The sequence below is a fragment of the Streptomyces sp. NPDC107517 genome, assembly GCF_055582645.1.
This window is the reverse complement of sequence record NZ_JBVJPM010000016.1, coordinates 1-56,978: the sequence shown is the minus strand read 5'-3', so window position 1 is coordinate 56,978 and position 56,978 is coordinate 1. Positions and strand designations below refer to the sequence as shown.

Annotated in this window: 51 protein-coding genes (1 of these 51 running past the window's edge); 27 read left to right on the top strand and 24 right to left on the bottom strand. The window is 70.4% G+C overall.

The genetic code is table 11. From position 1 onward, the window contains the following. Positions 1-425 carry the beginning of a urocanate hydratase gene (gene hutU, locus ACZ67T_RS30775; RefSeq protein WP_469988257.1) on the bottom strand. 1,255 nt of this gene lie to the left of the window's left edge, so 425 of the gene's 1,680 nt are visible here — the first part of the coding sequence; its start codon is at positions 423-425; the stop codon falls past the left edge of the window. A 204-nt stretch (positions 426-629) separates the two neighbouring features. Here hutU and hutC point away from each other — a divergent pair, with 204 nt between their 5' ends. Further along, positions 630-1,409 carry a histidine utilization repressor gene (hutC, locus tag ACZ67T_RS30770; protein WP_469988256.1) on the top strand — a complete coding sequence of 260 codons (780 nt, stop codon included), beginning with the start codon at positions 630-632 and terminating at the stop codon, positions 1,407-1,409. A 12-nt stretch (positions 1,410-1,421) separates the two neighbouring features. Here hutC and ACZ67T_RS30765 read toward each other — a convergent pair whose 3' ends face one another. Beyond that, entirely contained in the window at positions 1,422-2,252 is an 831-nt protein-coding gene (locus ACZ67T_RS30765; RefSeq protein WP_469988255.1) for an IclR family transcriptional regulator, read from the bottom strand. Positions 2,253-2,395: 143 nt separating this feature from the next. On the opposite strand from ACZ67T_RS30765, the gene ACZ67T_RS30760 reads away from it, so the two are divergent. Together ACZ67T_RS30760 and hutH are read left to right on the top strand one after the other, a co-directional pair. Further along, positions 2,396-3,859 (top strand): amino acid permease, encoded by a 1,464-nt coding sequence (locus ACZ67T_RS30760; protein WP_469988254.1) that lies wholly within the window; start codon positions 2,396-2,398, stop codon positions 3,857-3,859. A 190-nt stretch (positions 3,860-4,049) separates the two neighbouring features. Further along, positions 4,050-5,588, top strand: a complete 1,539-nt coding sequence (gene hutH, locus ACZ67T_RS30755; protein WP_469988253.1) for a histidine ammonia-lyase — start codon at positions 4,050-4,052, stop codon at positions 5,586-5,588. Positions 5,589-5,680: 92 nt separating this feature from the next. On the opposite strand, the gene ACZ67T_RS30750 is transcribed toward hutH, so the two are convergent. Continuing rightward, positions 5,681-6,481: an IclR family transcriptional regulator gene (locus ACZ67T_RS30750; RefSeq protein WP_469988252.1), complete on the bottom strand. Its 801-nt coding sequence runs from the start codon at positions 6,479-6,481 to the stop codon at positions 5,681-5,683. Positions 6,482-6,729: 248 nt separating this feature from the next. Between ACZ67T_RS30750 and ACZ67T_RS30745 the strand changes: the two genes are divergently transcribed. The 3 genes from ACZ67T_RS30745 (at position 6,730) to ACZ67T_RS30735 (ending at position 11,767) form a co-directional block, all read left to right on the top strand. Then, positions 6,730-7,164 (top strand): hypothetical protein, encoded by a 435-nt coding sequence (locus ACZ67T_RS30745; RefSeq protein WP_469988251.1) that lies wholly within the window; start codon positions 6,730-6,732, stop codon positions 7,162-7,164. Positions 7,165-7,233: 69 nt separating this feature from the next. After that, a complete protein-coding gene (locus ACZ67T_RS30740) occupies positions 7,234-10,002 on the top strand; it encodes an aminotransferase class I/II-fold pyridoxal phosphate-dependent enzyme (protein ID WP_469988250.1) in 2,769 nt (922 codons plus the stop codon). 211 nt (positions 10,003-10,213) lie between these two features. Then, entirely contained in the window at positions 10,214-11,767 is a 1,554-nt protein-coding gene (locus ACZ67T_RS30735) for an acetolactate synthase large subunit (RefSeq protein WP_469988249.1), read from the top strand. Positions 11,768-11,837: 70 nt separating this feature from the next. Here ACZ67T_RS30735 and ACZ67T_RS30730 read toward each other — a convergent pair whose 3' ends face one another. Then, entirely contained in the window at positions 11,838-12,290 is a 453-nt protein-coding gene (locus ACZ67T_RS30730) for an Lrp/AsnC family transcriptional regulator (protein ID WP_382474094.1), read from the bottom strand. Positions 12,291-12,401: 111 nt separating this feature from the next. Here ACZ67T_RS30730 and ACZ67T_RS30725 point away from each other — a divergent pair, with 111 nt between their 5' ends. Continuing rightward, on the top strand, positions 12,402-13,019 hold the full coding sequence (locus tag ACZ67T_RS30725) for a LysE family translocator (protein ID WP_469988248.1): 618 nt from the start codon (positions 12,402-12,404) through the stop codon (positions 13,017-13,019). Positions 13,020-13,075: 56 nt separating this feature from the next. After that, positions 13,076-13,537 carry a PaaI family thioesterase gene (locus tag ACZ67T_RS30720; RefSeq protein ID WP_469988247.1) on the top strand — a complete coding sequence of 154 codons (462 nt, stop codon included), beginning with the start codon at positions 13,076-13,078 and terminating at the stop codon, positions 13,535-13,537. Between the two features lie 244 nt (positions 13,538-13,781). On the opposite strand, the gene ACZ67T_RS30715 is transcribed toward ACZ67T_RS30720, so the two are convergent. Then, the gene (locus tag ACZ67T_RS30715; RefSeq protein ID WP_469988246.1) at positions 13,782-14,453 is read right to left on the bottom strand and encodes a GntR family transcriptional regulator; all 672 of its coding nucleotides are present in this window, start codon (positions 14,451-14,453) and stop codon (positions 13,782-13,784) included. A 95-nt stretch (positions 14,454-14,548) separates the two neighbouring features. Between ACZ67T_RS30715 and glyA the strand changes: the two genes are divergently transcribed. The 6 genes from glyA to purU all read left to right on the top strand — a co-directional run bounded on the left by glyA (position 14,549) and on the right by purU (position 22,101). Continuing rightward, a complete protein-coding gene (gene glyA / locus ACZ67T_RS30710) occupies positions 14,549-15,886 on the top strand; it encodes a serine hydroxymethyltransferase (RefSeq protein WP_469988245.1) in 1,338 nt (445 codons plus the stop codon). After that, positions 15,883-17,112 (top strand): sarcosine oxidase subunit beta family protein, encoded by a 1,230-nt coding sequence (locus ACZ67T_RS30705; RefSeq protein WP_469988244.1) that lies wholly within the window; start codon positions 15,883-15,885, stop codon positions 17,110-17,112. Before glyA ends, ACZ67T_RS30705 begins: the two co-directional genes overlap by 4 nt. A 15-nt stretch (positions 17,113-17,127) precedes the next feature. Beyond that, complete coding sequence (locus ACZ67T_RS30700; RefSeq protein ID WP_469988243.1) at positions 17,128-17,433, top strand: sarcosine oxidase subunit delta; 306 nt, start codon at positions 17,128-17,130, stop codon at positions 17,431-17,433. Continuing rightward, positions 17,430-20,300 carry a sarcosine oxidase subunit alpha family protein gene (locus ACZ67T_RS30695; protein ID WP_469988242.1) on the top strand — a complete coding sequence of 957 codons (2,871 nt, stop codon included), beginning with the start codon at positions 17,430-17,432 and terminating at the stop codon, positions 20,298-20,300. Before ACZ67T_RS30700 ends, ACZ67T_RS30695 begins: the two co-directional genes overlap by 4 nt. After that, entirely contained in the window at positions 20,293-20,922 is a 630-nt protein-coding gene (locus ACZ67T_RS30690) for a sarcosine oxidase subunit gamma (protein WP_469988241.1), read from the top strand. Before ACZ67T_RS30695 ends, ACZ67T_RS30690 begins: the two co-directional genes overlap by 8 nt. Before the next feature lie 252 nt (positions 20,923-21,174). Then, the gene (gene purU, locus ACZ67T_RS30685) at positions 21,175-22,101 is read left to right on the top strand and encodes a formyltetrahydrofolate deformylase (RefSeq protein WP_469988240.1); all 927 of its coding nucleotides are present in this window, start codon (positions 21,175-21,177) and stop codon (positions 22,099-22,101) included. A 28-nt stretch (positions 22,102-22,129) separates the two neighbouring features. Here purU and ACZ67T_RS30680 read toward each other — a convergent pair whose 3' ends face one another. From ACZ67T_RS30680 to ACZ67T_RS30670, 3 genes are all read right to left on the bottom strand, one after another. After that, entirely contained in the window at positions 22,130-23,080 is a 951-nt protein-coding gene (locus ACZ67T_RS30680; RefSeq protein WP_469988239.1) for a LysR family transcriptional regulator, read from the bottom strand. 208 nt (positions 23,081-23,288) lie between these two features. Further along, positions 23,289-24,929 (bottom strand): acyl-CoA dehydrogenase family protein, encoded by a 1,641-nt coding sequence (locus ACZ67T_RS30675; RefSeq protein WP_469988238.1) that lies wholly within the window; start codon positions 24,927-24,929, stop codon positions 23,289-23,291. A gap of 30 nt (positions 24,930-24,959) precedes the next feature. Beyond that, positions 24,960-25,568, bottom strand: coding sequence for a TetR/AcrR family transcriptional regulator (locus tag ACZ67T_RS30670; RefSeq protein WP_469988237.1), 609 nt, complete (start codon positions 25,566-25,568; stop codon positions 24,960-24,962). Positions 25,569-25,641: 73 nt separating this feature from the next. Between ACZ67T_RS30670 and ACZ67T_RS30665 the strand changes: the two genes are divergently transcribed. The 5 genes from ACZ67T_RS30665 to ACZ67T_RS30645 all read left to right on the top strand — a co-directional run bounded on the left by ACZ67T_RS30665 (position 25,642) and on the right by ACZ67T_RS30645 (position 32,313). Next, positions 25,642-27,183 carry a class I adenylate-forming enzyme family protein gene (locus ACZ67T_RS30665; protein WP_469988236.1) on the top strand — a complete coding sequence of 514 codons (1,542 nt, stop codon included), beginning with the start codon at positions 25,642-25,644 and terminating at the stop codon, positions 27,181-27,183. A gap of 162 nt (positions 27,184-27,345) precedes the next feature. After that, a complete protein-coding gene (locus ACZ67T_RS30660) occupies positions 27,346-27,948 on the top strand; it encodes a TetR/AcrR family transcriptional regulator (RefSeq protein WP_469988235.1) in 603 nt (200 codons plus the stop codon). A gap of 209 nt (positions 27,949-28,157) precedes the next feature. Further along, on the top strand, positions 28,158-29,093 hold the full coding sequence (locus ACZ67T_RS30655; RefSeq protein WP_469988234.1) for a TauD/TfdA dioxygenase family protein: 936 nt from the start codon (positions 28,158-28,160) through the stop codon (positions 29,091-29,093). Positions 29,094-29,198: 105 nt separating this feature from the next. Then, complete coding sequence (locus tag ACZ67T_RS30650) at positions 29,199-30,497, top strand: MFS transporter (protein ID WP_469988233.1); 1,299 nt, start codon at positions 29,199-29,201, stop codon at positions 30,495-30,497. A 100-nt stretch (positions 30,498-30,597) separates the two neighbouring features. Next, positions 30,598-32,313, top strand: coding sequence for an aldehyde dehydrogenase family protein (locus tag ACZ67T_RS30645; protein WP_469988232.1), 1,716 nt, complete (start codon positions 30,598-30,600; stop codon positions 32,311-32,313). Positions 32,314-32,331: 18 nt separating this feature from the next. Here ACZ67T_RS30645 and ACZ67T_RS30640 read toward each other — a convergent pair whose 3' ends face one another. The 8 genes from ACZ67T_RS30640 to ACZ67T_RS30605 form a co-directional block, all read right to left on the bottom strand. Beyond that, on the bottom strand, positions 32,332-32,658 hold the full coding sequence (locus ACZ67T_RS30640) for an SHOCT domain-containing protein (RefSeq protein WP_469988231.1): 327 nt from the start codon (positions 32,656-32,658) through the stop codon (positions 32,332-32,334). 34 nt (positions 32,659-32,692) lie between these two features. Next, positions 32,693-33,133 carry a DUF6325 family protein gene (locus ACZ67T_RS30635; RefSeq protein WP_469988230.1) on the bottom strand — a complete coding sequence of 147 codons (441 nt, stop codon included), beginning with the start codon at positions 33,131-33,133 and terminating at the stop codon, positions 32,693-32,695. Positions 33,134-33,253: 120 nt separating this feature from the next. Then, a complete protein-coding gene (locus tag ACZ67T_RS30630; RefSeq protein WP_469988229.1) occupies positions 33,254-34,468 on the bottom strand; it encodes a cation:proton antiporter in 1,215 nt (404 codons plus the stop codon). A 229-nt stretch (positions 34,469-34,697) separates the two neighbouring features. Then, a complete protein-coding gene (locus ACZ67T_RS30625; protein WP_469988372.1) occupies positions 34,698-35,861 on the bottom strand; it encodes an RNA polymerase sigma factor in 1,164 nt (387 codons plus the stop codon). Between the two features lie 8 nt (positions 35,862-35,869). Then, positions 35,870-36,277: a YciI family protein gene (locus tag ACZ67T_RS30620; RefSeq protein WP_469988371.1), complete on the bottom strand. Its 408-nt coding sequence runs from the start codon at positions 36,275-36,277 to the stop codon at positions 35,870-35,872. A gap of 165 nt (positions 36,278-36,442) precedes the next feature. Beyond that, entirely contained in the window at positions 36,443-37,012 is a 570-nt protein-coding gene (locus tag ACZ67T_RS30615) for a rhodanese-like domain-containing protein (RefSeq protein WP_469988228.1), read from the bottom strand. A gap of 44 nt (positions 37,013-37,056) precedes the next feature. Further along, positions 37,057-37,800, bottom strand: a complete 744-nt coding sequence (locus tag ACZ67T_RS30610) for a sulfite exporter TauE/SafE family protein (RefSeq protein WP_469988370.1) — start codon at positions 37,798-37,800, stop codon at positions 37,057-37,059. A gap of 346 nt (positions 37,801-38,146) precedes the next feature. Then, positions 38,147-39,517: a rhodanese-like domain-containing protein gene (locus tag ACZ67T_RS30605; protein WP_469988227.1), complete on the bottom strand. Its 1,371-nt coding sequence runs from the start codon at positions 39,515-39,517 to the stop codon at positions 38,147-38,149. A gap of 190 nt (positions 39,518-39,707) precedes the next feature. Between ACZ67T_RS30605 and ACZ67T_RS30600 the strand changes: the two genes are divergently transcribed. The 3 genes from ACZ67T_RS30600 to ACZ67T_RS30590 all read left to right on the top strand — a co-directional run bounded on the left by ACZ67T_RS30600 (position 39,708) and on the right by ACZ67T_RS30590 (position 42,301). Next, positions 39,708-40,025 (top strand): metal-sensitive transcriptional regulator, encoded by a 318-nt coding sequence (locus ACZ67T_RS30600; protein ID WP_469988226.1) that lies wholly within the window; start codon positions 39,708-39,710, stop codon positions 40,023-40,025. A 315-nt stretch (positions 40,026-40,340) separates the two neighbouring features. After that, entirely contained in the window at positions 40,341-41,552 is a 1,212-nt protein-coding gene (locus ACZ67T_RS30595; RefSeq protein ID WP_469988225.1) for an MFS transporter, read from the top strand. 68 nt (positions 41,553-41,620) lie between these two features. Next, positions 41,621-42,301, top strand: a complete 681-nt coding sequence (locus tag ACZ67T_RS30590; protein ID WP_469988224.1) for a hypothetical protein — start codon at positions 41,621-41,623, stop codon at positions 42,299-42,301. Between the two features lie 19 nt (positions 42,302-42,320). On the opposite strand, the gene ACZ67T_RS30585 is transcribed toward ACZ67T_RS30590, so the two are convergent. The 3 genes from ACZ67T_RS30585 to ACZ67T_RS30575 form a co-directional block, all read right to left on the bottom strand. After that, on the bottom strand, positions 42,321-42,539 hold the full coding sequence (locus ACZ67T_RS30585) for a hypothetical protein (RefSeq protein ID WP_469988223.1): 219 nt from the start codon (positions 42,537-42,539) through the stop codon (positions 42,321-42,323). Between the two features lie 153 nt (positions 42,540-42,692). Then, positions 42,693-43,070, bottom strand: coding sequence for a hypothetical protein (locus tag ACZ67T_RS30580; RefSeq protein ID WP_469988222.1), 378 nt, complete (start codon positions 43,068-43,070; stop codon positions 42,693-42,695). A 290-nt stretch (positions 43,071-43,360) separates the two neighbouring features. Next, positions 43,361-43,486, bottom strand: a complete 126-nt coding sequence (locus ACZ67T_RS30575; RefSeq protein WP_469988221.1) for a hypothetical protein — start codon at positions 43,484-43,486, stop codon at positions 43,361-43,363. 218 nt (positions 43,487-43,704) lie between these two features. Here ACZ67T_RS30575 and ACZ67T_RS30570 point away from each other — a divergent pair, with 218 nt between their 5' ends. Together ACZ67T_RS30570 and ACZ67T_RS30565 are read left to right on the top strand one after the other, a co-directional pair. Further along, the gene (locus ACZ67T_RS30570; RefSeq protein ID WP_469988220.1) at positions 43,705-47,079 is read left to right on the top strand and encodes a pyruvate carboxylase; all 3,375 of its coding nucleotides are present in this window, start codon (positions 43,705-43,707) and stop codon (positions 47,077-47,079) included. Positions 47,080-47,320: 241 nt separating this feature from the next. Next, positions 47,321-47,878, top strand: a complete 558-nt coding sequence (locus tag ACZ67T_RS30565; protein WP_469988219.1) for a DinB family protein — start codon at positions 47,321-47,323, stop codon at positions 47,876-47,878. Positions 47,879-47,957: 79 nt separating this feature from the next. Here ACZ67T_RS30565 and ACZ67T_RS30560 read toward each other — a convergent pair whose 3' ends face one another. Both ACZ67T_RS30560 and ACZ67T_RS30555 read right to left on the bottom strand, forming a co-directional pair. After that, entirely contained in the window at positions 47,958-48,950 is a 993-nt protein-coding gene (locus ACZ67T_RS30560) for a phosphotriesterase family protein (RefSeq protein ID WP_469988218.1), read from the bottom strand. Between the two features lie 475 nt (positions 48,951-49,425). Continuing rightward, positions 49,426-50,667: a 4-hydroxybenzoate 3-monooxygenase gene (locus ACZ67T_RS30555; RefSeq protein WP_469988217.1), complete on the bottom strand. Its 1,242-nt coding sequence runs from the start codon at positions 50,665-50,667 to the stop codon at positions 49,426-49,428. Here ACZ67T_RS30555 and ACZ67T_RS30550 point away from each other — a divergent pair. Next, positions 50,629-51,648: an HAD-IIA family hydrolase gene (locus ACZ67T_RS30550; protein WP_469988216.1), complete on the top strand. Its 1,020-nt coding sequence runs from the start codon at positions 50,629-50,631 to the stop codon at positions 51,646-51,648. The two genes, ACZ67T_RS30555 and ACZ67T_RS30550, sit on opposite strands and share 39 nt — an antisense overlap. 13 nt (positions 51,649-51,661) lie before the next feature. On the opposite strand, the gene ACZ67T_RS30545 is transcribed toward ACZ67T_RS30550, so the two are convergent. Then, a complete protein-coding gene (locus ACZ67T_RS30545) occupies positions 51,662-51,919 on the bottom strand; it encodes a hypothetical protein (RefSeq protein ID WP_469988215.1) in 258 nt (85 codons plus the stop codon). 354 nt (positions 51,920-52,273) lie between these two features. On the opposite strand from ACZ67T_RS30545, the gene ACZ67T_RS30540 reads away from it, so the two are divergent. Further along, positions 52,274-52,654, top strand: coding sequence for a DUF6083 domain-containing protein (locus ACZ67T_RS30540; protein ID WP_469988214.1), 381 nt, complete (start codon positions 52,274-52,276; stop codon positions 52,652-52,654). 284 nt (positions 52,655-52,938) lie between these two features. Here ACZ67T_RS30540 and ACZ67T_RS30535 read toward each other — a convergent pair whose 3' ends face one another. Next, positions 52,939-54,291 carry an alpha/beta hydrolase family protein gene (locus ACZ67T_RS30535; protein WP_469988213.1) on the bottom strand — a complete coding sequence of 451 codons (1,353 nt, stop codon included), beginning with the start codon at positions 54,289-54,291 and terminating at the stop codon, positions 52,939-52,941. Between the two features lie 89 nt (positions 54,292-54,380). After that, a complete protein-coding gene (locus ACZ67T_RS30530; RefSeq protein WP_469988212.1) occupies positions 54,381-55,067 on the bottom strand; it encodes a TetR/AcrR family transcriptional regulator in 687 nt (228 codons plus the stop codon). A 121-nt stretch (positions 55,068-55,188) separates the two neighbouring features. On the opposite strand from ACZ67T_RS30530, the gene ACZ67T_RS30525 reads away from it, so the two are divergent. Beyond that, a complete protein-coding gene (locus tag ACZ67T_RS30525; RefSeq protein ID WP_469988211.1) occupies positions 55,189-56,775 on the top strand; it encodes an acyl-CoA mutase large subunit family protein in 1,587 nt (528 codons plus the stop codon). Positions 56,776-56,978: the final 203 nt, after the last annotated feature.

Sequence of the window (56,978 nt, the reverse complement as noted above, 5' to 3'; positions counted from 1 at the left end):
TGGCTGCCGATGTAGATCCACGAGCCGGCGGTCATCTGCCCGTACATGGTCAGGCCGCGGGCTTCGAGGGAGCGGAACTCCTCCCAGTTGGCCCAGTCGCCCACCAGGTTGGAGTTGGCGAGCAGGACCCGGGGCGCCCACTCGCTGGTGCGCATGACGCCGACCGGCTTGCCGGACTGCACGAGCATCGTCTCGTCGTCCTTGAGCGTCTTCAGGGTGCGCACGATCGCGTCGAAGGACGCCCGGTCGCGTGCGGCCTTGCCGGTTCCGCCGTAGACGACCAGGTCTTCGGGGTGCTCGGCGACCTCGGGGTCGAGGTTGTTCATGAGCATGCGCAGGGCGCCCTCCTGCTGCCAGCCGAGGCAGTTGAGTGCACTGCCACGGGGGGCGCGGATGTGGCGGGACTCGGGGGAAACGCCGGTCATGTTCTCTCCTGGTCGACGGCGGTGCGATTGCGTGTTCCATGACAGGTGAGGCGCCGGACGCGTTCCAGCGGCGGCCGCCGAGATTCTCGGATCCGAGAACGCGGCCGGCCGACGGTGATGTGGGACCGCTCCGGGGCGCGGGCTGCGTGCGGGCCGCCTCGCCTAGGATTGCCGTGGTGTTCGCGAATCCGGCGCGACGGATCCATGGGTACGAGGACGGTGGACGGCTTGGTCGTGGACGCTGCGGAGATCGCACGCCTCTATGCGCGGCAGCCGCCCGGTTCCGCCCCGGCCTATCAGCGGATCAAGGACCTCGTGGCCGGGGAGATCACGGGTGGCCGCTGGGGCGAGGGCGAGGCGCTCCCCTCGGAGAGCCAGTTCGTGGAGTCGCTGGGCCTGTCCCGTATGACGGTCAATCGCGCCCTGCGCGAGCTGAGCGCCGACGGACTGCTCCGGCGCGTCATGGGCGTGGGCACGTTCGTGGCGCGGCGCAAGAGCAGTTCGGCGCTGGCCGGGGTGCACAACATCGCCGATGAGGTCCGCGGCCGCGGCCATGCGTACTCGGCCAGGGTGCTGTCCCTGCGCGAGGAGCTCCCCGACCCCGAGATCGCCGCACAGCTCGGCCTCGACGGGCGGCGCAGCGCGTTCCGTTCACGGGTCGTGCACCTGGAGGACGGTGCGGCGGTCCAGCTGGAGGACCGTTACGTCCACCCGGACTTCGCCCCCGGCTATCTGGACCAGGACTTCACCGCGGGTACGCCGTTCACGTTCCTGTCCGAGGTCGCCCCGCTGGGCAAGGGCGAGCACATCGTCGAGGCGGTGCTGCCGTCCGCCGAGGAGTGCGAGATCCTCGGCATCGGGGCGTCCGAGCCGTGTCTGCTGATCCAGCGCCGTACCTGGTCCGGGGACGCTGTCGTGAGCGTCGCGCGGCTGATTCATCCCGGGTCCCGGTACCGCCTGGTGGGGACGTTCGACGCGCACTGAGTCGGCCTGCCGTCAGCGTGTCCGCGTGGGGTCGGGTTTCGCGGTCGGGCGTCGGCCGGACATCGCGGCCGTCAGCCGGGCCGCCCCCCGCTCGAGGACCTCGCGGACGTGGTCGGCTTCGTGCCGGCTGTAGTGCCGCTGCCAGGTGCTGCTGAGCGCGGCGACGGGCCGTTCGTTGTGGTCGAAGGCCGCGACACCCAGCGACCGGAAGCCCTCGGAGACCAGCTCGACCTCCTCCGACCAGCCGCGTGCGCGGTCACGGGCCAGCAGGTCGAGGAGTTCGTGCAGAGAGCGGGGGCCCTTGCCGGTACGGGTGATGAGATCCGCCTGCCGGGGGAAGAGGGCCCGGAGTTGGGCCGGTGACACGTGGGCGAGAAGGGCGCGCCCGTTGGCGGTCAGGTGGGCGGGCAGCCGGACGCCGACGTCGGTGACGAGGGATATGTCCGCGTCGCCGGACCGGGTCGAGGGTGGCCGTTCCTTGAGCAGGTAGACGGTCTCCGCGCCGTGGACGATGCCCAGGTGCACGGTCTGTCCGAGGCGGGCGGAGGTGCTGCGCAGGATGGGGCGCGCGAGGCGCTCCAGGGGTTCGAGGCGCAGATAGGCCGAGCCGATCTCGAAGGACGCGACCCCGAGACCGTACGCCTGCTCCTCGGGGAGGTAGGTGACGAAGCCACGGTCCACCAGGACCGAGAGGACGTGGTACGCGGACGATCTGGGGATGTCGAGTTCGCGGGCCAGGGCCGCGGCCTGGACGGGGCCCGAGCGTCCGGCGAGGTGCAGCAGGATGTCCAGCGCACGGCCGACGGCCGGTGAGGCACTGGACGCCGTTGTCCGTTCACCCATTGGTCCACCTCTTGACTCATCTGTATATACAGGAATATACAAGGGCCTTCGCCATGCGGGAGTGCTGACGAACGCCGTCGAGCGGCACGTGATTCAGCCCCGCCACCTCACCCGGAACTCGGCGTTCCCAAGGAGGACCTGCTTTGTCCACCGACACCACGTCCCTGCAGCGCGGGCTCAAATCCCGGCACATACGCTTCATCGCCCTGGGTTCCGCGATCGGGACCGGTCTCTTCTACGGCTCCTCGGAGTCCATCAAGGCGGCGGGACCCGCCGTCCTGCTGGCCTATCTGATCGGTGGCGCCGCGGTCTTCCTCGTTCTGCGCTCGCTGGGCGAGATGGCGGTGAGCAGCCCGTGCGCCGGATCCTTCGGCGAATACGCCACAAAGTACCTCGGGCCGCTGCCGGGATTCCTCACCGGCTGGACGTACGCCCTCGAAATGGTCTTCGTCTGTCTGGCGGACATCACGGCACTCGGCGTCTACATGAGCTTCTGGTTCCCCGACGTGCCGCGGTGGATCTGGCTCCTCGCGGCCGTCGGCATCATCGGCGCGATGAACCTGTTCAGCGTCAAGGTCTTCGGTGAGCTGGAGTTCTGGCTCTCCTTCGCCAAGGTCGTCGCCATCATCGCGATGATCCTCGCCGGCCTTGCGATCATCGTCTTCGGCTTCGGCAGCAACGGCGGCGCGGGCATCTCCAACCTGTGGAGCAACGGCGGGTTCATGCCCAACGGCATCCAGGGCCTGGTCCTGTGCTTCGCCGTGGTGATGTTCGCCTTCGGCGGCACCGAGATCATCGGTGTCACCGCCGGCGAGGCGCAGAACCCGGAGAAGACCATTCCGAGCGCCGTGAACTCGATCCCCATCCGCATCGTGCTCTTCTACGTGCTGACGCTCGCGGTGCTCATGTCGCTCAACCCGTGGCAGCACATCGGCGACAAGGGCAGCCCGTTCGTCGAGATCTTCGCCGGTCTCGGCGTCGCCTCCGCGGCCGCCGTGCTGAACGTCGTCGTCATCATCGCGGCCCTGTCCGCGATCAACAGCAACATCTTCGCCGCCGGACGCATCATGTACGGCATGGCCGAGCGCAACCAGGCTCCGTCCGTCATGCGCCGCCTGTCGCGCAACGGTGTGCCGTGGATGACCGTCGTCATCATGATCGGCGCACTCCTCTGCGGCGTGGTCCTGAACTACCTCATGCCCGAGCGGGTGTTCCTCGTCATCGCCTCGATCGCGACCTTCGCCACGGTGTGGGTCTGGCTGATGATCCTCCTGTCCCAGGTCAGCGCCCGTCGCAAGATGTCCGCGCGGGAGGTCGCCGCGCTGAAGTACCCGGCGCCGTTCTGGCCCTACGGCCAGATCATCACCATCGCGTTCATGGTCGGTGTGGTGGTGCTCCTCGCGTTCTCGGACAGCACCCGGATCGCGCTGCTGGTCGGCGGTGTGTGGCTGGCCCTGATGACGTGCGTGTACTACCTGTGGCTGCGTCCCCGTGCCCGGTGGGCGGCAGTGGCCGACACCGCCCCGCAGGTCGTGCACGGGGAGGGCCGGGAACCCTCGGACGAGAACGCTTCCAGGGCCGGTTCGGAGCCAGTGCACCAGCGATAACGGCGACAGCGAGGGCCGGCGGAACCGCGAGAGCGACGGTTCCGCCGGCCCTTTTCGCGTGGTGCCGAGACCGCCCGCACAGCTGTGATCGGCCCGAAAATCCGGTTCACGCGGCAACTGTCTGGGATCCCAGACAGTAACCCTCCGCAGCCCCTGACGAAGAGGTTCCGTTTTCGGGCTTCATGGAGTCATGAACGAAACCTTCGTAGGGGTCGGCCCCCTCTCCGTCGCCGATGTCGTGTCCGTCGCCCGGCACGGGGCCCGCGTGACCCTCACCCACGAAGCCCTGGGCGAGATAGCCCAGAGCCGCAAGGTGGTCGAGAACCTCGCCAACGACGTCGTGCCCCACTACGGCGTCTCGACCGGCTTCGGCGCCCTGGCCACCCGTCACATCCCGCTCGAACTGCGCGCCCAGCTCCAGCGCAGCCTCGTGCGCTCGCACGCCGCCGGCTCCGGCGCCGAGGTCGAGCGCGAGGTCGTCCGCGCCCTCATGCTGCTGCGCCTGTCGACGCTCGCCACCGGCCGCACCGGTGTGCGCCCCGACACCGCCCAGGCCTACGCCGACCTGCTCAACGCCGGCATCACGCCGGTCGTCCACGAGTACGGCTCGCTCGGCTGCTCCGGCGACCTCGCCCCGCTCGCCCACTGCGCCCTCGCCGTCATGGGCGAAGGCCAGGTGCGTGACGCGAAGGGCGACCTGATGTCCGCCGCGGACGCGCTCGCCGCCGCCGGTCTCTCCCCCGTCACGCTGCACGAGAAGGAGGGCCTGGCCCTCATCAACGGCACCGACGGCATGCTCGGCCAACTCGTCATGGCCGCGCACGACTTGCAGATGCTGCTGCGCACCGCCGACATCGCCGCCGCCATGAGCGTCGAGGGACAGCTCGGCACCGATGCCGTGTTCGCCGCCGACCTCCAGGCCCTGCGCCCGCACCCGGGCCAGGGTTCGAGCGCCGCCAACCTCACCGCTCTCCTCAAGGGTTCGGAGATCGTCGCGAGCCACCGCGGACCTGAGTGCACCCGGGTCCAGGACGCGTACTCGCTGCGCTGCACCCCGCAGGTCCACGGCGCCGCCCGCGACACCCTGGCGCACGCCGAGACGGTCGCCTCGCGTGAGCTGGCCAGCGCCATCGACAACCCCGTCGTCACGCCCGACGGGCGCGTCGAGTCCAACGGCAACTTCCACGGCGCGCCCGTGGCCTGCGTCCTGGACTTCCTGGCCATCTCCGTCGCCGACGTCGCCTCGGTCAGCGAACGCCGCACCGACCGCTTCCTCGACGTCGCGCGCAACCACGGCCTGAACGCCTTCCTCGCCGACGACCCGGGCGTGGACTCCGGCCACATGATCGCCCAGTACACCCAGGCGGGCATCGTCTCCGAGCTCAAGCGCCTCGCCGCGCCCGCCTCGGTCGACTCCATCCCCTCCAGCGCCATGCAGGAGGACCACGTCTCCATGGGGTGGGCCGCGGCCCGCAAGCTGCGCCGCGCCATCGACGGCCTGACCCGTGTGGTGGCGGTCGAGATCCTCACCGCGGCCCGCGCGCTCGACCTTCGTGGCCCCCTGGCCCCCGCGCCCGCCACGGCGGCCGTCCTGGCCGGACTGCGCCGCGATGTCGAGGGCCCCGGCACCGACCGCTACCTCGCTCCCGAGATAGAGGCCGCCGTCCGGTTCGTGGCGACCGGCGGTGCGCTCGCGGCCGCCGAGTCGGTGACCGGTCCGCTGGGATGAACCACCCGGACCTGGTTCCTGTGACCGCCCGGGCCTGACCCGAGCAGGCCGAACTCCCGCCGCCGGCCCGTCCGGCGGCGGGAGTTCGGCTTTTATGTGAGAGGCCCCGCCGCCTGCGTACGAGCGGTCGCGTCGGCCACCCCGCCGATGCGCCGGCTCAGTTGGTTCGCCGTACGGGTCACCTGCGCGGCGATCCGCCGCTGTTGCTCGGCGCCGACCTCGTCGCCGCGAAACGTGACCGCCACCCCGGCGACGGGGTGTGCGCCGTGGTCGAGGACTGCGGCCGCCACGGACGCGAAGCCCGGTGTCACCTCGCCGTCCTCCGTGGCGTACCCGCGTCGGCGTGCCTCCACGAGGAGTTGGCGCAGCGCGGTCAGCGAGCCGGGGCCCGACTCGTTGCGCAGGACGAAGGCCGACGCGTCGGGGAACAGCGCCCGCACCTGCGCCTGCGGCAGCCGGGCCAGGACCGCCCGGCCGCTGGCGGTGAGGTGGGCCGGCAACCGCACACCCACCTCGGTCACCAAGGGGGCACGTCCCGGCGCCCGTTCCTCGATCACGTAGATGACCTCGCGGCCGTGCAGTACGGCGAGGTGCGCGTTGTGGCCCGTGCTGTCGACGAGCTTCGCCAGCGGCACCCGCGCCAGGCGCTGGAAGGGCGCCTGCCGGCTGTAACCGGAGGCGAGTTCGAAGGCGCTGACACCCAGTCCGTAGCGTCGCTCCTCGAGCAGGTGCACGACGAAGCCCTCGCGCGCCAAGGTGTCGAGCAGGTGGTACGTCGTCGAGCGGGGAAGCCCGACGTCACGGCTGATCGCCGCGGCGGGTACGGGCCCTGCCTGGCCCGCGAGATAGCGGAGGATGGCCAGCACCTGGGCGGCTGCGGGAACGGGAGACATACCGGGAGGTTACGTCCGCGCGCCGGTGCCGCCGCGGACCACCCGTGCGAAGTCTGGGATACGAGACGCATTGCGGGCGGCGGCCCTGGCACCGCCCCCGGGGCCTGGTGCTTCATGGAAGCCCCGGTGCGGACGCGCGATGGAACGCCGTCCGCGCCGGGGCACTCACTCATCCGCTGCCCGGCCGTGTGCCCACGGATCACGCCGTGCCGCCAGGACCCGGCCGCAGCATCCACGGAGAGATTCACATGCCAGTCCCCCAGCCCCTCGCCGAAGCCGACCACGCCGGCGCGGGCCGGCCCGGCGCCGCCACGCTCATCACGAACACCGGCGCCCTGGTCATCGACGGCACCGGCGTCGCCCGGGTGGATCCCCGGACCGAGGCGCCCGCGGCCGAGCGCAGCTTCGACGCCCAGGGCCTGGCGGCCATCCCCGCATTCGTCGACTCCCCGTCCCGCCCCGTCGTCGCCGCCGACCGGACCGCGGAGTTCAGCGCGCGGATGCCGGGCCGCCCCTGCAGCGTCGGCGGCATCCGTACGACCGTCGAGGCCATCCGGACCGCACCTGACAGCGCGTTCCACGTCACCGCCCGGCGCCATGTGCCGCCCTCACACCTGCACCTCGCCCACCGCGCCGGTGTTCCCCTCGTCGGCGCCGACCAGTGCGTCGTCCCGCCCACGTGAGGGATCCCGCGCCCCCCTTTCGCTCTCCGCCGTCCCGAGACACGACGCCAGAAACAAGGAAGCCACACGATGGGTGACACACCCGCCAATCCGCCTGCCGGGGCGTCCGGTTCACCGGCCGCCGGCGTGTACAGCAGCGTCCGTCAGCTGCGTGCCGATGCCTGGAGCTCACTGACCGAACTCGCACGCCAGTGGGCGTCCGACACGTCCGACGCAGCCCACCGGCAGTCGACGCAGGAGCGCTTGGACGGACTCTTCCGGCAGTTGCTGCCGATCGAGAACTGCTGGGCCTTCCCCGGCAGGACCGCCTTCGCCGAACTGCGTCGCCTGCGCACGGCCGAGGACCGGTACGGCCTGGCCCGGCGCACGGACGAACTGCATCGCGCTCTCGGCACGGAGTCGTACCGCAGCGCGACGCCCCGCCGGGCCGAACCGGCCGCTGTGGCCGGGGAGGAGCCGCTGCCTGGCGGGACAACGCCCAAGCCGTACTTCGAGGTCCTCGTCGTCGGCGAACTGACCGCGGCGGAGGAGGAGGCGCTGCGCGTCTCGCTGCGCGGGCGGCGCCGCGCCGAGGACGAGTTCGTGTACGAGATCGTCGTCGCGCCCAGCTTCGAGGACGCGGCGATGGCCGTCCTGGTCAACCCGGGCCTGCAAGCCGTGGTCATCCACCGGAGGTTCGCCGACCGGTCCCCGTACGACCTGAGCGTCGTCGCCGGCCTCGTCGAACAGCCGCCGGTCGACCCGCACGCGCAGGACGGGCCCTATGAGCAGCGGGCTCAGGCGCTCGGCGCGCGGCTCCTCGAACTGCGGCCCGAGATGGACCTCTATCTCATGACCGACGGCTCGGTGGAACGGATCGCCGGCGTGCTGAGCAGCGGATTCGCCCGGGTCTTCCACGCGCGCGAGGGGCTGCTCGAACTCCATCTGTCGATCCTGCACGGCGTCCGCGAACGCTTCCGCGCACCGTTCTTCACCGCGCTCAGGGCACACAGCAGACGCCCGACCGGTGTCTTCCACGCCCTGCCCATCTCCCGCGGAACCTCGCTGCTGACCTCGCACTGGATCCCTGAGATGGTCGAGTTCTACGGGCTGAACATCTTCCTCGCCGAGACCTCCGCGACCTCGGGCGGCCTCGACTCCCTGCTGGAGCCGACGGGCCCGCTGCGGGAAGCCCAGGACCTCGCCGCGAAGACGTTCGGCGCGCGGCAGTCGTACTTCGTCACCAACGGCACGTCCACCGCCAACAAGGTCGTCGTACAGGCCCTGGTGCGGCCGGGCGACATCGTCCTGGTGGACCGCAACTGCCACAAGTCCCACCACTACGGACTGATGCTCGCCGGCGCCCAGGTGGTCTACCTCGACGCCTATCCCCTGGACCGCTACGGGATGTACGGCGCCGTGCCCGTGAAGGAGATCAAGCGCAAGCTGCTGGAGCTGCGGCGGGCCGGGCTCCTCGACCGCGTCAAGATGCTGATGCTGACCAACTGCACCTTCGACGGCATCGTCTACAACCCGAAGCGGGTGATGGAGGAGTGCCTGGCACTCAAGCCCGATCTGGCGTTCCTCTGGGACGAGGCATGGTTCGCCTTCGCCCGCTTCCACCCGGTCTACCGCCGGCGCACCGCCATGGCCGCCGCCCGCGCCCTCACGGAGAGTCTGCGCGGCCAGGACCTCACCGACCAGTACGCCCTGCAGCAGCAGGAGTTGGGGGACGCCCCCGACGACGAGACACTCCTCGGCCACCGGCTCGTCCCCGACCCCGCCAAGGCCCGGGTCCGGGTGTACGCCACGCAGTCGACCCACAAGACCCTCACCTCGCTGCGCCAGGGTTCCATGATTCACGTCTTCGACCAGGACTTCAGCCACCGCACGGCGGAGACGTTCCGGGAGGCGTACATGACACACACCTCCACCTCCCCCAACTACCAGATCCTCGCCTCCCTCGACCTGGGCCGAAGGCAGGCCGCGCTGGAGGGCTTCGAGCTGGTGCAGAAGCAGCTCGAACAGGCAGGAGTGCTGCGCGACGCGATCGATCAGCACCCGGTGCTCAGCCGCTACCTGCGCTTCCTGACGACACCCGACCTGATCCCGGGCGAGTTCCGGGCCTCCGGAGTGGAACAGCCGCTGCGGACCGGTCTGGCGCGGATGTCCGCGGCGTGGGAGGACGACGAGTTCGTGCTCGACCCGACCCGGGCGACCCTGCACATCGGTCTCACGGGCATCGACGGGGACACGTTCAAGCACGAGCACCTGATGGACCGCTACGGGGTGCAGGTCAACAAGAGCACCCGCAACACGCTGCTGTTCATGACGAACATCGGCACCACCCGCAGCGCCGTCGCCTACCTCATCGAGGTGCTCCTCAAGATCGTCGAGGAACTGGAGGACCGCAAGGACGAGTTGGGCCCGCCCGCCCTGCGCCGGCCGGACGCCGGTGCCGCCCGCGACACGGTCGTCGCCCTGCCCGACTTCAGCGCCTTCCATGCCGCCTTCCGGCCGGGAGGCCGTACTCCCGAAGGCGACATCCGCCGGGCCTTCTACCTGGCGTACGACGAGACACAGTGCGAGTACTTGTCGGCGGACGAGGTGCGCGAGGGCATGGCCGGCGGCCGGGACGTCGTGTCGGCCACGTTCGTGACGCCGTACCCGCCCGGATTCCCCGTGCTGGTCCCCGGGCAGGTCGTCAACGAAGCCGTACTCGACTACATGAGAGCCCTCGACACCCGGGAGATCCACGGATACCGGCCGGAGACCGGATACCGGGTGTTCACCGAGCAGGCTCTGAAGGAGCAGCAGACGCTCCTCGAGTCCGGCAACGGCCCCTGGGCGGCGTCCTGACCGGTCCGGCCCCGTGCCGGAGCGCCCTTCTCGTCCGGCTTCGACGAGACCGCCCGCGGGCACGGGACCGAGGTCATTGCCTCGACACGGCAATGACCAACCGCTTAGTATCCGCAACGCAGGTCACCCATCCCTCGCGTATCCCACAACAGACAGTCGCCGGCGTCAGCCCTGGCAGACAGCGCAGACAGCCGCGACGGAGAGGCCGCCCATGAACGGCGCGCAGTCGCTGATCCGTACTCTCGTCGGTGCCGGTGTCGAAGTGTGCTTCGCCAACCCCGGCACATCGGAGATGCACTTCGTCGCCGCGCTCGACTCCGTACCCGAAATGCGCGGCGTGCTCGGCCTGTTCGAGGGCGCTGTCACCGGCGCCGCCGACGGATACGCGCGTATCGCCGACAAGCCGGCCGCCACGCTGCTCCACCTGGGCCCCGGCCTCGGCAACGGGCTGGCCAATCTCCACAACGCGCGCCGGGCCCACACCCCCATCGTGAACGTGGTGGGCGACCACGCCACGCACCACAAGAAGTACGACGCTCCCCTGGAGTCCGACATCGACCCGGTGGCCGCTTCGGTGAGCGGCTGGGTGAGGCGCAGCGACCGGGTCGCGGAGGTCGGGGCCGACGCCGCTGCCGCGGTGGCGGCGTCGATGGAGGCGCCGGGGCAGGTCGCGACGGTGATCCTGCCCGCCGACGCGTCCTGGGACGAGGGCGGTCAGGTCGCCGAACCGCAGCCCTCGCGCACTCCTGTCGCTCCCGATCCGCAGACGGTGTCATCCATCGCCGACATCCTGCGCAGCGGCGAACCCGCCGCGCTGCTGATCGGCGGCGCGGCCTGCCGTGAGCCCGGCCTCGTCGCGACCAGCCGGATCGCGAACGCCACCGGCGCGCGTGCCCTGGCGGAAACCTTTCCCGCACGGCTGGAGCGCGGCGCCGGCCTGCCCGCCATCGAGCGCCTCCGCTACCTCGCCGAGCAGGCCGTCCGCCAACTCGACGGCGTCAAGCACCTGATCGTGGCGGGCACCCGCTCGCCGGTGTCGTTCTTCGCCTACCCCGGCAAGCCGAGCGACCTGGTTCCGGAGGGCGCCCAGGTGCACACCCTCGCCGACCCGACCCAGGACGTGGTCGCCGCTCTGGAAGCGCTGGCCGAGCAGGTGGCAGCGGGCACCCTGCCGACCCTGGCCGAACCGTCCGGCCCGACGCTGCCGAGCGGCCCCCTCACCGCGAACAACTGGGCCGAGGTCGTCGGCGCCCTGCTCCCCGCCGGCGCGATCATCTCGGACGAGGCGAACACGTCCGGCGCGGCCCTGCCCGCGGCGACGGCCGGCGCTCCGCGGCACGACGTCCTCACGCTGACCGGCGGCGCGATCGGGCAGGGCATCCCGGTCGCCACCGGGGCGGCTATCGCGGCACCGGACCGGCCGGTCATCAATCTGGAGGCCGACGGCAGTGCGATGTACACGATCTCGGCCCTGTGGACCCAGGCCCGCGAGAACCTCAACGTCACCACCGTCATCCTGAACAACAGCGCCTACGCAGTACTGCGCCTCGAAATGCTGCGGGTCGGCGCGGACCTCTCGGGCCCGGCCGCGAAGACGCTGCTCGATCTCTCCTCGCCCGACCTGAACTTCGCCAAGATCGCGGAAGGCATGGGCGTCCCGTCGTCCCGGGCGACCACCTGCGAGGAACTCACCGAGCAGCTCCGCCGCGCGTTCGCGGAACCGGGTCCTCATCTGATCGACGCCGTGGTCCCGCCTCACCTGTAGGGCGCTGCTCCGCAGGGTCCCGCGGGACCGGCCGGTCAGTGCGCGCCGGGGCACCCGCACTTCGCCACGGCTACTCGGGCAGAGGCCGGTCCTGCACCACGTTCTTCATGACGAGGGTGGAGGTCAGGCGCTGCACGCCGGGGAGTTGGGCCAATTGCCGGTCGTAGAGCTGCTGGTAGGCGGCGAGGTCTGCGGTGGCGACGCGCAGCAGGTAGTCCGGATCACCGAAGAGGCGCTGCGCCTGGATGACGTGGGGGATGGCGGTCACGGCCTCCTCGAAGGCGGTGACGGTGTCGCGGTGCTCCCAGCGCAGGGTCGCGAAGACCAGGGCTTCGAAGTCCAGGCCGACGGCCGCCGGGTCGACGACGGCGCGATAGCCGCGGATGGCACCCTCGCGTTCCAGATCCCGCAACCGGCGGTGGCAGGGCGAGACGCTCAGCTGCACGCGGGCGGCCAGCTCGGTGATGGTCAGGCGGCCGTCCAACTGCAGCTCGGTAAGAATTTTCCGGTCCATGGCGTCCATGAGGAAGATTCTCCCTCAGAAGGCGCGATCATGGAGTAAAGACAGAAACACTTTCGGGCAGATCGCACCTAATCTTCCCTCTCAAGTACGGAATGCGAGAGGGATCGATTGATGGACACGACAACAGTGGCGGCGTTTCTGGCGGTGGATCTTCTGCTGGTGTTCACTCCGGGCGCGGACTGGGCTTACGCGATCTCGGCAGGGCTGCGGGACCGGTCGGTCGTCCCGGCGGTCACCGGGCTGATAGCCGGATACCTGGGCTACACCCTGCTCGCCGTCGTGGGCCTGGTGGCGATCGTGGCGAGTTCGACGACCGCCCTCACCGCGCTCACCGTCGTCGGCGCCGCCTACCTGATGTGGCTGGGCTGGGGCGTTCTGCGGCGGCCGGCGGTCCTGGGCGCGTCCACCGAGCCGATGGCCGTCTCGCGCGGGCAGATCATGCTCAAGGGCGCCGGGATCAGCGGACTCAACCCCAAGGCCCTGCTGCTGTACTTCTCACTGTTCCCGCAGTTCATCCGGCCCGCGGACGGCTGGCCGGTCGCCGCGCAGACGGGTCTGCTCAGCGCGCTCCACATGACGGCCTGCGCCGTCGTCTACCTGGGGGTCGGCGTTTTCGCCCGCACCGTCCTGAGGGCCCGGCCCTCGGCAGCCCGGACCGTCACCCGCGCCTCCGGCGCCATGATGATCGTCATCGGCGGCTTCCTCCTCGCCGAACGACTGGCCGTATGACCATGACGGCTCACAGCACTCACCCACAGAACCCGATGTCCGACGAAGGAGTACACGTGGAAGGCCACGAGCAGCAGGAGCAGGCGAGCACCGAGGTGCAGGAGCGCATCCGGGCCAGTTTTGCCCGGCAGGGCCTCATGACCCACCTCGGCGCACGGCTCAGCCGCATCGCACCGGGCGTCGTGCACATCGCGCTCCCGGCCAGGCCTGAAGTCACCCAGCAGCACGGCTACTTCCACGCCGGCGCCACCAGTTCCATCGCCGACAGCGCGGGCGGCTACGCGGCCTTCACCCTGTTCCCCGAGAACACCGAGGTGCTCACGGTCGAATACAAGATCAACCTGCTCGCGCCGGCCCTCGGGGACCACCTCGAGGCTGTCGGAACCGTCCTCAAGGCCGGCCGGACCCTGACCGTGTGTCAGCTGGAGGTCTTTGCCTCTCGGGACGACGGCACACGCAAGCTCGTGGCCAACGGACAGCAGACACTGATCCGGGTGAACAGGACCGCCGAGCAGTGATCACCCAGGGACCGTACCGCCGGCAGACCCGCCGGGCACTGCCGGCCGGCCTCGTCCGTGCCTCTCATAGCGTGTTCCTTCAACCTCATCTTTAGGGTGAGACTTCAGCGCTCTCCGGCTGCGCGACGAGGGGGCGGGGCGCCACGCACCGACCCGTCGGCCAGAGCGTCTGGCCGGATGAGGTCATCGTCGACTCGCCATCGCGACAAGCGAGTTGCCCCCTGACCGAGGCCACGAGCCGCGGTCAGATGGCGTCGCGCACAGCCCGCTCGAAACCCTCGACATGCGCACGGGCGATCTGGGCCGCCGCGCCCGCCTCACCGGCGACGATCGCGTCGATCAGCGGTCCGTGCTCCTCGACGTGGCCGGCCATGTCGGCGAGCCGGTCGATGAACAGGCACCAGATGCGCGTGGCCAGGTTGTCATGGCGGATGAGGGTGTCTTCCAGGTACGGGTTGTGCGTGGCGGCGTAGACGGCACGGTGGACCTTGAGGTCCAGGTGCATCAGCTCGGCCGCGTCGCCCTGCCGCGGGTCCACGCCTGCCAGCTCGCGCCGCACCGCCGCCAGGGCCGCACGGTCCTCGGCCGTGGCCCGCCGCGCCGCGCGGGCCGCCGCCAGGGGCTCCAACTCCAGGCGGACTTCGGAGATATGGGCCAGGTCGGTGATGTTGACGTCGGTGGCGAAGGTGCCGCGCCTGGGGTACGTCGCCACAAGGCGCTCGTACTGGAGCCGCTTGAGCGCCTCGCGCACCGGGGTACGGCCGACGCCGAGGGACTGCGCGAGCTGGTCCTCGTTGATGGGCGCGCCGGGGCGGATGTCGAGCATCACGAGCTGGTCGCGGATGGCGCGGTAGGCGCGCTCGGCGAGGGACAGCTCCTCACCACCGACCGTCGACTCGGTCGCCACGTGCTGCATGAGGCCCCCTTGACCCGTCCCGTCGAGGTCCCATACCTTACCGCACAGACTGATATATCAGTTGCTCATTAGTCGGCTCTCAGAATGGTGCGCAGATGGCAACGGACGCCCAGTCGATCACCACGACCACGACTCCCGCCTCACTCCAGGCCCTCCCGCTCAGCGAGCTCGACCCGGAGGTCGCCACCGCGGTCGCCGCCGAGCTGCACCGCCAGCAGTCGACGCTGGAAATGATCGCGTCGGAGAACTTCGCCCCGGCCGCCGTCATGGAGGCCCAGGGCTCGGTCCTCACCAACAAGTACGCCGAGGGCTACCCGGGACGCCGCTACTACGGCGGCTGTGAACACGTGGACGTCGTCGAGCAGTTGGCCATCGACCGGGTCAAGGACCTGTTCGGCGCCGAGGCCGCGAACGTGCAGCCGCACTCGGGCGCCCAGGCCAACGCCGCCGCGATGTTCGCGCTCCTCAGCCCGGGCGACACGATCCTCGGTCTCGACCTGGCACACGGCGGTCATCTCACCCACGGCATGCGCATCAACTTCTCCGGCAAGCTCTACAACGTCGTGCCGTACCACGTGGGCGAGTCAGACCTGCGCATCGACATGGACGAGGTCGAGCGGCTCGCGCGCGAGCACCGGCCCAAGCTGATCGTCGCCGGCTGGTCGGCCTACCCCCGCCGCCTGGACTTCGCCGCATTCCGGCGCATTGCCGACGAGGTGGGCGCCTACCTCATGGTGGACATGGCGCACTTCGCCGGGCTCGTCGCGGCCGGACTCCACCCAAGTCCCGTTCCGTACGCGGACGTTGTCACGACGACGACGCACAAGACTCTCGGCGGCCCACGCGGCGGGGTGATCCTCTGCCGGGCCGCTCTCGCCAAGAAGATCAACTCGGCGGTCTTCCCCGGGCAGCAGGGCGGGCCCCTTCAGCACGTCATCGCGGCGAAGGCGGTGGCCTTCAAGGTGGCGGCGAGCGAGGAGTTCAAGGAGCGCCAGCAGCGCACCCTGGACGGCGCCCGCATCCTGGCCGGACGCCTGCTCAGCGACGATGTGGCCGAGGCCGGGATCACCGTGCTCACCGGTGGCACCGAGGTCCACCTGGTCCTCGTCGACCTGCGCGACTCCGCGCTCGACGGGCAGCAGGCCGAGGACCGCCTGCACCGCGTCGGCATCACCGTCAACCGTAACGCCGTGCCGTTCGACCCGCGCCCGCCGATGGTCTCGTCCGGCCTGCGCATCGGCACACCGGCGCTGGCCACGCGCGGCTTCGGCGCCGAGGAGTTCCGTGAGGTCGCCGACATCGTCGCGGGGGCGCTCAAGCCCGAGCACCTCGGCGAGGAGCAGGCGGGCCTGCTGCGCGACCGGGTCGAGAAGCTCGCCCACGCCTTTCCCCTGTATCCGCACCTGTCCCGCCCGAACGGAGACGCGGCATGACCGCCCAGCCGCAGCCGAAGCTGCCGGAACACCCGGACTTCCTCTGGCGCAATCCCGAGCCGCGCTCCTCGTACGACGTCATCATCGTCGGCGCGGGCGGCCACGGCCTCGCCACCGCCTACTACCTCGCGAAGGAACACGGCATCACCAATGTCGCGGTCCTGGAGAAAGGCTGGCTGGCCGGCGGCAACATGGCCCGCAACACCACCATCATCCGGTCCAACTACCTGTGGGACGAGAGCGCGGCGATCTACGAGCACGCCCTCAAGCTGTGGGAAGGGCTCCCCCAGGAGCTGGACTACGACTTCCTGTTCAGCCAGCGCGGGGTCCTCAACCTCGCGCACACCCTCCAGGACGTCCGCGAGGGCATGCGCCGCGCCAACGCCAACCGGCTCAACGGAGTCGACGCCGAATGGCTCGACCCGGACCAGGTCGCCGAGGTCTGCCCCATCCTCAACGTCTCGCCGGACACCCGGTACCCGGTGCTCGGCGGCACCTTCCAGCCCCGCGCGGGCATCGCCAAGCACGACCACGTCGCCTGGGCGCTCGCCCGCCGCGCCGACGAGATGGGCGTCGACCTGATCCAGGGCTGCGAGGTCACCGGCTTCGTCAAGGACGGCGAGAAGGTCGTGGGTGTCGAGACCAACCTCGGTCGCATCAACGCCGGCCGGGTCGGGCTCGCGGCCGCCGGGCACAGCAGCGTGCTCGCCGAACGGGCCGGAATCCGCCTCCCCGTCCAGTCTCACCCCCTCCAGGCGCTCGTCTCCGAGCTGCACGAGCCGGTCCACCCCACCGTCGTCATGTCCAACCACGTCCACGTCTACGTCTCCCAGGCACACAAGGGCGAACTGGTGATGGGCGCGGGTGTCGACTCGTACAACGGCTACGGGCAGCGCGGTTCCTTCCACGTGATCGAGGAGCAGATGGCCGCAGCCGTCGAACTCTTCCCGATCTTCGCGCGGGCGCATGTGCTGCGGACCTGGGGCGGCATCGTCGACGTCACCCCGGACGCCTCGCCGATCATCAGCGCCACTCCCGTGGAGAACCTCTTCGTCAACTGCGGCTGGGGCACCGGTGGTTTCAAGGCCACGCCGGCGGCCGGCTGGACCTTCGCGCACACCATCGCAACGGGTGAGGCGCACCCGTTGAACGCCCCCTTCGCCCTGGACCGCTTCACGACGGGCGCACTGATCGACGAACACGGCGCCGCGGCCGTGGCCCACTGAGAGGACGCTGCTGCGATGCTGCTGATCGACTGCCCATGGTGCGGTCCCCACAACGAGAGCGAATACCACTACGGGGGCCAGGCCCACGTTCCGTACCCCGAGAACCCCGCCGACCTCGACGACGGGCAGTGGGCCGAGTACGTCTTCTACCGCGACAACCCGAAGGGCCCCTTCGCCGAGCGGTGGATGCACAGCCACGGCTGCCGCCGCTGGTTCAACGCCCTGCGTGACACCGTGAGTTACGAGGTGCTCGCCACCTACCGGCTCGACGAGCCGCGCCCCGAACCCCACGTCACCGACCCGGCCGGAGAGCAGCGATGACCGACCAGCAGTTCCGGCTCGGCGACGCGGGCCGCGTCGACCGCACCACCCTGCTCCACTTCACCCTTGACGGACGGGAGCTGACCGGCCACCCGGGCGACACCCTCGCCTCCGCCATGCTGGCGAACGGCATCGTGGAGGCCGCCCCGTCGCTCTACCTCGGCCGTCCCCGCGGCATTGTCTCGGCGGGCGTCGAGGAGCCCAACGCCCTGGTGCAGCTCGGCGGTTCATGTTCGGAGGGCATGCTCCCCGCGACGACGGTGGAGCTGTACGACGGCCTGTCCGCGACGACGCTGTCCGGTATGGGACGGCTCGACCCGACCCCCGACCCCGCCGTCTACGACAAGAAGTACGTCCACACCGACGTCCTGGTGGTCGGCGCGGGCCCGGCCGGGCTCTCGGCCGCCGCTGCCGCCGCCGAATCCGGCGCGCGGGTCATCCTGGTGGACGACCAGCCCGAGCCCGGTGGGGCGCTGCTGTCCGGACGCACCCGACCGGAGTGGGTCGCCGAGGTACGCGCAGCACTCGACGCCGCGTCCGAGGTCACCGTCCTGACGCGCACCACCGCGTTCGGGTCGTACGACGACAACTACGTCCTCGCCCTGGAGCGGCGCACCGACCACCTCGGCGCCGGCGCCCCCGACCCGTCCTCGGGCGTCTCGCGCCAGCGACTGTGGCACATCCGCGCCCGCCAGGTCGTCCTGGCGACCGGCGCGCACGAGCGCCCGCTGACCTTCGCCGGCAACGACCGTCCCGGTGTGATGCTGGCCGCGTCCGTACGCACGTACATCAACCGGTACGGCGTGACTCCGGGCAGGCGAGCCGTGGTCGGCACCACCAACGACAGCGCGTACGACACGGTCGCCGATCTGCACGCGGCCGGGATCGACATCGCCGCCGTCGTGGACGCGCGCGTCGAACTGTCCCCGCGGGCAGCCGAGATCGCGGCGACGACCGGGGTTCGGGTCCTCACGGGCAGCGCGGTGGCCGACACCGCGGGCGAGTCCCGGCTCACCGGCGTCACCGTCCAGGCCCTCGACGCCGACGGCCGACTCGTCGGCGAGACAGAAGAGTTCGACTGCGACCTGCTCGCCGTCTCGGGCGGCTGGAGCCCGGTCGTCCACCTCCACAGCCAGCGCCAGGGCAAGCTGCGCTGGGACGACGACCTGGTCGCGTTCGTACCCGACGGCACGGTTCGGCACCAGCAGACCGTCGGCGCGGCGCGTGGGACGTACGGTCTCGACGGAGCACTGGCCGAAGGCGCCCGGGCCGGCGCGCTGGCCGCGACCGAGGCAGGGTTCCCCGTCCCGGTGTCCGCGGCGCCGTCCGCGGACGCACGGCCCGACGTCCGCGCCCTGTGGCTGGTGCCCTCCCCCGTCGGCGAACCCGGCACCTGGGACACCCACTTCGTCGACCTCCAGCGCGACGTCACCGTCGCCGACGTCTGGCGGTCCACCGGCGCCGGCATGCGCGGCGTCGAGCACGTCAAGCGCTACACCTCCCTCGGCACGGCGAACGACCAGGGCAAGACGTCCGGCGTCAACGCGATCGGCGTGATCGCCCAGGCCCTCGGCGCGGGCGCGTCACCCGGCGAGATCGGCACCACCGCCTACCGGGCGCCCTACACCCCGGTGGCCTTCGCGGCCCTCGCCGGGCGTGAGCGCGGGGACCTCTTCGACCCGGAGCGCACCACGTCCGTCCACGGCTGGCACGTCGCCCACGGCGCCGAGTTCGAGGACGTCGGGCAGTGGAAGCGGCCCTGGTACTACCCCCGGCCCGGCGAGGACATGGACGCGGCCGTCGCCCGCGAGTGCCGCGCGGCCCGTGAGGGTGTGGCGTTCATGGATGCCACCACCCTCGGCAAGATCGAGATCTGGGGCGCGGACGCGGGCGAGTTCCTCAACCGCGTCTACACCAACGCCTTCAAGAAGCTGAAGCCCGGCATGGCCCGCTACGGCGTGATGTGCAAGCCGGACGGCATGATCTTCGACGACGGCGTGACGCTGCGCCTCGACGAGAACCGCTACTTCATGACCACCACGACCGGTGGCGCCGCCGGGGTCCTGGGCTGGCTGGAGGAGTGGCTGCAGACCGAGTGGCCCGAGCTCGACGTCCACTGCACCTCGGTGACCGAACAGTGGGCGACGGTCGCCGTCGTCGGCCCGAAGTCACGTGACGTCATCGCGAAGCTGGCTCCCGGACTCGACGTCTCCGCCGAGGCGTTCCCCTTCATGGCGTTCCGCGAGACGACGCTGGTCTCGGGCATCCCGGCGCGTGTCTGCCGGATCTCCTTCTCCGGTGAGCTCGCCTTCGAGATCAACGTCTGCGCGTGGTACGGCCGGGCCGTCTGGGAGCAGGTGTACGAGGCCGGGCGGCCGTACGACATCACTCCGTACGGCACCGAGACGATGCACGTCCTGCGCGCCGAGAAGGGGTTCATCATCGTCGGCCAGGACACCGACGGCACCGTCACCCCGCAGGACGCGAACATGGACTGGGTGGTCTCCAAGCGCAAGGACTTCATCGGGAACCGGTCCCACTCCCGCGCCGACACCACTCGTGCCGACCGCAAGCAGCTGGTCGGCCTGCTGCCCACCGACCGTACGACGCGACTGCCCGAGGGATCCCAACTCATCGCGCAAGACACGCCGTTGACACCCGAGGCCGGGCCGGTTCCCATGCTCGGCCACGTCACCTCCAGCTACCACAGCGCCGCACTCGGCCGCCCCTTCGCCCTCGCCCTCGTCGCCGGCGGGCGGGCCAGGATCGGCTCGACCCTGCTCGCCCCCGTGGGCGACGACCTGGTGCCCGTCGAAGTCACCGACTCCGTCCTCTACGACCCCGAAGGGACCAAGCGCGATGGCTGAGCCCACGAACGAGGCGCGCACAGACCTGTCGGCACTGCGCGTGAGCCCATTGGCGCACCTCGCGGAGCGGATGCGGGACGCCGCCGTCACCGGGACCCGCGGCGTCACGCTGACCGAGCGGCCCTTCGTCAGCATGGTGAATCTTCGCGTCAGCCCCGCGTCCGCGGCGGCGATCCGCGTCGAGAAGACCCTGGGAGCACCGCTCCCCCGCGAGCACGGCGAGACCACCTCGTCCGGCGCCCACACGGCGTTCTGGCTCGGACCTGACGAGTGGCTCGTGCTGTCCCGGACCGAAGAGGGTGTCGCGGCCGCCGAGTTGAGGGAAGCACTCGCTGCGGATCCGGGCTCCGTCGTCGACGTCTCGGCGAACCGCACCACCCTCGAACTGAGCGGCCCGGCCGCCCGGGAGGTGCTGGAGAAGGGCTGCCCGCTGGACCTGCATCCTCGGGTCTTCGGTCCGGGCCGGGCGGTGTCGACCACGGTGGGACCGATCGCGGTCCTGCTCTGGCAGGTCGACGACGAGCCGGTGTACCGGCTGCTGCCGCGTTCGTCCTTCGCCGACTACCTGGCGCGCTGGCTCATCGACGCGATGAGCGAGTTCCGCGGCCCCGAGCTGCCTTGACCCCGTCGCGCACATGCGACGTGTACGCGGTCCGCGTCAGCCCCGCCACTCACACGGCGGGGCCGACGTGGACGGCCCGGCGCTTCGTCGGACGCCAACCTCACGCCGACGCCGGGCCGGTCACCGCACGCAAGCGGACCCTCTCGACATGGTCATCACGACCGAGCGCGACTCCGGCCTGGACATGAGGGCCACATGCAAGGAGGCCGCCCGACGGCGGCCTCTCCGCCAACGTCACCGATTGCGGACACCATGACTGATTCCCAGGCTTCCGCCGCGCCCCCCGCCGCCTCGCCGACCGGCTCCTCGCCGACGGACCCCGCCACGGCAACGGTCGAGCACGTGCTCACCCTCGACTGCCCCGAGGCACCCGGCATCGTCCACGCCGTCTCGCGGTTCCTCGTCGAGCACGGCAGCGACATCATCGACAACCAGCAGTTCGGCGACCGTCGGGACGGCCACTTCTTCATGCGGGTGCGCTTCGCCGCCGGCCGCGAGAACACCACACAGGTCATGCGCGACGACTTCGCCGCCGTGGCCGCCCCCTTCGCCATGCGGTGGCACATCGAACCGGTCAGCACCCGCCGACGCGTGCTGATCATGGTGTCCCGCTACGACCACTGCCTCAACGACCTGCTCTTCCGCACCCGCAGCGGCGACCTGCCCATCGACGTGGTCGCCGTCGTCTCCAACCACCGCGACCACGAGGCACTCGTCGCCTGGCACGGCATCCCGTTCTTCCACGTGCCGGTGACTGCCTCGACGAAGCCCGCAGCCGAGGCCCGGCTCCTCGAGCTCATCGACTCGTTCGACGTCGACCTCGTCGTGCTCGCGCGCTACATGCAGGTGCTCTCCGACGGCCTGTGCGCTCAGCTGCCCGGCCGTCTGATCAACATCCACCACTCGTTCCTGCCGAGCTTCAAGGGCGCCAAGCCCTACCACCAGGCTCACGACCGCGGCGTCAAACTCGTCGGCGCGACGGCCCACTACGTCACCGCCGACCTCGACGAAGGCCCGATCATCGCGCAGGAGGTCATCAGCGCCGACCACAGCCACACCCCCGAGGACCTGGCCGCCATCGGCCGCGACGCGGAATCGGCGGCCCTGGCCCGGGCCGTCCGCTGGCACTGCGAAGGCCGCGTCTTCGTCCAGGGAAGGCGCACGGTGGTGCTCCGCTGACGAGCGGACACGGACACTGCCGGGGGGCTCACGGCCTTCTGGCGGTCCGCTGTCTCCACGTCGGTTCCCAGACGTCGGCGTCCGGGGTCCGCGCCCGGGTCGCCTCCAGGTGGGCGCGGAAGGCGTCGAGCGCCGGATGCCGGTTGTCGCCGCGCCAGATCAGGGACATCGGATAGACCGGCGTCGGGTTCCGCACCGGAATGCGACGCAGGTCATAACTGTCGGGCCAGAGATAGCGCGATCCTTCGCCGACGAGGGTCGCGAGGTCGGCTGAGTCGGCGATCTCGTCCAGCAGCGCCTCGTTCCCGAAAACGGGCCCGATGACATCGATCGTGAGCCCGAATGCGGCGGCGAACTCGTCGTAGTAGTCGGCCCACTCGGTGCCGGGTGCCATGCCGGGCATCCAGATGCGGTGTCCGGCGAGTTGTGCGGGCGTGACGCTGTCGGCATCGGCCAGCGGATGGGAGGGCCCGACGAGAAGCTCGTGCGGGTCGTCGATCACTCGGGTCGTCCTGATCGAGGCCGGCAGGTGACGCTCGGCGACGGTGATCGCGTGGAACGTGGCATCGATCGTCCCGGCTGCGACTGCGGCGATCGCGGTGTCGACATCGGCGTTCAGGGTCACGACGTCGAGGTCGATGTCAGGACGCGTGCGATAGAAGTCCTGGAGAAGCACCGCCGGCGCGATCCGCCGGTTGATCACGTCGACGCGCAGGGCGCGCCGGCCGGGGCGCACGGAGGCATCGGCCCGGTCCTCCGCCCGGAGGAGTTCGCGGGCGTGGGGCAGGAACGCCTGGCCGTCGATGGTGAGCTCGGCGCCACGTGGTGTGCGGGTGAACAGCCGTACTTCCAGGTCCTTCTCCAGGGCGGCGATGCGCTTGGAGACGGCTTGCTGGGTGATCGACAGGGCTGCGGCGGCTTCCTGGAACTGGCCGGCGTCCACGGCCGCGACAAAGGTGCGCACAGCGTTGAGATCCACTCGCCCACTCTATTCACACCGCGCCGGGGCGGTCGTGACGGCGGGAGGACGGCGCGCTGCCGTGCCCACGGTGCGCAACACCGAACCCGTCCGCGTACACCTGATAGGAACGGCGCTCCCAACGTACCGGGGGACCCGTTGTCGTCCGCGGATCGGCGGACGACAACGGGAAGAGCGGACTCAGCGCGGGTCGACCGGCGAGCGAAGGTCAGGCCGGCAGTCGCTCCAGCAGCGCCCCGAAGTCCGTCCCCGGCGGCAGCGTCCCGAAGGCGAGTCCGCGGTCCCCGGCGAGGCGCGAGGCGCAGAACGCGTCCGCGACAGCGGCCGGCGCGTGGCGGACCAGGAGCGACCCCTGCAGCACGAGCGCCGCACGTTCGATGACCCGGCGGGCCCGCAGCGGCGCGTCCTCGGTGAGGACGAGTTCGCCCTGGAGCTCCTGCCAGGCCGCGTCGAGCCGCCGGTCACCGCCCGACGCCGCCTCGATCTCCGTACGGAACGCCTCCAGGGATTCGGGCTCGCGGCCCAGCGCCCGCAGCATGTCCAGGGCGTTGACATTGCCGGAGCCCTCCCAGATGCCGTTGAGGGGGGCTTCGCGGTACAGGCGGGGCATGCCTGACGCCTCGTCGTATCCGTTGCCTCCCAGGCATTCCAGGGCCTCGGCGACGGCGGCGGGCTGCCGCTTGCAGACCCAGTACTTGCCGACGGCGGTGGCCAGGCGCAGGAAGGTGCGCTCCTGGGCGTCGCCTCGCTGGGCGCGGTCGGCAGCGCCCGCGAGCCGGAGGCCGAGCGTCGTTGCCGCCTCCGACTCCAGGGACAGGTCGCCCAGGACGTTGCGCATCAGGGGCTGGTCGATGAGCTTGGCGCCGAACACCGAGCGGTGGCGGGTGTGGTGCGCGGCCTGCGCGAGGGACTCGCGGATGTGGCCGGCGGAGCCCAGCACACAGTCGAGCCGGGTCATGGTCACCATGTCGATGATGGTGCGCACGCCCTTGCCCTCGTCACCGACGAGCCAGGCCACGGTGTCGTCGAACTCGGGCTCGCTGGAGGCGTTCGAGCGGTTGCCCAGTTTGTCCTTCAGGCGCTGGATGCGGAAGGTGTTGCGGCTGCCGTCCGGGAGCACCCGCGGCACCAGGAAGCAGGAGAGACCGCCGGGCGCCTGCGCCAGCACCAGGAACAGGTCGTTCATCGGGGCGCTGGTGAACCACTTGTGACCGCGCAGCCGCCAGGTCCCGTCGGCCTGTTCGACGGCCGTCGTCGTGTTGGCGCGCACGTCGGTGCCGCCCTGCTTCTCCGTCATGCCCATACCGGCGAGCAGGCCTCGCTTGCCGGTCGGGTTGCGCAGGCCCGGGTCGTAGACGTTGCTGGTGAGCAGCGGCTCGTACGTCTTGGCGAGGTCGGGGGCGCGGCGCAGCGCCGGGACGACGGCGTACGTCATGGAGACCGGGCACATGTGGCCCTGCTCCAGCATGGTGGCCAGCATGAATGTGCCGGCCCGTGCCACGTGGGCGCCGGGGCGTTCGTCGGCCCACGCGGAACCGGCCGCGCCGGCGCCCACCGTGGCGGACATCAGCGAGTGGTAGGCGGGGTGGAAGTCGACCTCGTCGATGCGGTTGCCGTAACGGTCGTGCGTGCGCAGTTCCGGCTCGAAGCGGTTGGCCTGGTCGGCCCAGGTCCGTGCCTCCTCGCTGCCGACGACGCGGCCGAAGCGGTGCAGTTCGTCGATGTGCCACTCGGCGCCCTCGCGACGGATGCCTTCGAGCAGTACCGGGTCGTCGGCGGCATCGTGACCGGTCAACGGCGGTGCCTGATTGGTCACTTCGTGCGTCACGGCGGTGGGGTTGCTGGGCATGGGGGCCTCCTCCAGGGGAGAGGGTGGGAATCAGTCGGTCGGTGCGCCCGCGCAGCGCAGCGCCGCGGCGGTGAGGTCGGTGAGGAGTTCCTCGGTGGTGTTCTCGTCGGGGGTGCCGAGCGGGTCGACCAGCACCTCGCCGATGGCTCCGGTCAGGGCGGCCGCGGTGATCTCCGCGTTCTGCGGGGGCAGTTGACCCGATGCCACTCCCTCGCGCACCACCTCGGCCCACAGCGCGCGGTAGCGGCGGCGGAAGTCGAGCCGCTCGGCGCCCACGGCGGGTTCGGCGGGCGCGGCGAGCAGGGCGTAGGAGAGGCCACGGTTCTCCAGGGCTCGGCGGGCGAACACCTCGACGCCGCGGCGGAGCCGTTCGACGGGGTCTCCCGGACCGTGCAGCACCTCGCCCAGGACGTCGACCTCGCGCCCCGCGGCGCGACGGAAGACCTCCACGGCGAGGGCGGCCTTGGACGGGAAGTGCTGATACACGGAGCCGGCCGCGATGCCCGCCGAGTCGGCGACAGCGGTCACGGACGCCTGTGACCAGCCCACCTCCGCCACGACCGAGGTGGCGCAGGAGACAAGACGCTCTCTCGCGGCTTCGAGCCGACTGATTTCGGCTGGGGTCTTGCGGTAGGCCATGAAAGAAGTGAACCATGATTCAGACTTTCCCGCCATGGTCGGTTCCGCCGATCCGGCTCGTCAGGAGAACGTGATGCACCTCAGTGCCCTGCTGGACAGCGTGGTTCGCTCGGCCGGCGACAAGGAAGCCGTCGTCTACCGCGAACAGCGGTGGAGCTACCGGGAGTTCGCCGAAGCGGCCCGGCGCGCCGCGACGGTGTTGAGCGACGCCGGACTGCGGCCGGGCGACCGTCTCGCGGTCATGACGTACAACACCCCCGCCTTCCTGTTCGCGGCGTTCGGCGCCTGGTACGCGGGCGCCACCCTGGTGCCCGTCAACCACAAGCTCCAGACGGCCGAGGTGGAGCGCCAGCTGCGGCACTGCGGGGCCCGGCTGGCGCTCGTCGACGTGGAGATCGGCGAGCGGGCGACCGCGGCCGACGTGGACGTGACGTGGCTGGTCAGCCACGCCGACGCCGATGCGGCCACGCGACCCGCGGACTCCTTCGAGTCCCGCCTGGCGGGCGCCGAGCCGTGGCGCGCCGAAGCGGGTCCGGACAGCGACATCGCCCAGATCCTCTACACGTCGGGCACCTCCGGGACCCCCAAGGGCTGTGTGCACACGCACCGCAACATCGCCCTGACGGCCGGGTACACCGCGGACACGATCCCCCTCCGGGCCGAGGACCGGTTCCTGATCTGCATGCCGATCTGGCACGCGTCCCCGCTCAACAACTGGACGCTGGGCACCCTGGTGCGCGGGGCCACGGTCGTGCTGCAGCGCGAGTACGACCCGCGCGGCATGCTGGAGACGATCCAGCGCGAGCGGGTCACCGCGATGTTCGGGGCTCCGATCGCGCTCATCGCCCCGGTGCAGAGCGTCACCGACTTCGCCGACTTCGACCTGACGTCCGTGCGTGCCTGGATCTACGGGGCCGGGCCCCTGGACGCGGACACCGCACGCAGGCTGATGAAGGCGTACGGGTCGGACGACTTCCACCAGGTGTACGGGATGAGCGAGATGGGCCCGGCGGGGACCTCGCTCTCCCCCGCCGAGCAGGTGACGAAGGCCGGGTCGATCGGGCGCGGCGGCATGACCGGCGTGGACCTGCGGGTCGTACGCCCCGACGGCACGGACGCCGGTGCGGGCGACACCGGGGAGATCTGGCTGCGCTCCGAGACCCGCATGATCGGCTACCTCGGCGACGAGGCAGCCACCGCCGAGGTGTTCGCGGGCGACTGGTACCGCAGCGGCGACCTCGGCCGGGTCGACGAGGACGGCTTCGTCACGATCGTGGACCGGATGAAGGACGTGATCATCACCGGCGGCGAGAACGTCGCCTCACAGGAGGTGGAGGGCGCGCTGCGCGGCCACCCGGACGTGCTCGACGTCGCCGTCGTCGGCAGCCCGCATCCGCAGTGGGGCGAGACGGTGGTGGCCGTCGTCGTGCCGCGCGACGGTACGGAACCGGATCTGGCGGGTGTGCGCGCGTGGCTGGAGAGCCGGATCGCCCGCTACAAGATCCCGCGCGAGCTGGTGCTGCGCCAGGAGCTTCCCCGCACGCCGTCGGGGAAGATCACCAAGCATGTACTGCGGGCCGAACTGGCAGCGATGGCAGGGGTGTCGGGCGGCTGACCTCACGCGGGTGCGGCCCGGTGCCGGCCGGTTGCCGGCGTCGGCACCGAGCCGCCCGCCGCGCCCGGCAACGGACCGCGCGAGCGGTAGGACGCCGTCCCGGGTGCGGGCACGGGCCACCCGACGGGTCCGGCAGGGCCGGCGCCCGCGTAAGGTCACCGCATGGCCGAGGAGCAGGTGGAACGCACACGCAGAGGGCGCGGGCGGCCGCGGCAGGAGCATGTCACCGGGGCGGTTCTCGACGCTGCCGTCGAGCTGGTGGCGGAGAGCGGCATGGGCGCTCTGACCATGGACGGCGTCGCGGCGCGCGCGGGGGTGAGCAAGCCGGCCGTGTACCGGCGCTGGCCCACCAAGCAGGATCTCGTCATCGCGGCGGCGGAGTCCCGGATCGGGCCGCTCACCGTGCCCGACATGGGGGACTTCCGGGCCGAGTTGCGTGCCGTCCTGACGGCGCGCATGGAGGCGTACCGGCAGCCAGGTGTCGACCGGCTGCTGGCCGGCGTGATCGGCACCGCCGCGGAGGCGGAGTCGGAACCCGGCGCGTTCCGCGACTACACGGCCCGAGTGATGGGCGAGACACGGCACCTGCTGGAGCGCGGGGTGGCGCGCGGCGATGTGCGTTCCGACGTCGACGTGGCCGACGCGGCGACGCTGGTGGCGGCGGCGCTGGTCTTCCGGATGGTCGGCGAGCAGCAGCTGCCGGACCAGGCTCTCGTCGACTCGGTCGTGGACATGATCGGCCGGGCGGTCGGCACCCGGCCGTGACTCAGGACTGACGTTCGTCATCTCCCCGGCGCGCAGGGCGGTTTATCGCCCTGCGCGCCCTTTGTCATGCCTGGATGTCACCTGGGCATCCCGTGCGCGGCACCGGAAAACAAACCGGAAAACAACTCGCCCGGACCCCTTGCCCTGGCGCGATCCAATATCGATACTGCCGGTTACGTAATAAGTGCCAGTCGTCGGAAGGAACCCTCATGCAGGACGTCGCCTCGACCCCTGTGACCGACCCCAAGCCGGTCCTGGACAAGCCTCTGATGCACTACGGGCGCCGCGTCCTCGAGCGGCTCGCTCCCGGCGCCGAGCAGACGGAGTACAAGCGGATCGAGATCAGCCCGCTCACCCCGCACCTGGGCGCCGTCATCGGTGGCGTCGACCTGACGCAGCCGATCGACGACGAACTCGGTGAGGAGCTGCGTCAGGCGCTCCTCGAGTGGAAGGTGATCTTCTTCCGCGGTCAGACCGGCTTCACCCACGAGCACCACATGGCGCTCTCGGGCCTGTGGGGCCCGCCGGAGCCCAACCCCTTCTTCGGGAAGACCGACACCGTCGGCATCTCCCTCCTGGCCAAGGACGCCAAGGCCGCCGGCAAGAAGAACATCTGGCACAGCGACCACTCGTTCATGGTCAACCCGTCCCTCGGCGCAGTGCTGCGCGCCATCGAGGTGCCCGCAGCTGGGGGCGACACGATGTGGGCCGACATGGCCGCCGCGTACGACAACCTGCCCGAGGACCTCAAGGAGCGCATCGAGAACCTCACCGCCGTGCACGACTGGGAGGCCAGCTGGGGCGCCCTCATGAACGACGAACAGAAGGCCGCCTTCCGCGCGAGGTATCCGCAGGTTGAGCACCCGATCGTGGTCCGCCACCCTCGCAGCGGCCGCAAGACCCTGTACGTCAACGAGCCGTTCACCCGGTCCATCAAGGGCGTCTCCGAGGCGGAGGGCCGTGAGCTGCTCGACACTCTGGTCCTCCAGGCGCGCATCCCCGAGTTCCAGATCCGCTTCAACTGGGCAGCCGACTCGATCGCCATCTGGGACAACATCGCCGTCCAGCACTACGCGGTCAACGACTACTTCCCGCAGCCCCGGGTGATGGAGCGCATCGCCATCGCCGGTGTCCCGCTGTCCTGACCCCCCGCCCGGCCCGCACCACCCGCCGGCTGTGGTGCGGGCCGACCCGCCCCTGCGTTGCCGTCTCCCCTCCGTCCTTTCAGGAATTCCCCTTCAGGAGAACCCATGACCGCGGCACCCACCGTGCCCCAACAGCCTGTTGGGGCCACCGAAGCCACCGGCAGAAGCAACGCCCGCGCCTGGATCGTGACCGGGCTGCTCGTGGCCTTCATGATGGTCAACTTCGCCGACAAGTCCGTACTGGGGCTTGCGGCCGACGAGATCCGTGCCGACCTGCATCTGAGTGCCACTCAGTTCGGGCTCGCCAACAGCGCGTTCTTCCTGCTGTTCTCCGTCGCGGCCATCGTCGTGGGCATGCTGGCCGACCGGGTGTCGCCCAAGCTGCTCATCCTGATCATGGCGGTGCTGTGGTCCGTGGCGCAGGTCCCGGCGGCGATCGGCGGAGGGCTCGCGGTGCTCGTGGCCTCGCGGGTGTTCCTCGGGGCGGCGGAGGGGCCGGCCTTCCCGGTGGCCCAGCAGGCCAGCCTGTCCTGGTTCCCCAACGAGAAGCGCAACCTGCCCGGCGCACTGATCACCGTGGGCGTGACCCTCGGCGTGATCGTGTCGGCGCCGACCCTGTCCTGGGTGATCCAGAACCACGGCTGGCGCGCCGCCCTGTGGGTGCTCGCCGTCGTCGGCGCCGTGTGGTGCGTCGCCTGGGTACTCTTCGGCGCCGACAGCCCGCGCGGCCGCAAGACCGTCGCCGCAGCCGCCACGGCCGACGACGCGCCGCAGGTGCCGTACCGCAGGATCTTCGCCAGCCGCACCTGGATCGGCGTCACCCTGACCTACCTCACCAGCTACTGGACCGTGGCCCTCATGCTGGTCTGGCTGCCGTCGTACCTGCGCAACGCCCTGGACTACTCGGCCGGCACCGCCGGGACGGTCGTCGTCGCGCCGTGGGCGGTCGGCGCCCTGGTCCTGTTCGGCCAGGCCGCCCTCACCGGCCGGCTGATGCGCCGCGGCGTGAGCAGCAAGCGCGCCCGTGGGCAGGTCGGCGGCTGGATCATGGCCATCGGCGCGGCCTGCTGCCTGGCCGTGCCGCTCACCGACTCCGTGGTCGTCCAGACCGTGCTCATCTCCCTGGGCTTCGGCTTCGGCGGCTCGTACGCCTCGGTCGCGGCGACCACCGTCGCCGAACTCGCCCCGCCGGCCCGCAGCGGCGGCGCCCTCGGGCTGATGAACGCCATCGTCACGGTGGGCGGCCTCGTCGCCCCGGCCGTCGTGGGCGCGCTCGTCGACGCCCACGGCGAGGCCGGGTACCACCAGGCCGTCCTGGTGTCCGGCGTGCTGATCGCGGTCGGCGCGGTCCTGGCGTTCGCCCTGATCGACCCGGAGCGCGACCGCGCCCGGCTGGTCGGCTGACCGGTCACCGGTCCGACCCGCGACTCCACGGAGGTCGGCCCCTAGGATGGGCCGACCTCCCACGCACCCCCATCCCCCCGCGCATTACTAGGAGTTGACCGTGAGCGCCCCAGCAGCACTCGACACCGCCCCCCTCGACCAGGCGGTCGGCGACCTCAAGGAGCACGCCAAGGCCTGGACGGAGACGGCGCTGCCCGAGCGGATCGCCCTCCTGGAGCGGATGCTGCCGCGGATTTCCGACGGCGCCGCCGCGATGGTCGCCGACGCGGCCGAGGCCAAGGGCTACCCGCAGACCTCGGAGTGGGCCGCCGAGGACTGGATCAGCGCGCCCTGGGCCCTGGCCCAGACGATCAGCGCCTACCTGCACGTGCTGCGTCGTCTGGCCGCCGGGCACAAGCCGCTGGACGCCAAGGCCGTGCGCAGCCACGAGGGCCGCACCGTCGTCGACGTCTTCCCCGTCACCCTCTCCGACCGGCTGCTGCTCAACGGCTTCACCGCGCAGGTGTGGACGCTGCCCGGCACCACCCCTGAGCAGACCCTGGCCCGTGCCGCGGGCGAGTACCGGGGCCGGCCCGGCGAGGGCGCCGTCTCCCTGGTGCTCGGCGCCGGCAACATCGCCGCGATCACCCCGCTCGACATCCTGCACAAGCTGTACGCGGAGGGCGAGGTCGTCCTCGCGAAGATGAACCCCGTCAACGACTATCTGCGCCCGCACTTCGAGAAGGTGTTCAGCGAGTTCGTCGACCGCGGCTTCGTCCGCTTCGTCGACGGCGGCGCCCCCGAGGGCGCGTACCTCACCGGCCACGAGGGCATCGACTCCATCCACGTCACCGGCAGCGACCGCACCCACGACGCCATCGTGTGGGGCACGGACGAGCAGGCCGAGCAGCGCAAGCAGGACGACACCCCGCTCAACGACAAGCCGTTCACCAGCGAGCTGGGCGGCGTCAGCCCCTGCATCGTGACGCCGGGCCCGTGGAGCGACGCCGACTTCCGCTTCCAGGCCGAGCACATCGTCACCAGCAAGCTGAACAACTCCGGACACAACTGTGTCGCCACGCAGATCCTCGTGGTGCCCCGCGAGTGGGACGGCACCGAGAAGCTGCTCGCCGAGGTCCGCAAGGTCCTGCGCGAACTGCCGCCGCGCGCCGACTACTACCCGGGCGCCGCCGCCCGTGTCGGCAAGGTCACCGCCGCCCACCCGCAGGCCGAGACGCTCGGCATCGACGACTCCTGCCGCGTCCTGGTCCCGGAGATCGAGGGCCTCGACGACGTGATGCTGACCGACGAGGTGTTCGCCAGCGCCCTCGGTGTCGTACGGCTTCCGGGCGAGGACGCGCCTCAGTTCCTGCGCGCCGCAACGGAGTTCGCCAACGACAAGCTGCCCGGCACGCTCGGCGCCACCCTGCTGGTCCACCCGAAGACCGAGCGCGCCCACCGCGCCGCCGTCGCCGAGGCCGTCGCCGACCTGCGCTACGGCACGCTCGGCGTCAACTGCTGGTCGGCGTTCGGCTTCCTGCTCGGATACACGCCCTGGGGCGCCTTCCCCGGCCACACCCGCCAGGAGATCGGCAGCGGCATCGGCTTCGTGCACAACGCGTTCATGCTGGAGGACGTGGAGAAGACCGTGCTGCGGGCGCCGTTCGCGCCGTCGCCGCGCGGCCTGTTCACCGGCTCGCCGTCGCTGTCGCCGCGCCCGCCGTACTACGTCACCAACCGCACCGGACGCACCACGATGGAACGCCTCACGGCGTACACCACCGACCCGAAGGCAACCAGGCTGCCGGGCATCTTCGCGTCGGCCCTGCGCGGCTGAGCGCGCTGACCGTCCGGGTCAGGAGCTGAGGATCCGCGCCTTCTCCGCGGCGAACTCCTCGTCGGTCAGCACGCCTTGGGCCTTGAGGTCGGCGAGCTGGGTGAGCTGGGAGACGCGGTCCCCGGCGGCCGGCGGCGCGGCCGGGGGCGCGGCCGGCTGCTGCGGCGGCGGCGCGGACTGCTCCGCCCACGCCTGCTGCTGGGCCTGCGCCTCCGCCTGCCGCCGCATGTCCCGCTGACCCATGCGGCGGTCCACACGGTTGGAGACGGCGGAGGCGGTACCGGAGATCACCGCGGTGCGCGCGATCGTGCCCAGAAGGCCCGGTCGTCCGAATCGCTGAGGCATACCGATCTTCCCCTTCGTTCCGAATCTTTCGGTGTCACGCGGAGTCGAGCGCGGCGATCGCCTCGACGACGGCGCCCCGCGGGATGCGTTCGAGATACAGCAGTTCGCCCCGGGACTCCCGCACCGCCGTCGCCATGCGGGCGGCCCAGGTGTTCTCCCAGGCCAGAATCATGGCCGACGACTCCGGAGGGAGGTCGTCCGCGACGGTCTGGAGATCTTCGTCGCTGAGCAGGTCGAACTGGGCGTCGGCGATCTCCTTGAACCCCTTGGCCACTTCCTCGTCCGCCAGCTCGACGACATCGACGGATCCGTCGGCCGCCTTCCGGACGAAGGTCAGGTCGAGGATGCGTACGGTTCCGTTCTTCTGCAGCTCCCGCAGCGCGGGAGCGACGTCACCGTTGAACCGGTTGCCCTCGAAGGCGATCACGGCGACGTCGACCGGTCCGACGGTGTCGGCATTCAGGCCACTGGGCACGAGCGTGTCACCTTCCCTGAAGTGCATTACGGACATAACGGAGCATAAAGCGACGAACCTAGGATGCGCGAGCCGCGCAGAGAGGCCGGCCCCGTGGAAGTGGCGACCGGCGCGGCGTGATCACCACGCCTCCGTCTCGGGCGACTGGGGCAGCCGGGGCGTGACGTGCCGTTCCCGTGCCCGCAGCCGCAGGGCGAGCAGCGGGAAGATCAGAACCGAGATCATCGCCGCGCCGACCAGGGCCGCCGCCTCGCTCCTCTTCACGACGCCCTCGTCCAGACCGATGGCCGTGATCGCCACTACGAGCGGAAGGCAGGTGGAGGAGTAGATCGTCAGCGCCCGCCGGCTGGGCGCAGACAGGTCCCGCGGCGCGAGAACGTACGCCGGCAGTCCCCGTACGACCACGAAGAGGACGAGGAAGACAGGCAGCAGCACCAGCGCGCGACCGCCTTCGAGGAGCGACGCGAGGTCGAACTCGATACCGGTGACGATGAAGAAGATGGGGACGAGAAAACCAAAACCCATCGACTCCACTCGCGTGAGGATCTCCTCGCTGCTCTCCGGTGCCGCGCCCTGGAGCACGAGACGGGTGAGCAGTCCGGCGGCGAAGGCACCGAGGAGCACGTCGAGGCCGAGCTCCTGCGACAGCGCCAGCATCGCGACCAGCAGGAGCATCACGAATCGGACAGCGAACTGTGCGCTCGTGTGCAGAGTGGTGCGGATGACCTTGCTGAACCACGGCCTGCGCGGGCGCAGGGCCCAGAAGACGGCGGCCGCGGTGATGGCGGCGAAGAGAGCGAGAACCACCGTTGCCGCCCCGGGTCTGCGGCCGCTGAGCAGTACCGCCATCGCGATGATGGGCCCGAACTCGCCGACCGCACCGAACGCCATCATCACCGTGCCGAACCGGCCCTCCAGATCCCCGCTGTCCCGCAGGATGGGCAACACCGTGCCCAGCGCCGTACTGGTCAGCGCGGTGCCGATGATCACGGTCGCCGGGGGGTCGAGACCGGTCAGGGCGAGTGCCACACACAGCCCCAGAGCCAGGGAGACCAACCAGGCCAGGACGGAACGGCGCAGGGTGTCCCCCCGGATGGCGGCGAACTGGATCTCGTAGCCGGCCAGGAAGATGAGCATCGACAGGCCGAGGTCCGAGAGGACATTGATGACCTCTCCTTCGTGCGCCCAGCCGAGTACGTCGGGACCGATGAGAATCCCCAGCACGATCTCGAAGATGACCACGGGGATACGGACCCACAGGCCGACGCCGTGCGCCAGCAACGGTGCCAGAACGGCGGCGGCCATGATGAGGATGAGCGTTCCCGCCTGTCCCACACCGTCCCCCTGTTCCGCACCGGATCATGTTCTTCCGACCATCGGCGCTACCGACGCCCGGCGCATGCGAGAACGGACCGTGCGGGTGAGGGCGGCGGCCAGGGAGCCGAGGTGGCGGTACGACCCGTGACAGCCCGCAGGGACCAGGCCGTTCCGCACCGGCCTCCTGTGCGCCGGGACGACCGCGAGGCGCACGGCAGCCCTGGGGTGCCCAACTCGCCCCGAGTCGCTACCTGTTCTCCTCCAGCCGATTCCGCCGAGACGTGTTGAGCCGGGCCGCCTGGCGCGTCAGATGGTCGCGCTCGGCGAGGTTGGGTGCCTTGTCGGCCGCCTCCGCGTACAGCTGTGCCGCCGTCGCCAGGTCGCCGGCACGCTCGTGGAGATACGCCGCCACCGCGGTGTGTCGGGGCAGCGAGTCGGTCAGCTCCGCGAGCGCCGCGAGGCCGGCACGTGGTCCGTCGGCCTCTCCGACGGCCACCGCGCGGTTGAGCCGGACGACCGGGCTGTCGGTCAGGCGCGCGAGCTCGTCGTACCACTCCACGATCTGCACCCAGTCGGTCTCCTCGGCGGCGGGCGCGTCGGCGTGGAGTGCCGCGACGGCGGCCTGGGCCTGGAACTCGCCCAGGCGGTCGCGGGCGAGGGCCGCCTGGAGGATCTCGACGCCCTCGGCGATCAACTCGGTGTCCCACCGCCCGCGGTCCTGCTCGGCGAGCGGCACCAGACTGCCGTCGGGCGCGGTGCGTGCGGCGCGGCGGGCGTGATGCAGAAGCATGAGGGCCAGCAGCCCCCTCACCTCGGGGTGGTCGATCGCGGCCGCGAGCTGCCGGGTGAGACGGATGGCCTCGGCGGCGAGGTCTATGTCACCGGAGTAGCCCTCGTTGAAGACCAGGTAGAGGACGCGCAGCACGGTGGCGACGTCGCCGTGCTGGTCGAACCGCACGTCGGCGACGGTGCGCTTGGCCCGGCTGATGCGCTGCGCCATGGTCGCCTCGGGCACCAGGTAGGCCTGGGCGATCTGGCGGGTGGTGAGCCCGCCGACGGCGCGCAGGGTGAGCGCGACCGCGGAGGACGGCGTCAGCGACGGGTGGGCGCACAGGAAGTAGAGCTGGAGCGTGTCGTCCGCCGCGGGTGCGGGTCCGGGTGCCGGTTCCTCGTCGAGGCGGTCCTCACGCCGACGGCGGGCGGCGTCCGACCGGGTGGCGTCGAGGAACTTGCGCCAGGCCACGGTGACCAGCCAGCCCTTCGCGTCCCGCGGAGGGTCGGCCGGCCAGGCGCGGACCGCCTCGACCAGCGCGTCCTGCACGGCGTCCTCGGCCGCCGCGAAGTCGGCTCCGCGGCGGACGAGGATCCCGAGCACGCTCGGTGTGAGGCTCCGGAGCAGCGCCTCGTTCATCGGTACGGTCACTCCGTGATGCAGTGTTCCGCGGACAGGAACGGGCGCACTTCGAGCCATTCGTGGATCGGCTTCCCGCCCGCGCCAGGGGCGGCCGACAGCTCGCCGGCCAGCTCGACGGCGCGCTCGTAGGTGTCGACGTCGATCACCATCCAGCCGGCAATGAGGTCCTTGGTCTCGGCGAACGGTCCGTCGGTGACTGGCGGGCGCCCCTCGCCGTCGTAGCGGACCCACGCCCCTTCGGCGGCGAGCGCCTGGCCGTCGACGAACTCGCCGGTCTTCTCGATCCGGTCCGCGAAGTCCTGCATGTACTGCACGTGTGCCGAGATCTCCTCGGGCGTCCACTGCGCCATGGGGACGTCGTTGACCGAAGCCGGAGCGCCCCGGTAGTGCTTCAGCAGCAGGTACTTGGCCATCGTGCTCTCCTCGGTGCTGGTGCGACCCATTGTGGTCGCTTTCACCTCAGGGACGGAGCCAACCACGGGTTCTCGACATCGCCGTGCACATTTCTTGGGGCCTCGTGGATGAGGCTGGTGAACGACGTCGCCGGTGCCCACGGGGCTCATCGCACGTGGCCTGGGTCAGCTGTGCCGCAGGGCGGCGAGGGTGCTGTTCAGGTCGGTGCGGTCCGTGCGGTTGTAGGGAAGTTTTCCGAGCAGGGTGGCCATGGCACAGGAATTGGACAGGGCGGAGTAGACGAGGCCGGCGGCGATGCCTGCGGAGAGCAGCTGGAAGGCGGGGTGGATCACCAGGCCGAGGAGGAGCCCGAGCAGGACGACGGAGCCCGCGGTCAGGCGGACTTGGCGGTCCATGGCCCACTTGGGTGCAGAGGTGGATGCCGTCCGGTACAGGTCCCCGCCCGCGGAGGCCCAGGCGGCGGTTCCGCCTTCGAGGCCGGCGGCGGGGATGCCGTTACGGGACAGGGTGACGGTCGCGTTCTGCGAGCGGGTGCCTGAGGCACAGACCACGAGCAGGTCGCTGCGGTCGGCTGCCTCACGGAGGGCGGGCAGCGCGCGCTCGAGGTCGTCGAGGGGGATGTTGTGGGCGCCGGGCAGGTGTCCGCCCGCGTATTCGCCGGGGGTGCGCACGTCGATGACGACCAGGGTGTGCAGGCGTTCACGGACGGCACTGGTGGCGAGGGTCGTGTTCATGGGTTTCTGTCCTTCTGTTGTGCTGGGGCTGGGGCTGGGGCGGGTCAGATGATGCTGTCGAGGAGCATGAAGGCGGCCACGGCCAGCAGGACGTAGGCGAAGACGTGCTGCAGACGGTTGCCGGAGATCTTCGCGGCGAGGCGTTTGCCGTCCCAGGCGCCGAGGACCGCGGCTGCGGTGAAGGGGGCGATGACCGCCCAGTCGAGGGCGTCGCCGGTGCCGGTGCGGGTGGCCAGTGCGGCGAGCGAGTTGACGACGATGACCAGGAGGCTGGTGCCGACGGCGGCCTTCATCCGCAGGCCGAGGACGCCGACGAGGGCGGGTACGGCGAGAAACCCCCCGCCGACGCCGAGCACGCCGGTGACGGCGCCGAGCCCGGCTCCGGACCCTGCGGCGCTGAGCGGCCGCACCGGTCCGTCCTGTACGGGACGGCTCGGACCGAGCATCCGCCAGGCGGCGAGCGCGGCGATCACCGAGAAGGCGATGGTCAGTACGGAGGCGGGGACATGGCCTGCCGCGAGGCCGCCGAGCATGGCGGGACCGATGCCCGCGGCGGCGAATAGCAGACCGGACCGCCAGCGAACGTTGCCGTCCCGGGCGTGAGCGACCAGCGAACTGATCGATGTCACGGTGACGATGATCAGGCTCGCGGTGGTGGCGGCAACGGGGGTGAAGCCGAGCAGGTATATCAGTGCGGGCACGGCCAGAACGCTGCCGCCCCCGCCGAGCCCGCCCAGCGCCAGGCCGATCGCCGCGCCTGCCACCAGGGCAAGGATGAGCACGCTCAGATGACGGTTCCTGCGGCACCGTCGACATCCTGGACGGGCAGTCCATGGTGGGCCCATGCCTGCGTACCGCCGATGACGTCGTCCGCGTACGAACCCTGTTCAAGCAGCGGACGGGCAGTATGCCGAGGCCGCCGCCCGGAGCGGCAGATCTGTACCGAGCGTGCTGCGGCCTGCGTGCTCGGCACCCGCGCTCCGGCCTCGAGCCGGGAGAGCGGCAGATGCCGCGCGCCGGGGGCGTGACGGGGACCTGTATCGGAGCCGGAATCGGAAGCGGGACCGGGACCGGGACCGGGACGGAAAACGGGCATGGCGGGGCTGGGACTCCTCTCGGTGTCGATCAGGGGGCTCAGGCAGCGGAGCGGACAGTCAGACCGGCCTCTGCCGCGTGGTCGAAGCCGTCGTCGACGGCGACCACGTCCCGCCCGGCCGCGTCCAGCAGCGAGGCCGCGATCCCGGCCCGCATGCCGCCGGCGCAGTGCACCCACACCTGCCCGGCAGGCACTTCGTCGATCCGCTGGTGCAGAGCGTGTACGGGAATGTGGACCGATCCCTCGACGTACCCGCCGGCGCGCTCGGAGTCGCGGCGCACATCCAGGACCACCGGCGGCACCTCTGCCCGGGAGAGCTCGGCGGCCAGGTCGGCGAAGGCCGCCCGTCGGAACGAGGCAGGAACCCGACCGGGGCGCAGCCAGTCGGACGGACTGCCGGTGGCGGCGGCTGCGGGGTGGTCGATCCCGACGCGGACCAGTTCGCGCTGGGCGTCGGCGAGCTGCTGGGGCGTTTCGGCGAGCAGGGTGACCGGCTTGCCCCAGGGGATCATCCACGCGAGATACGTGGCGATCTTGCCGTCGGCCTCGAAGTTGAACGAGCCCGCGACATGACCCTGGGCGAACGCGACGCGGTTACGCAGGTCCACCACCCACTCACCTGCTGCGAGCCGCGCGCCGATCTCCTCGGCGTCCGCGTGCCGGGGGGCGGTCAGGTCGACGGGGTCCGGGCCGGCGGAGTTGGCCGGGCCCATGTGCGCGTAATAGGCGGGGGCGTCCTCCAGGCCGGCCAGCAGACCGGCGACGAAGGAGTCGACGTCCTGGACCAGGGCGGCGTTCACGGCCTTCTCGCGGCCGAGGGTGCTCGCGTCGCCCTCGGCCTGTCCGGAGGAACAGAAGCTGCCGAAGCCGTGGGTCGGCAGGATCGACGTGTCATCGGGCAGCTCGGCGGCGAGGCGGTGCGCGGAGGCGTGCTGAGCGCGGGCCAGGCTCTCCGTGAGGCGGGGTTCGACCAGGTCGGGGCGGCCCACGGTGCCCATCAGCAGGGAGCCGCCGGTGAACGCGGCGACCGGTGCTCCGGCTTCCTCCAGGACGTATGCGGTGTGGTGCGGAGTGTGACCGGGGGTCGCCATGGCCCGCACCGACAGTTCCTGGTCGATCTCGATCACGTCGCCGTCGTGGACGGGGACGCGGGCGAAGGAGACGTGCGCGGCGGCCGGCACCAGGTAGGAGGCGCCGGTGACCCGGGCCAGTGCCAGGCCTCCCGTCACGTAGTCGTTGTGGATGTGCGTCTCCACCACGTGTGTGATGCGCACGCCGCGGCGCGCTGCCGCCGCGATCACCTGGTCGATGTCACGCGGCGGGTCCACTGCCACGGCGGCCCGGGCACCCCCGGCCAGGTAGTGCCGGTTGCCCAGACCCTCGATCTCGATGGTGTCGACGAAGAACACGTGCGTCCCACTTCCTCATGGATACCCCCCCGGGTATTAATTTCACCGTAACAGATTACCCCCGGGGGTATACTCGGAGGAGATTCGCCCCGTTCATCCGGACTCGGGTACAGACACCGTGACCGGCCGCGAACGAGGCAGCGGGCAGACTGGACCACGCGCTCGTCCAACTCACCAAGGAGCCCCACCGATGACCCCGACCGTGCCGAACCCGGCCGCCAAAGGCACTGCGGACACCACCACCGAAGACGAAGCCTCCGCCCGCGCGGTGCTCAACCGCCTGCGGCGCGCTCAGGGGCAGCTGGCAGGAGTCATCACGATGGTCGAGGAAGGCCGCGACTGCCGGGACGTCGTCACGCAGCTCGCAGCGGTCAGCCGCGCGCTGGACCGCGCCGGCTTCAAAATCCTCGCGAGCCGCATGCGCGAGTGCCTGACCGCCACCGAGGACGGCGGCACCCCCACGATGAACGAGGCAGAGCTCGAAAAGCTCTTCCTCACGCTGGCCTGACTCACCTCCCGCCCGGGAGCGGGAGGCCCTCGATGCAGCGGTGCTCGATCCGTGGACGGCAGGGATGTCTGCTCACCGAGCGGTCTCCCGCACCGTCGTCGTCAAGCGGATCCTGAACGGCCAGGCGCCGCATGCCCACCGGCGGCTGCGGACCGAGCCGCCGGCCGCGCTGCGGTTCCTCGGCAAGGACATCGGGACCGGCCCCGCGCCGCGCGTCATCGCCGCTGACACGGACGGCGACGGCCAGACGTGGCGGCGGCGCGTCGACCACGCCGTACCGGTACCGGGCGGGCAGGCGGAACTACTGTCGACGCCATGGACGGTGATCGCCGAGCATGGCGCAAGTGTTCTCTCGCCGGCGCGGTGTTTGCCGTGTGCATGGCCGGCACCACCCTGCCGACACCGCTCTACGGCCTCTACCAGGACAAGTTCGGCTTCTCCGAGCTGACAGTGACCGTCGTGTATGCCGTGTATGCCTTCGGGGTCATCGGAGTGCTGCTGCTGGCGGGCAACGCCTCGGACGCCGTGGGCCGGCGGCCCGTGCTGCTGTGGGGCCTTGCGTTCGCGGCGGCCAGCGCCGTCTGCTTCCTCTGTGCCACCGGGCTGGGCTGGCTGTATGCCGGTCGGCTGCTCTCTGGATTTGCCGCCGGGCTGTTCACCGGGGCCGCCACCGTGTACGTGATCGAGTTGGCGCCGCGCGGCGGTGGCCCCCGGGCCACGTTCGTGGCGACCGCCGCCAACATGGGCGGGCTGGGGTGCGGTCCGCTGCTCGCCGGATTGCTCGCCCAGTACGCCGACTGGCCGCTGTACCTGCCCTTCGCCGTACACCTCGCGCTGGTGGCCGGCTCGGCGGCCGTCCTGTTGTGGCTGCCGGAGACCGTGGCGGAGCGGCGGCCGCTGAGCACCGTACGGCCGCAACGGCCCAGCCTGCCGGCGCAGGTACGGCCGGTGTTCGGGCCCGCTGCCATCGCCTCGTTCGTGGGTTTCGCGTTGTTCGGGGTATTCACCTCGGTCAGTCCGGCGTTCCTCTCCGAGTCCCTCGACGTGGACAACCACGCCGTGAGCGGTCTGGTCGTCGCGCTCGCCTTCTTCGCCTCGACCGCGGGGCAACTGGCGGTCACGCGGGTCGGGATGGCCCGATCCCTGCCGCTGGGCTGCGCCGGGCTCCTCGCGGGTCTGGCGCTGCTCGCGGGCGCGCTGCGGTGGGACCTGCTGTTCCTGGTGGTGCTCAGCGCGCTCGTCGGCGGCACGGGGCAGGGGCTGGCGTTTCGCGGGGCGCTCGCCGCGGTGGCCGAGGCGTCTCCCCCGGACCATCGCGCGTCGGTGATCTCGACGCTGTTCGTGGTGGCGTACGCGGGCATCTCCCTACCGGTCATCGGTGTCGGACTACTGACCGGCCCGATCGGCCTGGAAGGTGCCGGGCTGGTGTTCATCGCGGTCATGGCGGTCCTGGTCTCGACCGCGGGTGTCTACCTGGTCCGGCGGCTACGTCGTACGACACGTGAGCACGCACACTCTGCCCCGTAGAGAATGCGACCCGGCACGAACGGGCGGAGCTGACGCAACGAAGCCCGGCCCTCGTCGTTGATCAACCCATGAAGATCACCATCGCGCGGCGGCAGCTGCGCCTCACGGCGGCGGCTCTCGCCGCTCTGGCACTGGGACTTGCGGGCGCCGGAAGCTCGCCGGCCGCGTCCTCCGCCGCGGCCGACTGCCCGACGGCGGAGCTCTTCGCCACCGACAACACCGCCGTCATCACGGACCCGGACGACCCCAGGCTCGACACCCGCCTGACACGCTTCGGCCACGAAGTGCGCGGCATCATCCGCGCGAACGGGGCCACGCCCGTTGCCTCGAGGCTCTTGGAGGGGGTCTTCTGGTCCGGCGATCTCAAGCAGGCCACGTACGAGCGCTCACGCGAGTTCGGCATCGACGGGGTCGGCCGTGCCGGCCTCAACCACATCGCCGGCGTCATCGCCAAGACCTACCGCCAGGAGTCCGTGCTCACCTTCCGCTGTCTGCCGCGGACATCACCGGAGACCGACGCGCTCGAAATCGAGGCGCCCGGCGTCAGCGCGAGCCGGCTGCATTACGAGCTCGTCGCGGACCCGGTGGCCCGCGACAAGCTCGGCGGCGGCTCGGTCACCGTCGACGGCCGGCTCATCCTCATCGCCCCGCTCGCCGACCTGCCACTGGCCCGGGAGTTCTCGGCCAAGCTCGGTGTCGACTGGCACGCTGCGCAAGTGCGCTACGGCGACAGGGAGTTCGTGAACTGAGTCAGGAGCGTGCCGGCACTCACACGCCCTGCGCACCACCGGCGCGCCCGTTCGGCCCAGGGGGGTGTTCGGCCGGACCGGGCGTCGGCCGGGCTCCGCCGTGGCCGTTGAGCGCATAGGCCATCTGGTACCGCGCCTCTTCGGCCACCAGGCGGGCCTCCGCCACGACGTCACCGCGTTCACGTACCAGGCTCTCGTAGACCGGCAGATGATCGTTTCCGGTTGAGTTGTGATTCACAGGGCTGGTCCTTCTCGGTATCTGTCGTACTCATGGTCCGTCGGGCGTCCGAGGGTTTCGGTGCCGAACGAGGCGGCGGGGCCAGGTATGAGTGCCGGGCCCCTATGGGCCGACAGGTGACTCAGCCGACCGGAATTGCGAACTCGAGCGCGGTCACACGCGGTTGAGCCGTGCGGCGATCCCATGCCCGACCAGCAGGTAAATCACTGCCGGCAGACCGTAATTGAGGAGAACGCGAAGGCCTTCTGTGTCCATGGTGAAAACATCCTGTGACCACCAGGCCAGCCAGTCGGCCATTCCGTGCACGAACTCGACGAAGACGTTGTCCTGGTTGGCCTCGAGCAGGTAGAGCAGAATCCACAGACCCAGGAACACCGCGGCAATGTCAGCGATGGTGTGGATGACCAGCCCCGCCCGTCGAGCACCGCCCTCGCGCCGCTCAGGTCGCTGCGGAGGCTGCGGAGGCTGCTGGGGTTGCTGGTACGGGTCGTACGGGTGGTGCTGTCCGGCCATCGGGTCGGTATTGCTCACGGGAATCCAATCTGACGCGTCGCTTTACAGGCCGAGGCAGGGGCGAAATCGCCTCTGGATCTCTCAGGGCTTTCATCTGCCGCACCACGCACCCTAGGGGTCGCGCGGGCCCGTACAACTCTGCGTCACACAACCGCCGTCGCGTTACACCGCCCTCGGAATATCCCAAATATGGCCAGGTGATCGGCAACTTGCCTAAATGTGCGAGCGCGCGATCCATTTCGCCGTCGAACACCTCACATCAGTGTGCCCATTACGTGCGCTCTTCGTGATGCCTTTACGCGAAGGGCTCACTTGCCGTTCACGATGCGGCGGACGGCGAGTGCCCGCATCCCCGGAAGTGCGGTGTGACGGAGATTCCACACGTCCACCAGCATCGTGCCGGACATGGCGAGTTGGGGCTCTCGCGGCGACATTCGGAGCCGTCCCGTCCGGAGCGCGACCCGGGGCGGCGGCACGTGCCGGCACTACGTCGGCAATCGGGTGGGCAAACCGGTCGCGGCAGCGTCACCCGGCGCTGCGGCATGTGACGTAGTGCACCTGGATGTCTCGACTGCAGAGGTGGCATGATCCGGGAGCGTGACGCCCCGCAACCCGACAGTTCGCCCATTCCGGGCGACGGAAGGACATGCGCATGTTCCGTAAGGTGCTCGTCGCCAACCGCGGAGAGATCGCGATCCGGGCGTTCCGCGCCGGCTTTGAGCTAGGGGCTCGAACCGTCGCGGTGTTCCCTCACGAGGACCGCAACTCCCTGCACCGGATGAAGGCGGACGAAGCCTACGAGATCGGCGAGGCCGGGCACCCCGTGCGGGCCTATCTCTCCGTCGAGGAGATCATCCGTGCGGCGCGCAAGGCGGGCGCCGACGCCATCTATCCCGGGTACGGCTTCCTGTCCGAGAACCCCGAACTCGCCCTCGCGTGTGAGCGTTCCGGCATCACGTTCGTCGGCCCGAGCGCACAGACGCTGGAACTGACCGGGAACAAGGCGCGTGCCGTGGCCGCGGCCCGCGCGGCCGGCGTTCCGGTCCTCGGATCCTCGCAGCCCTCCACCGACGTCGACGAACTGGTCCGGGCGGCCGAGGATCTCGGTTTCCCACTCTTCGTGAAGGCCGTGGCCGGGGGCGGTGGACGCGGCATGCGGCGCGTCGAGGACGCGGCGACGCTGCGCGAGTCGATCGAGGCGGCGTCCCGTGAGGCCGAGTCGGCGTTCGGCGACCCGACCGTCTTCCTGGAGAAGGCCGTCGTCGAGCCCCGGCACATCGAGGTGCAGATCCTCGCCGACGGCGAGGGCCGGGTCATCCATCTCTTCGAGCGCGACTGCTCCTTGCAGCGACGCCACCAGAAGGTGATCGAGCTGGCGCCCGCGCCGAATCTCGATCCCGAGGTGCGCGAGCGGATCTGCGCCGACGCCGTGAAGTTCGCCCGGCAGATCGGCTACCGCAACGCGGGCACCGTGGAATTCCTCCTCGACCCCGCCGGACAGCACGTCTTCATCGAGATGAACCCGCGGATCCAGGTCGAGCACACGGTGACCGAGGAGGTCACCGATGTGGACCTCGTCCAGGCGCAGCTGCGGATCGCCGCCGGCGAGACGCTGGACGACCTCGGCCTGTCCCAGGACACCGTCCGCCTCCACGGCGCCGCGCTGCAGTGCAGGATCACCACCGAGGACCCGGCCAACGGCTTCCGCCCCGACACCGGCAAGATCAGCGCCTACCGTTCCCCGGGCGGCTCGGGCATCCGGCTGGACGGCGGCACCACCCATGCCGGTACGGAGATCAGCGCCCACTTCGACTCGATGCTGGTCAAACTGACCTGCCGGGGACGGGACTTCGAGACGGCGGTCGGCCGGGCCCGGCGTGCCGTCGCCGAGTTCCGTATCCGCGGTGTGTCGACGAACATCCCCTTCCTCCAGGCCGTTCTCGACGATCCCGACTTCGCCGCCGGACGCGTCACCACCTCGTTCATCGAGAAGCGACCGCATCTGCTGACTGCACGTCACTCGGCCGACCGCGGCTCGAAGTTGCTCACCTACCTCGCCGACGTCACGGTCAACAAGCCGCACGGCGAGCGGCCCCCGCTGATCGATGCGGCGACCAAGCTGCCGCGGCTGCCCGAAGGCGCACCGCCCGCGGGCTCCAAGCAGAAGCTGACCGAGCTCGGCCCGGAGGGCTTCGCCCGCTGGCTGCGCGCCTCGCCCACCATCGGTGTCACCGACACCACGTTCCGGGACGCGCATCAGTCGCTGCTCGCCACCCGGGTCCGCACCAAGGACCTGCTCGCCGCTGCACCGGCCGTGGCGAAGACGGTGCCGCAGCTGCTGTCGCTGGAGTGCTGGGGCGGCGCGACCTACGACGTCGCGCTGCGCTTCCTCGCCGAGGATCCGTGGGACCGGCTCGCCGAACTGCGCGCGGCCGTGCCCAACATCTGTCTGCAGATGCTGCTGCGCGGCCGTAACACGGTCGGCTACACGCCGTACCCCACGGAGGTGACCCATGCCTTCGTGGAAGAGGCGGCGGCGACCGGCATCGACATCTTCCGGATCTTCGACGCCCTGAACGACGTGGGTCAGATGCGGCCCGCCATCGACGCGGTGCGTGAGACCGGCTCGGCGGTCGCGGAGGTCGCCCTGTGCTACACCTCCGATCTGTCCGACCCGTCGGAAAAGCTCTACACCCTCGACTACTACCTGCGTCTCGCGGAGCAGATCGTGGACGCGGGCGCCCATGTGCTCGCGGTCAAGGACATGGCGGGGCTGCTGCGCGCGCCGGCGGCGGCGAAGCTGGTCTCCGCGCTGCGCAGGGAGTTCGATCTGCCCGTACACATCCACACGCATGACACCGCGGGCGGTCAGCTGGCCACCTATCTCGCGGCGATCCAGGCGGGCGCGGACGCGGTGGACGGAGCGGTGGCGTCGATGGCGGGCACCACCTCGCAGCCGTCCCTTTCGGCGATCGTCGCCGCCACCAATCACTCGGAACGGCCGACGGGCCTCGATCTGCAGGCCGTGTGCGATCTGGAGCCGTACTGGGAGAGCGTGCGCAAGATCTACGCGCCGTTCGAGGCGGGCCTGTCCTCCCCGACCGGTCGCGTCTACCACCACGAGATCCCGGGCGGCCAGCTCTCCAATCTCCGGACGCAAGCCATCGCGCTCGGACTCGGCGACCGGTTCGAGGACATCGAGGCGATGTACGCCGCCGCCGACCGGATCCTGGGCCACCTGGTCAAGGTCACGCCCTCGTCCAAGGTCGTCGGTGACCTCGCCCTGCACCTGGTGGGGGCCGGGGTGTCGCCGAAGGACTTCGAGGCCGCGCCGGACTCGTTCGACCTTCCGGCCTCGGTCATCGGATTCCTGCACGGCGAGCTGGGCATGCCGCCCGGCGGGTGGCCTGAGCCGTTCCGCACCAAGGCGCTGCAGGGCCGCGCCGGACCCGAGCCGATGCGCGAACTGTCCGCCGAGGAGCGCGCCGGTCTCGCGAAGGACCGGCGGTCGACGCTGAACCAACTGCTGTTCCCCGGGCCGACCAAGGACTTCGAGAGCCACCGGCAGGCGTTCGGCGACACCAGCGTGCTGGCCAGCAAGGACTTCTTCTACGGCATCAGCCCCGGGCGCGAGTACTCCGTGGACCTGGAACCCGGCGTCCGGCTGCTCATCGAGCTGGAGGCCATCGGCGAGGCGGACGAGCGCGGTGTACGCACCGTGATGGCCACTCTGAACGGTCAACTGCGACCGATCCAGGTACGGGACCACTCCGTGGCGTCCGATGTCCCGGTGACAGAGAAGGCGGACAAGTCCAACTCGAACCACGTCGCGGCGCCGTTCGCGGGTGTGGTCACGCTGTCGGTGGCCGAGGGCGACACCGTGGAGGCCGGTGCAACGGTGGCCACGATCGAGGCGATGAAGATGGAGGCCTCCATCACCGCCCCGAAGGGTGGCAGGGTGTCCCGGCTCGCCATCAACGCGATCCAGCAGGTGGAGGGCGGCGACCTCCTGGTCGAACTCGCCTGACGCGTGACGTCCCACGCCTGATCCCTGACCTGTGCGTCGCCGAGGAATGCCGGGGCGGTTCCACCCCCTGGATGTCTCGAGGCGCAGGCCCCGGGCCGGTCGCACCGCGGCTGCCCGGGGCTTTCGCGTCCTCGGGCCGGGCGATTCGCGCACCGGCGCGGGTGTCTAGGACAACAACTGACCTACATGGGTCATAGCGTGGTTGTTGTCCGACGGAGCAGAAACATGTGGAGGCGTGACCATGGCTGTCAACGAGCTGGACACCCAGGACCAGGCAGAGGCCCCGGCCGTCACGGGCGAGCGTGCCGAGTGGCTGGCGGCGCTGGACAAGCAGCGGAACTTCCTGCGCTTCACCGCCCGTGACCTCACCGACGAGCAGGCCGGGAAGCAGACCACCGCGAGCGCGCTGTGCGTGGGCGGTCTCATCAAGCACGTCACCGAGGTCGAGCGGACCTGGGTGGACTTCATCCTCAACGGCCCTTCCACCACGGTCGACTTCATGGCCATGACCGAGGCCGACTGGGCCCGCCGGGAGGAAGGGTTCCGGATGCTGCCCGGTGAGACCCTGGACGGCGTGCTGGCGGCCTACGCGGAGGAGGCCCGTCGGACCGACGATGTGGTCGCCGCTCTGCCCGACCTGGATGTCACGTGGCCGCTGCCGGAGGCCCCGTGGTTCGAGCCGGGCGGGCGGTGGTCGGTCCGCCAAGTGCTGATGCACATCGTCGCCGAGACCGCTCAGCACTGCGGCCACGCCGACATCATCCGCGAGTCCATCGACGGGGCCAAGACGATGGGCTGACCGGCTGCGCGCCAGGGCCTTTCGTTTGGATCAGGCCGGACCAGGCCCCGCGGGACCGACATGATCCAAACGAGAGGACCTAGCCCTTCGCGCCGGCCTCGAAGTAGCGGCGGGGGACGTCGACGAGCATGGTGTCGATCTGCTCCTCGGTGACCCCTCGCCGTTCGAGGTAGGGCAGCACCTCGTCCGCGATGTGCAGGTAGTGCCACTGCGGGAGCAGCGGCATGACGGCGGGGTCGATCCAGTCGATGTAGCAGGAGGCGTCCTGCGAGAGCACCATCCGGTCGGCGTACCCCCGTCGGCACATCTCCACCACCGTCTCGGCCCGCGCCTCGAAGGTGGTCTCGAGGTTGATCCCGAACCGGTCCATCCCGAGCACGAACCCGGCTTCGGCCAGTTCGCTCAGGTGGTCCACGTCGGTGGTGTCGCCGCTGTGCCCGAGCACGACCCGGCTCGGGTCCACGCCCTCCTCGTCGCACAGCACGCGCTTGACCTCCGAACCCGTGTGCGCCCCCGGGTGGGTGTGCACGGTGATGGGGGTGCCGGTGCGCAGGTGTGCCTTGGCCACCGCACGCATCACCCGCTCCACACCTGGTGTGAGGCCCTGCTGGTCGATGGCGCACTTGAGCAGGCCGGCCTTGACGCCGGTGCCGGCGATGCCGTCCTCGATGTCGCCGACGAACATGTCCACCATCGGGTCCGGCACGTCCGTTCCCGCGGCCTCGTTCAACGCGGGACCGCGGTGATGGAAGAAGAACGGCACCTCTTCGTACGTATAACAGCCCGTCGCCACAACGATGTTGAGGTCGGGAAGCTGCTCGGCGATGCGCTGGATCCGTGGAATGTAGCGGCCCAGGCCGATCACCGTCGGGTCGACGATGGTACGGACACCCTGGGCGCGCAGCGCGCCGAGCTTGTCCACGGCGTCGGCGATCCGGGCGCCCTCGTCGCCCCACTCCCCCGGGTAGTTCTGCTGCACGTCCGGGCTCAGCACGAAGATGTGCTCATGCATGTAGGTGCGCTCCAGCGCGCCCGTGTCCACCGGCCCTCGGACGGTCTCCACCATGGCCATCAGCGCAGCTCCTTCTTGAGAATCGTCCCGGTGGGTCCCTTGGGCAGCTGCTGGAGCACCCGGATCGCACGGGGGTACGTGCAGGCGGTCGTACGTTCCTTGCAGAGCCCCATCAGCTCCTGATTGCCGTAACGGTGCCCTACACATACCGTCCAGTCGGTAGGGGGTCAAGGGGGTGCGCACGGGCCGCCGAAGAGCGGCCCCGCCCTCCGGCACTGCCTCGGATTCGCGGCCCTCGGCCTTCCAGCGCGCGGGTCGACTACCGTCGGCCGCTGAGGACGTTCCGGGCGGCCTGACATGTCGTCACAATGCACGCGCTCTCGTCGGCACCCTTGACCTCGATGCGCAGGGTGCCGACGAGTGTGCCCCTCGTACGCGGCGAATGGTGGGGAACGAAGCCACGGCCGCATCAGAGCCAAGTGACCTGATCAGCCGCGTACGCGTACTCAGGCGCAGCCGTCCCGCCGCATGCTGGTCAGTAGCGCTCGGCCGTGCCGAGGTACTGCTCGGCGAAGGCGGCTGCCGCGACCGGCGAGGTGAACAGGCGTCGCAACCGGGCGAGCGTGGTGCCCGTCCGGAACGGCTCCCCCGCAGCCGACCCGTGATAGACGTCGGACAGCCACTGTGAGAACTCCTGGTAGTCCCATACGCGACGCAGGCAGGCCTCCGAATAGCCCTGCAGACCGCCGTCGCGACCGGCGCTGTCGCTGCTCGTTTCCTGCGTGAGGTGCGCGACCAGCGCGTCGCCGAGGAGGAAGGCGTCGTGCAGGGCGAGGTTCATGCCCTTCGCCGCGATCGGCGCCACGAGGTGGGCCGCGTCGCCGGCCAGGAACAGCCGCCCGGACGCCATCGGCTCGACGACGTAGTCGTGCATGTCGAGCATCCGCTTCTCGATCAGCCGCCCCTCGACCAGCTCCGGGGCTCCCTCAGCGGCGAGCCGTCGGCGCAGTTCGGCCCAGACGCGCTCGTGGGACCAGTCCGCCGGGTCGTCGCCGGGCGGGCACTGGAGGTAGTAGCGGGTCACCTCGGGACTGCGAGGCATCTGTCCGGCGAATCCGTCCTCATGGATCCCGAAGAGCACGCAGTCGGAGGAAGGCGGCGCCTCGGCCAGCAGGGACAGCCAGCCTATTCCGTAGTCGTGCCGCGCGACCCGGAACCGGTCGTCGAGCAGTGTGCGCCGCGACACGCCACGCGCACCGTCACACCCCGCGACGAAGTCGCAATGGAGCACTTGCCGTTGACCGGACCGGGGGCAGGTGTACGACACCGATGGCCGGTCGGTGTCGACGTCGTGCACCTGCACGTCGTGGACGCCGAACCTGATGTCGCCGCCCCGTACATCGGCGTACTCACGCACCAGATCCGTGACGAGCAAGGGCTGCGGGTACACGAAGTGGTGACGTCCCGCCACCTCGCCGTAATCGAAGCGGTGTTGGCGGCCGTCGAACCGGAATTCGCACGCGGTGTGGCGCTGCGCCTTCTTCAGCAGGTTCTCGCCGAGGCCTCGCTGCTCCAGGGCGCGAACCGCCCACTCCTCGATGACCCCGGCGCGCGGCCGCTGCTCGATGAACTCCCGCGTCTCGGTCTCGAGAACCACGCAGTCGACCCCGGCGCGTCTCAGGATGTTCCCGACGGTCAGCCCGGCGGGGCCGGCGCCCACCACGACTACCGAAACACGTTGTGGAGCAGGGGCATTGAGACGCTGAAGAGAGTTCACGCGGGCATTATTCTGCACGGGTCGAAGCCCGGTCACACCGGTGGGGCTGCGCGGATTCCTCGCTTCCTTTTGACCGGGAGCAGCGCGCGACTCGGACGGCCTGCTCCGAGGATTCGGCTCGGCGGCGACTACCGTCGTCCTATGGAGCGAGAGCGAACCAGCGCGATCCGCGCAGTCCTCATCGACATCGACGGCGTGCTCACGGTGTCCTGGGAGCCTCTCCCCGGTGCCGTCGAGGCCATGGAGCGGCTGCGCGCCGCGGGACTCCCCCTCGCGCTGGTCACCAACACGACCTCGCGTACCCGCGCCTCGATCTGCGCACGCCTCGGGGAGGCGGGGTTCCTCGTCACGTCCGACGACATCCTCACAGCTCCTGCCGTCACGGCCTCCTACCTTCGGGAGCACCACCCGGGCGCACGCTGTCTGCTCCTCAACTCCGGTGACATCCATGACGACCTGACGGGCGTGACGCTGGTCGGTGAGCCGGAGGAACACGCGGGCCCGGAGTCGGACGTCGACGTCGACGTCATCGTGGTCGGGGGCGCGGGCGACGAGTTCGACTACACGGCCCTCAACCGCGTCTTCCACCATCTGCAGCGCGGAGCACACCTCGTAGCCATGCACCGGAACCTCTACTGGCGCACAGCCGACGGGCTCGACCTCGACACGGGCGCCTTCCTCCTCGGCCTCGAGCGGGCTTCCCGGGTCGAGGCGAAGATCACCGGCAAACCGTCCGCGGCGTTCTTCGCCGCCGCGCTCGCCCACCTGGGTGCCGATCCCTCCGCGACGCTCATGGTGGGCGACGACATCGAGTCCGACGTGCTCGCCGCCCAGCGCGGCGGCATCACCGGCGTCCTCGTCAGGACCGGGAAGTACTCTCCGGAGGCCCACCGATCGGCCGGCGGCACACCCGACCACGTCATCGACTCCTTCGCCGCGCTCCCCGACCTCCTCGAACGCCTTGCCTCGGACTCGCGTTGAGCCGCAGCAGGCCCTACTTGTTGCTCTTCCAAAGAGTCAGCGTGGTGACGTAGTCAGGCATGCCGCTGGACAGGCCTTGCTTGGTGTCGGGCACGACGTCGGTGATGCGCAGCATCGCCAGGTTGTCGTCGCTGGTGACGGTGCACAACACCATGCCCTGGGTCAGGGTCTTCCCCGCGTCCAGGTCGTCGCCGGGGATCGCGGCCGGGAGCGCGTCGGTGTCCACTCCCGTACTGCATGCCTCGGGCGTGGTGCCTGTGCTCGTGCCCATGGGCGTGAGGAAGCGCGGTGCCCGGAGGGTAAAGGGATTGTCCTTGAAGACGAGCGTGTACGCGTCCTGCGGCTTGGGAGAGGACGAGGTCGACGGTGACGAGGTCGCGGTCGGGGCGCCGGTGTGCTGTCCGTCCGAGCCGGTGCCGTGTGCGCCGTCCGTACCGCTGTCGGGCCTCGCGATCGCCCATGTGACGTTGGATGTCTACGGCGCCTGTCCGGCCATCTCACGTGGGGTGCGAGCGGCCTGGCGTGGTAGTTGTCGACTCACGTGTTACGTGACATCTCAACGGGCGCACGTCTCCCGTCCTAAGTCGTACGTGTGTTGGGACGCTTTGGACCGCACGCTCGCAGTATGAGGGGTACTGGCAGGGGGGTCGCGCGGATCGGTGTCGGGCAGTTCCGGTGTGTGTATTGCGGGCTGGCACAGGATCGGGTGGCCACGCTCGAGCATGACTGGGTTCTCTTGGAGCCCGGGATGCGGGTGCCGGCGCATCTGGTGCCGGCTGAGCATAGGTGGATCGAACTGTCCGACGGCCGGGTCACCGTGTACGGGGTGTGTCCCGTCGACGGGACGCAGCGGTGCCGGATCGAGCATCGGCTGGCCTGCACCGGGCAGACACTGCCCGATCTGTGGCCGTGGCTGACGACACTGCGGGACGAGAACGAACGAATGGCGCGGCGCCAGGAGCCCGAGCCACCTTCCGGAGACGACCAACTGCCCGACGTGGGCTGACCTTCCTGACGGTCAGGGACGAGGACGCCGGGCTCGGCGTGAGCGGCGACACTAGTGCCTCGGTGGCAGCGACGCTGGTTCGCCGTGGACATCCACGGATCTGCACGGCCGGGCCGCAGCCCGAAGAGGCTTCTGATCGTCGAGAGCGGCCCGCCCAGGGACTTCTACGACCTCCCGAAGTACGTCGACCGCCCCGTCGAGCAAGCCACGTCGAGCGAGCCACATCCTCCTTCCGGGAGCACCTCACGGTCTGCGTGGTCGACGGGACCTGAGGCCCCGGGCGGCTAGACGAACCGCACCTCTGGATACCTTGACGAGGGGCCGTCCAGGAAGTGGCCGCCGGTGCGCCCGCGGAGCCAGCGGTCGAAGAACGCGGTCACATATGCCCGCTGCGCGGCGATCGCCCGCGCAGCCGGCACTGTCCCCACCAACCCGGTGACCGTCTCCTTCGGCAGCCCCAACTGCCGTGCGATCTGCGGAATCAGCGACATGGCATCGGTGTACGTCGCATGCTGCGCGCCGCGCAGCACCAAGTCCCGATGCCAGCGGTCGCTGTGCGCCCACAGCGCGCGCCACGACGGCACGTTCGTACGATCGTTGCCGTCCATGCCCATCAGGAGGAACGGCCCGTCCAACCCGTCGCGGGCCACCGGGGACAGCTCTCCCTCGGCATGGTCGTCCGATACATAGGCGATCACCCCGTCGAGATTCGCCGCCGCCGCGATGCGCCCGTCGTCGTGCATCGTCTGCAGCGCCGCGAAGCCGCCCGCCGACTGCCCGAACATGCCGACGGGCGCGCGCTCCAGCCGGCCGGTGGAGAACGCCCGCTCCACCTCGTCCAGTACGAACCGCGTGTCGGCCACCCGGACCGCGCTCGTCTTCTTCATCAGAGCGACGACCGCCTCGGGCCCCTCTTTCAGCGCCCGTTCGAACTCCTGCGGAAGCAGGGTGGTTTCGACCCGCCCACCGGGGAACTCCACCGCCGACGCGTCGTAGGTGTGGTCGATCGCCACTACGACGTACCCGTGCGACGCCAGTTCGTCCGTCAGGGTCGTACCCAGGGTGCGCGGGTCACCCACTCCCGGCGAGTACAGCACCACCGGCCGCGGGCCGCGCCGGTCCGGCGGCGCGCCGAGGTGGGCGAAGGTCTGTGTCGCGCTCCAGTCGACACGGCCCTTCGGCAGGTCGCCGAAGTTGTTCACGCGGTCGAAGCCGGCCGCCTCGCCCTTCGTCATCTGCGGCACGCGCGGGTACGCGGCGACGGAGCGGGCCGGGTACCGCACATCGACCATCAGCTCACGCCTGCGACCGGGAACCCACGGATCCGCACGTTCCCGGTCCATCAACCGCAGCGCCACGCTCCCCACGCCGTACGGCCCGGTCGGCGCGGGCAGCTTCATCCGTGCCGTGCGGGGCGTACGGGCCGCTGCCGTCACGGTCGCCGTCACGCCAGGTCCGCCCGTTGCCGCCCAGCCGAGGGCGAGCACGGACGCGGCGGCCAGTACGCGGCGCCTGCTCGTCGTGCCGGCGTCGATATCGGTGTTGCGGTCGGCGCTGATGCCGGCCTTGGTGTCGGCGCTGATGCCGGCCTTGGTGTCGGCGCTGATCTCGGCCTTGGTGTCGGCGTTGGAGTCCATGGCGCAAGCCTCACCGAACACCCACCCACGTCACCATCCGGCAGGCCGGACCATCCAGTTGGGGGAAATCCCCCACGCGACGCACGCGTTCAGTGCGCCGCGCCACCCTCGACGAGACGCTTCAGCGAGGGCAACAGCGCATCGAGGTCCTGTCCGGTCCGGAAGGCCACGAGGGTGGTGCCGCCGTGGCCGGATTCGCCGGTGCCGGAGGGTGCGGGGAAGAGGGCGAGCACTTCGCGCATGGCCTCGTCCATCTCCGCCACCGGGTCGGAGGTCTCGCCCCGGAGCCAGCGGCGCAGTACGTGGTTGTGGGCTGCGACAACGGAGGCCGCCATGAGTTCGGCGCGCAGTGACGCCGACTCGGTGGGGTCACCCATCCAGTCCGCGATGAACTCGCGGAACAGCCGCTGATACCTGGCCACACTGGCGATCTCCCGGTCCCGCAGCACCGCCACCTTGCTGGTCAGCGTGTACCGCCGCCGCGCGAGGTCGCCCTCGTCGAGGTAGTGCAGCAGCACCAGGCGGACCGCGTCGGAGACGGCGATCAGGCCGGTGCTGTGGCTGGAGGTGGCCAGCCTGTCCTTGATCAGCGCGAGCAGCCGGTCATGGTCGGGGAAGATCACGTCTTCCTTCGACCGGTAGTGCCGGAAGAACGTCGTGCGGCCCACTCCGGCCCGCTCGGCGATCTCGTCGACGGTGGTCTGCTCGTATCCGCGCTCGTCGAAGAGCGCGAAGGCGGCGTCCGCGAGTCGGATCCGCGCGGCTGGCTTACTCATGACCATCCATCCTCACTCATGACCGCCCATCCTTCCCTGTCTCGGTGCTCGGAAGCCACTTGCCGGAGTCAACGGTACTGAGTACCGTTGATATGACATCGAGTACCACAGGAGGTCCGACGTGGGTTCCGAGGCACAGAGCGAGTCCGGTCTGCCCATCCAGCCGCTCTACGACGGTTGGTCGCTGACGGATTTCGACGCGGACGCCAAGCTCGGCGCCCCGGGAAAGTTCCCGTACACGCGCGGCGTGTATCCGTCGATGTACACCGGCCGGCCGTGGACGATGCGGCAGTACGCCGGATTCGGCACGGCGAAGGAGTCCAACGAGCGCTACCACGAGCTGGTCGGCGCCGGAACGGGCGGCCTGAGCGTCGCCTTCGACCTCCCGACGCAGATGGGCTACGACTCGGACGAGTCGATCGCCCGCGGCGAGGTGGGCAAGGTCGGCGTGGCGATCGACTCGATCGAGGACATGCGCACACTGTTCCAGGGCCTGCCCCTGGACAAGGTGTCCACATCGATGACGATCAACGCCCCCGGCTCGACACTGCTCCTGCTCTACCAGCTCGTCGCGGCCGAGCAGGGCATCTCCGGTGACCAGCTGACCGGCACCATCCAGAACGACGTGCTCAAGGAGTACATCGCCCGGGGCACGTACATCTTCCCGCCGAAGCAGTCCCTGCGGCTGATCAGCGACATCTTCGCGTACTGCCACAAGGAACTGCCCCGCTGGAACACGATCTCCATCTCGGGCTACCACATGGCCGAGGCCGGGGCCACGCCCGCGCAGGAGATCGCCTTCACCCTCGCCAACGCGAAGGAGTACGTGCGCGCCGCGCTCGCCGCCGGCCTCGACGTCGACGATTTCGCACCGCGCCTTTCGTTCTTCTTCGTCGCCCGGACGACGCTGCTCGAAGAGATCGCCAAGTTCCGCGCCGCCCGCCGCATCTGGGCCCGCATCATGCGCGACGAGTTCAACGCCAAGAACCCCAAGTCGCAGATGCTGCGCTTCCACACCCAGACAGCCGGGGTCCAGCTGACCGCGCAGCAGCCCGAGGTCAACCTCGTACGGGTCGCCCTTCAGGGCCTCGGCGCGGTCCTCGGCGGAACGCAGTCACTGCACACCAACTCCTACGACGAGGCCATCGCCCTTCCCACGCAGAAGGCAGCGCGGCTCGCCCTGCGCACACAGCAGGTCATCGCCTACGAGACCGACGTGACCAAGACCGTCGACCCGTTCGCCGGGTCCTACGTCATGGAGTCGATGACGGACGACGTCGAGGCGGCGGCCCTCGAGCTGATCCAGGCCGTCGAGGACCGCGGCGGCGCGGTGGCGGCGATCGAGCAGGGCTTCCAGAAGTCCGAGATCGAGAAGTCCGCGTACCGGATCGCGCTGGAGATCGACCACCAGGAACGCACCGTGGTCGGCGTCAACAAGTACGCCCTCGACGAGGAAGAGCCGTACGAGCCGCTGCGGGTCGACCCCCAGATCGAGGTCGACCAGTGCGAACGCCTCGCGGCCCTGCGCAAGGAACGCGACAACGAAGCCGTCGAGCGAGCTCTCGAAGCGCTGCGCGACGCGGCGCGCGGCACCGACAACGTCCTGCCCCCGATGCGCGAGGCACTGCGCCTGCGCGCCACCGTCGGCGAGGTCTCCCACGCCCTGCGCGACGTGTGGGGCGTTCACGTCCCGCACGACACGTTCTGATCCTCGCCCTTCCCTTCGCTTCCCTTCGATCCGTCCGATCCTTGAGATCCGTCCGATACTTCCGATCCTTCCGATGACCAGTGAGCCGGTGGAGCAATCAGTGAACGACATCGACATCCACACGACCGCGGGAAAGCTCGCGGACCTGCAGCGCCGGATCGAAGAGGCCACACACGCCGGCTCCGCGCGCGCGGTGGAGAAGC

Bases quoted from the DNA above. Each gene is read 5' to 3' on its own strand.
- ACZ67T_RS30565 (WP_469988219.1), top strand. From the start codon at position 47,321: ATGGCTGTCAACGAGCTGGACACCCAGGACCAGGCAGAGGCCCCGGCC.
- ACZ67T_RS30675 (WP_469988238.1), bottom strand. From the start codon at position 24,929: ATGCCCAGCAACCCCACCGCCGTGACGCACGAAGTGACCAATCAGGCA.
- ACZ67T_RS30660 (WP_469988235.1), top strand. From the start codon at position 27,346: ATGGCCGAGGAGCAGGTGGAACGCACACGCAGAGGGCGCGGGCGGCCG.
- glyA (WP_469988245.1), top strand. From the start codon at position 14,549: ATGGCAACGGACGCCCAGTCGATCACCACGACCACGACTCCCGCCTCA.
- ACZ67T_RS30570 (WP_469988220.1), top strand. From the start codon at position 43,705: ATGTTCCGTAAGGTGCTCGTCGCCAACCGCGGAGAGATCGCGATCCGG.
- ACZ67T_RS30740 (WP_469988250.1), top strand. From the start codon at position 7,234: ATGGGTGACACACCCGCCAATCCGCCTGCCGGGGCGTCCGGTTCACCG.
- ACZ67T_RS30665 (WP_469988236.1), top strand. From the start codon at position 25,642: ATGCACCTCAGTGCCCTGCTGGACAGCGTGGTTCGCTCGGCCGGCGAC.
- ACZ67T_RS30615 (WP_469988228.1), bottom strand. From the start codon at position 37,012: ATGAACACGACCCTCGCCACCAGTGCCGTCCGTGAACGCCTGCACACC.
- ACZ67T_RS30650 (WP_469988233.1), top strand. From the start codon at position 29,199: ATGACCGCGGCACCCACCGTGCCCCAACAGCCTGTTGGGGCCACCGAA.
- ACZ67T_RS30640 (WP_469988231.1), bottom strand. From the start codon at position 32,658: ATGCCTCAGCGATTCGGACGACCGGGCCTTCTGGGCACGATCGCGCGC.
- ACZ67T_RS30600 (WP_469988226.1), top strand. From the start codon at position 39,708: ATGACCCCGACCGTGCCGAACCCGGCCGCCAAAGGCACTGCGGACACC.
- ACZ67T_RS30535 (WP_469988213.1), bottom strand. From the start codon at position 54,291: ATGGACTCCAACGCCGACACCAAGGCCGAGATCAGCGCCGACACCAAG.
- ACZ67T_RS30575 (WP_469988221.1), bottom strand. From the start codon at position 43,486: ATGTCGCCGCGAGAGCCCCAACTCGCCATGTCCGGCACGATGCTGGTG.
- ACZ67T_RS30695 (WP_469988242.1), top strand. From the start codon at position 17,430: ATGACCGACCAGCAGTTCCGGCTCGGCGACGCGGGCCGCGTCGACCGC.
- ACZ67T_RS30715 (WP_469988246.1), bottom strand. From the start codon at position 14,453: ATGCAGCACGTGGCGACCGAGTCGACGGTCGGTGGTGAGGAGCTGTCC.
- hutH (WP_469988253.1), top strand. From the start codon at position 4,050: ATGAACGAAACCTTCGTAGGGGTCGGCCCCCTCTCCGTCGCCGATGTC.
- ACZ67T_RS30540 (WP_469988214.1), top strand. From the start codon at position 52,274: ATGAGGGGTACTGGCAGGGGGGTCGCGCGGATCGGTGTCGGGCAGTTC.
- ACZ67T_RS30560 (WP_469988218.1), bottom strand. From the start codon at position 48,950: ATGGCCATGGTGGAGACCGTCCGAGGGCCGGTGGACACGGGCGCGCTG.
- ACZ67T_RS30750 (WP_469988252.1), bottom strand. From the start codon at position 6,481: ATGTCTCCCGTTCCCGCAGCCGCCCAGGTGCTGGCCATCCTCCGCTAT.
- ACZ67T_RS30620 (WP_469988371.1), bottom strand. From the start codon at position 36,277: ATGGCCAAGTACCTGCTGCTGAAGCACTACCGGGGCGCTCCGGCTTCG.
- ACZ67T_RS30690 (WP_469988241.1), top strand. From the start codon at position 20,293: ATGGCTGAGCCCACGAACGAGGCGCGCACAGACCTGTCGGCACTGCGC.
- ACZ67T_RS30725 (WP_469988248.1), top strand. From the start codon at position 12,402: ATGGACACGACAACAGTGGCGGCGTTTCTGGCGGTGGATCTTCTGCTG.
- hutC (WP_469988256.1), top strand. From the start codon at position 630: ATGGGTACGAGGACGGTGGACGGCTTGGTCGTGGACGCTGCGGAGATC.
- ACZ67T_RS30595 (WP_469988225.1), top strand. From the start codon at position 40,341: ATGGACGGTGATCGCCGAGCATGGCGCAAGTGTTCTCTCGCCGGCGCG.
- ACZ67T_RS30530 (WP_469988212.1), bottom strand. From the start codon at position 55,067: ATGAGTAAGCCAGCCGCGCGGATCCGACTCGCGGACGCCGCCTTCGCG.
- purU (WP_469988240.1), top strand. From the start codon at position 21,175: ATGACTGATTCCCAGGCTTCCGCCGCGCCCCCCGCCGCCTCGCCGACC.
- ACZ67T_RS30730 (WP_382474094.1), bottom strand. From the start codon at position 12,290: ATGGACGCCATGGACCGGAAAATTCTTACCGAGCTGCAGTTGGACGGC.
- ACZ67T_RS30590 (WP_469988224.1), top strand. From the start codon at position 41,621: ATGAAGATCACCATCGCGCGGCGGCAGCTGCGCCTCACGGCGGCGGCT.
- ACZ67T_RS30765 (WP_469988255.1), bottom strand. From the start codon at position 2,252: ATGGGTGAACGGACAACGGCGTCCAGTGCCTCACCGGCCGTCGGCCGT.
- ACZ67T_RS30735 (WP_469988249.1), top strand. From the start codon at position 10,214: ATGAACGGCGCGCAGTCGCTGATCCGTACTCTCGTCGGTGCCGGTGTC.
- ACZ67T_RS30545 (WP_469988215.1), bottom strand. From the start codon at position 51,919: ATGGGCACGAGCACAGGCACCACGCCCGAGGCATGCAGTACGGGAGTG.
- ACZ67T_RS30655 (WP_469988234.1), top strand. From the start codon at position 28,158: ATGCAGGACGTCGCCTCGACCCCTGTGACCGACCCCAAGCCGGTCCTG.
- ACZ67T_RS30705 (WP_469988244.1), top strand. From the start codon at position 15,883: ATGACCGCCCAGCCGCAGCCGAAGCTGCCGGAACACCCGGACTTCCTC.
- ACZ67T_RS30670 (WP_469988237.1), bottom strand. From the start codon at position 25,568: ATGGCCTACCGCAAGACCCCAGCCGAAATCAGTCGGCTCGAAGCCGCG.
- ACZ67T_RS30625 (WP_469988372.1), bottom strand. From the start codon at position 35,861: ATGAACGAGGCGCTGCTCCGGAGCCTCACACCGAGCGTGCTCGGGATC.
- ACZ67T_RS30700 (WP_469988243.1), top strand. From the start codon at position 17,128: ATGCTGCTGATCGACTGCCCATGGTGCGGTCCCCACAACGAGAGCGAA.
- ACZ67T_RS30745 (WP_469988251.1), top strand. From the start codon at position 6,730: ATGCCAGTCCCCCAGCCCCTCGCCGAAGCCGACCACGCCGGCGCGGGC.